The sequence below is a fragment of the Nocardia stercoris genome (assembly GCF_003696265.1).
Classification (GTDB): Bacteria; Actinomycetota; Actinomycetes; order Mycobacteriales; family Mycobacteriaceae; genus Nocardia; species Nocardia stercoris.
Map to the genome: position 1 here is coordinate 340,234 of NZ_RFFH01000006.1, position 57,671 is coordinate 397,904.

39 protein-coding genes and 1 pseudogene (2 of these 40 only partly in view) are annotated in these 57,671 nt (G+C 70.2%); 7 read left to right on the top strand and 33 right to left on the bottom strand.

Features of this window, described 5'->3' with window-relative positions; genetic code table 11:
• Window positions 1-720 carry the 5' portion of a DUF6585 family protein gene (locus EBN03_RS17145; protein ID WP_233608432.1) on the bottom strand. Its footprint begins 93 nt before the window's first position, so the window shows 720 of its 813 coding nt (coding positions 1-720); the start codon lies at window positions 718-720; the stop codon falls past the left edge of the window.
• 272 nt (window positions 721-992) lie between these two features.
• Between EBN03_RS17145 and EBN03_RS17150 the strand changes: the two genes are divergently transcribed.
• Window positions 993-1,358 carry a DUF732 domain-containing protein gene (locus EBN03_RS17150; protein WP_122189027.1) on the top strand — a complete coding sequence of 122 codons (366 nt, stop codon included), beginning with the start codon at window positions 993-995 and terminating at the stop codon, window positions 1,356-1,358.
• 126 nt (window positions 1,359-1,484) lie between these two features.
• Here the strand turns inward: EBN03_RS17150 and EBN03_RS17155 are convergent, their stop codons facing one another.
• The gene (locus EBN03_RS17155; protein ID WP_122189028.1) at window positions 1,485-1,748 is read right to left on the bottom strand and encodes a helix-turn-helix domain-containing protein; all 264 of its coding nucleotides are present in this window, start codon (window positions 1,746-1,748) and stop codon (window positions 1,485-1,487) included.
• A gap of 76 nt (window positions 1,749-1,824) precedes the next feature.
• On the opposite strand from EBN03_RS17155, the gene map reads away from it, so the two are divergent.
• Window positions 1,825-2,592 carry a type I methionyl aminopeptidase gene (map, locus tag EBN03_RS17160; RefSeq protein ID WP_122189029.1) on the top strand — a complete coding sequence of 256 codons (768 nt, stop codon included), beginning with the start codon at window positions 1,825-1,827 and terminating at the stop codon, window positions 2,590-2,592.
• An 83-nt stretch (window positions 2,593-2,675) separates the two neighbouring features.
• Here map and EBN03_RS17165 read toward each other — a convergent pair whose 3' ends face one another.
• The 21 genes from EBN03_RS17165 to EBN03_RS17265 form a co-directional block, all read right to left on the bottom strand.
• Complete coding sequence (locus EBN03_RS17165) at window positions 2,676-4,772, bottom strand: ArnT family glycosyltransferase (protein ID WP_122189030.1); 2,097 nt, start codon at window positions 4,770-4,772, stop codon at window positions 2,676-2,678.
• Between the two features lie 285 nt (window positions 4,773-5,057).
• The gene (locus EBN03_RS17170) at window positions 5,058-6,581 is read right to left on the bottom strand and encodes a sensor histidine kinase (protein ID WP_122189031.1); all 1,524 of its coding nucleotides are present in this window, start codon (window positions 6,579-6,581) and stop codon (window positions 5,058-5,060) included.
• Window positions 6,559-7,263, bottom strand: a complete 705-nt coding sequence (locus EBN03_RS17175) for a response regulator transcription factor (RefSeq protein WP_122189105.1) — start codon at window positions 7,261-7,263, stop codon at window positions 6,559-6,561. Before EBN03_RS17175 ends, EBN03_RS17170 begins: the two co-directional genes overlap by 23 nt.
• A gap of 112 nt (window positions 7,264-7,375) precedes the next feature.
• A complete protein-coding gene (locus EBN03_RS17180) occupies window positions 7,376-7,963 on the bottom strand; it encodes a hypothetical protein (protein WP_233608433.1) in 588 nt (195 codons plus the stop codon).
• A gap of 103 nt (window positions 7,964-8,066) precedes the next feature.
• Window positions 8,067-8,228: a hypothetical protein gene (locus EBN03_RS34205; RefSeq protein ID WP_158675655.1), complete on the bottom strand. Its 162-nt coding sequence runs from the start codon at window positions 8,226-8,228 to the stop codon at window positions 8,067-8,069.
• 595 nt (window positions 8,229-8,823) lie between these two features.
• Window positions 8,824-9,123 carry a 30S ribosomal protein S17 gene (gene rpsQ / locus EBN03_RS17190; protein ID WP_122189034.1) on the bottom strand — a complete coding sequence of 100 codons (300 nt, stop codon included), beginning with the start codon at window positions 9,121-9,123 and terminating at the stop codon, window positions 8,824-8,826.
• On the bottom strand, window positions 9,120-9,359 hold the full coding sequence (gene rpmC, locus EBN03_RS17195) for a 50S ribosomal protein L29 (RefSeq protein ID WP_122189035.1): 240 nt from the start codon (window positions 9,357-9,359) through the stop codon (window positions 9,120-9,122). The genes rpsQ and rpmC overlap by 4 nt, the downstream gene beginning before the upstream one ends.
• Window positions 9,359-9,775 carry a 50S ribosomal protein L16 gene (gene rplP, locus EBN03_RS17200; RefSeq protein ID WP_122189036.1) on the bottom strand — a complete coding sequence of 139 codons (417 nt, stop codon included), beginning with the start codon at window positions 9,773-9,775 and terminating at the stop codon, window positions 9,359-9,361. Before rplP ends, rpmC begins: the two co-directional genes overlap by 1 nt.
• Before the next feature lie 3 nt (window positions 9,776-9,778).
• Window positions 9,779-10,564, bottom strand: a complete 786-nt coding sequence (gene rpsC / locus EBN03_RS17205; RefSeq protein ID WP_122189037.1) for a 30S ribosomal protein S3 — start codon at window positions 10,562-10,564, stop codon at window positions 9,779-9,781.
• Window positions 10,564-10,965, bottom strand: a complete 402-nt coding sequence (gene rplV / locus EBN03_RS17210) for a 50S ribosomal protein L22 (protein ID WP_122189038.1) — start codon at window positions 10,963-10,965, stop codon at window positions 10,564-10,566. The genes rpsC and rplV overlap by 1 nt, the downstream gene beginning before the upstream one ends.
• Complete coding sequence (gene rpsS, locus EBN03_RS17215; RefSeq protein ID WP_122189039.1) at window positions 10,962-11,243, bottom strand: 30S ribosomal protein S19; 282 nt, start codon at window positions 11,241-11,243, stop codon at window positions 10,962-10,964. The genes rplV and rpsS overlap by 4 nt, the downstream gene beginning before the upstream one ends.
• 14 nt (window positions 11,244-11,257) lie before the next feature.
• Window positions 11,258-12,088, bottom strand: a complete 831-nt coding sequence (rplB, locus tag EBN03_RS17220) for a 50S ribosomal protein L2 (RefSeq protein WP_122189040.1) — start codon at window positions 12,086-12,088, stop codon at window positions 11,258-11,260.
• Window positions 12,089-12,120: 32 nt separating this feature from the next.
• Window positions 12,121-12,426, bottom strand: a complete 306-nt coding sequence (rplW, locus tag EBN03_RS17225) for a 50S ribosomal protein L23 (RefSeq protein ID WP_122189041.1) — start codon at window positions 12,424-12,426, stop codon at window positions 12,121-12,123.
• Window positions 12,423-13,094: a 50S ribosomal protein L4 gene (gene rplD / locus EBN03_RS17230; protein ID WP_122189042.1), complete on the bottom strand. Its 672-nt coding sequence runs from the start codon at window positions 13,092-13,094 to the stop codon at window positions 12,423-12,425. The genes rplW and rplD overlap by 4 nt, the downstream gene beginning before the upstream one ends.
• Window positions 13,091-13,756 carry a 50S ribosomal protein L3 gene (rplC, locus tag EBN03_RS17235; RefSeq protein ID WP_122189043.1) on the bottom strand — a complete coding sequence of 222 codons (666 nt, stop codon included), beginning with the start codon at window positions 13,754-13,756 and terminating at the stop codon, window positions 13,091-13,093. The genes rplD and rplC overlap by 4 nt, the downstream gene beginning before the upstream one ends.
• A gap of 14 nt (window positions 13,757-13,770) precedes the next feature.
• Window positions 13,771-14,076 carry a 30S ribosomal protein S10 gene (gene rpsJ / locus EBN03_RS17240; protein ID WP_003938093.1) on the bottom strand — a complete coding sequence of 102 codons (306 nt, stop codon included), beginning with the start codon at window positions 14,074-14,076 and terminating at the stop codon, window positions 13,771-13,773.
• A 414-nt stretch (window positions 14,077-14,490) separates the two neighbouring features.
• Entirely contained in the window at window positions 14,491-15,075 is a 585-nt protein-coding gene (locus EBN03_RS17245; RefSeq protein ID WP_233608434.1) for a hypothetical protein, read from the bottom strand.
• Window positions 15,072-16,430 (bottom strand): hypothetical protein, encoded by a 1,359-nt coding sequence (locus EBN03_RS17250; RefSeq protein WP_122189044.1) that lies wholly within the window; start codon window positions 16,428-16,430, stop codon window positions 15,072-15,074. The genes EBN03_RS17245 and EBN03_RS17250 overlap by 4 nt, the downstream gene beginning before the upstream one ends.
• A gap of 21 nt (window positions 16,431-16,451) precedes the next feature.
• Entirely contained in the window at window positions 16,452-16,922 is a 471-nt protein-coding gene (locus EBN03_RS17255) for a FixH family protein (RefSeq protein WP_158675656.1), read from the bottom strand.
• Window positions 16,919-18,607: a hypothetical protein gene (locus tag EBN03_RS17260; RefSeq protein WP_233608435.1), complete on the bottom strand. Its 1,689-nt coding sequence runs from the start codon at window positions 18,605-18,607 to the stop codon at window positions 16,919-16,921. Before EBN03_RS17260 ends, EBN03_RS17255 begins: the two co-directional genes overlap by 4 nt.
• Window positions 18,608-18,871: 264 nt before the next feature.
• Window positions 18,872-20,110: an MFS transporter gene (locus EBN03_RS17265; RefSeq protein ID WP_199742818.1), complete on the bottom strand. Its 1,239-nt coding sequence runs from the start codon at window positions 20,108-20,110 to the stop codon at window positions 18,872-18,874.
• Between the two features lie 291 nt (window positions 20,111-20,401).
• On the opposite strand from EBN03_RS17265, the gene EBN03_RS17270 reads away from it, so the two are divergent.
• The gene (locus EBN03_RS17270; RefSeq protein ID WP_122189046.1) at window positions 20,402-20,878 is read left to right on the top strand and encodes a hotdog fold domain-containing protein; all 477 of its coding nucleotides are present in this window, start codon (window positions 20,402-20,404) and stop codon (window positions 20,876-20,878) included.
• A gap of 99 nt (window positions 20,879-20,977) precedes the next feature.
• Here EBN03_RS17270 and EBN03_RS17275 read toward each other — a convergent pair whose 3' ends face one another.
• Window positions 20,978-21,394 (bottom strand): hypothetical protein, encoded by a 417-nt coding sequence (locus EBN03_RS17275; protein WP_122189047.1) that lies wholly within the window; start codon window positions 21,392-21,394, stop codon window positions 20,978-20,980.
• Between the two features lie 167 nt (window positions 21,395-21,561).
• Between EBN03_RS17275 and EBN03_RS17280 the strand changes: the two genes are divergently transcribed.
• A complete protein-coding gene (locus EBN03_RS17280; RefSeq protein WP_122189048.1) occupies window positions 21,562-22,737 on the top strand; it encodes a lycopene cyclase family protein in 1,176 nt (391 codons plus the stop codon).
• Here the strand turns inward: EBN03_RS17280 and EBN03_RS17285 are convergent.
• Window positions 22,713-23,750, bottom strand: coding sequence for an SDR family oxidoreductase (locus tag EBN03_RS17285; RefSeq protein ID WP_122189049.1), 1,038 nt, complete (start codon window positions 23,748-23,750; stop codon window positions 22,713-22,715). The genes EBN03_RS17280 and EBN03_RS17285 overlap by 25 nt on opposite strands.
• Before the next feature lie 279 nt (window positions 23,751-24,029).
• On the opposite strand from EBN03_RS17285, the gene EBN03_RS17290 reads away from it, so the two are divergent.
• Window positions 24,030-25,247, top strand: a complete 1,218-nt coding sequence (locus EBN03_RS17290; RefSeq protein WP_122189050.1) for a TetR/AcrR family transcriptional regulator — start codon at window positions 24,030-24,032, stop codon at window positions 25,245-25,247.
• A gap of 62 nt (window positions 25,248-25,309) precedes the next feature.
• On the opposite strand, the gene EBN03_RS17295 is transcribed toward EBN03_RS17290, so the two are convergent.
• From EBN03_RS17295 to EBN03_RS17330, 8 genes and pseudogenes are all read right to left on the bottom strand, one after another.
• Window positions 25,310-26,176 carry an ABC transporter permease gene (locus EBN03_RS17295; protein WP_122189051.1) on the bottom strand — a complete coding sequence of 289 codons (867 nt, stop codon included), beginning with the start codon at window positions 26,174-26,176 and terminating at the stop codon, window positions 25,310-25,312.
• The gene (locus EBN03_RS17300) at window positions 26,173-26,985 is read right to left on the bottom strand and encodes an ABC transporter permease (protein WP_122189052.1); all 813 of its coding nucleotides are present in this window, start codon (window positions 26,983-26,985) and stop codon (window positions 26,173-26,175) included. The genes EBN03_RS17295 and EBN03_RS17300 overlap by 4 nt, the downstream gene beginning before the upstream one ends.
• Window positions 26,982-27,992, bottom strand: coding sequence for an ATP-binding cassette domain-containing protein (locus EBN03_RS17305; RefSeq protein ID WP_122189053.1), 1,011 nt, complete (start codon window positions 27,990-27,992; stop codon window positions 26,982-26,984). Before EBN03_RS17305 ends, EBN03_RS17300 begins: the two co-directional genes overlap by 4 nt.
• A 270-nt stretch (window positions 27,993-28,262) precedes the next feature.
• The gene (locus EBN03_RS17310; RefSeq protein WP_122189109.1) at window positions 28,263-29,498 is read right to left on the bottom strand and encodes an Nramp family divalent metal transporter; all 1,236 of its coding nucleotides are present in this window, start codon (window positions 29,496-29,498) and stop codon (window positions 28,263-28,265) included.
• Between the two features lie 49 nt (window positions 29,499-29,547).
• A pseudogene (locus tag EBN03_RS17315) lies at window positions 29,548-46,473 on the bottom strand (non-ribosomal peptide synthetase); the annotation flags it as partial.
• 220 nt (window positions 46,474-46,693) lie between these two features.
• Window positions 46,694-54,034 (bottom strand): non-ribosomal peptide synthetase, encoded by a 7,341-nt coding sequence (locus tag EBN03_RS17320; RefSeq protein WP_122189055.1) that lies wholly within the window; start codon window positions 54,032-54,034, stop codon window positions 46,694-46,696.
• A gap of 228 nt (window positions 54,035-54,262) precedes the next feature.
• Window positions 54,263-55,240, bottom strand: coding sequence for a helix-turn-helix transcriptional regulator (locus EBN03_RS17325; RefSeq protein WP_122189056.1), 978 nt, complete (start codon window positions 55,238-55,240; stop codon window positions 54,263-54,265).
• A gap of 50 nt (window positions 55,241-55,290) precedes the next feature.
• Window positions 55,291-56,142, bottom strand: coding sequence for a M23 family metallopeptidase (locus tag EBN03_RS17330; RefSeq protein ID WP_233608437.1), 852 nt, complete (start codon window positions 56,140-56,142; stop codon window positions 55,291-55,293).
• Between the two features lie 255 nt (window positions 56,143-56,397).
• Between EBN03_RS17330 and EBN03_RS17335 the strand changes: the two genes are divergently transcribed.
• The gene (locus EBN03_RS17335) at window positions 56,398-57,444 is read left to right on the top strand and encodes a nitronate monooxygenase (RefSeq protein ID WP_199742830.1); all 1,047 of its coding nucleotides are present in this window, start codon (window positions 56,398-56,400) and stop codon (window positions 57,442-57,444) included.
• A gap of 57 nt (window positions 57,445-57,501) precedes the next feature.
• Window positions 57,502-57,671, top strand: the 5' end (the start) of a protein-coding gene (locus EBN03_RS17340; protein ID WP_122189058.1) for an SCO5389 family protein. It continues 223 nt past the right edge of the window; the window shows 170 of its 393 coding nt (coding positions 1-170); its start codon is at window positions 57,502-57,504; the stop codon falls past the right edge of the window.

The window sequence follows — 57,671 nt, forward strand, 5'->3', positions numbered from 1 at the left end:
ACCAGCGACCTTGATCCGGACCAGGTCGTGGCGGGCGTCGATGGTCTGGACGTCTTCCCAGCGATAGACCTGGTCGCGATGGGTGAGATCGTCCAGATGCAGGGCGAGCTCACCGAACTCGACACGTTGCTCGGCATCGATCGCGGCTACCACCTGCGGCAATTGGGTTGCGGTCACAGCGGATTGAATGATCGGCGTCCATTCCCGGGCACCTTCGAAGGTCTCGTCGATCTGTGTCGGCGCTCCGGACGGGCCGCTCAGCGTGATGGCGTAGTCGGTGCTGGCGGTGGCGGCCTGCTCGAACGGAATGGAGCGCTGATGCACCTGCACCGTGTCCCAGCGGTAGGCCACGACCTCCTCGCCGCGGTGATAGACCGTCAGCCCCGACTCGAACAGGTCGAGCCGGGCATCGCGACCGGCACCGCCACGGGCGCGCACGACGGCGACCGCCGCCGGCAACAGTGCCACCGAGCCGAGCGCGAGACCGCCACCTACCGAACCCGCGGCCAGGCAGATCGCGCCGATCAGCGTGAGCCCGCCCGCTACGATCCCGCAGCCACGAACCACGGTGTCGCGGCTGGCGGGTGCGGCCTGATAGGTGCGGCGATGAACGCCGAGTTGCTCGTGCTCGGCCATCAGGCGAATCAGCTGTGACAATGGGACCGTGCGCCGGCTCTCGGTTCCCGGGCTGTCACCCGCCAGCGTGTTCGTGCTGGTCAATCTTGCCTCCAGACAGCGGATTTCTCCGCGCAGCGTATGCGACCTGCTTCCGCTTCGCTACCGCAGGTACCGGAAAGATTCGTCGCACGCGTCAATCCCCCTCCCGCCCGGACCGTGATCTTTCGCCGCGAGCTCACCAGAGATGTTCGCGTACTTGATCTATCCTGATCGCAGGCGATCACCGCGCAGCGCAGCGTTCGTCGAAAGCGTTCGACGGCAACTACATCCGCTCCGGCGCAGTCGCGACGAGCTACGAGACCAGGAGAAATCTCATGCGCCTCAGCCGAATCACTGCCGCGATCCTCACCTTCGGCGCCGTTGCCACGCTGGCGCTGGCGCCCACCGCGCCGGCCGCCACGCTCGACAGCGGATCGGCCACCGGCACCTGCGCGGCGGCCCGTACCCCCACCGATTACCTGTTCCTGCGCGGCGCCTACCTCGATACCGCCGCGTGCGACGCCCAGGACGGCGGCATCCAGATGGCGCTCGCGGACTGCCAATGGCTGGACGACAACGGCAACACCCCTGACACCAGAGCCGAACTCGCGCACCAGAACTCGGCCACCGTGCAGTACCCGTTCACCTTCATCACGGCGGCCATCAACGCCTACTGCCCGCAGTACCGGTACGGGCTGTAGCTGCCGGCTAGCGGATCCGGTCACGTTCGCGGCGCCGAACCGCGAGCACCTGCGCGACGGCCGCCGGCCACTGGGCGAAAAGGGTTCCGGGATACAGCCCGATGCCGTGCGCCTCGAGCGAGAAAATCAGGCCGTATCGCTGAGCGTCGCGGACTCCCAGCAGGAGGCCAGGTCTTCCAGCGGAATGTCGAGCGCGCGCGCCAAGCCGACGACGGTACCGAACGCCGGAGTCGCCAGCCGGCCGGACTCGATCTTGCGCAGCGTCTCCGGCGAGATTCCCGCAGCCCGGGCGATCGCCGCCGGGTCCGCACTGCCGCGGGCAGCGCGCAGCTGGGCACCGAGGCGGCGGCCTGCCTCGAGCTGGGCCGGGGTGTGCGGAAGACGGACCATGCCCCCACTGTATCGACTGGTATTTAAATACCGCAACCGCTACGCTGCCGGTATTAAAATACCTACGGAGGTCGTAATGGTGGAACTGAAGAGCCCGGACGAGATCGAGCGAATGCGGGAGACCGGGCGCTTCGTCGCCGACGTCCTGGCCCGGCTGCGGGAACAGGCTGTGGTAGGCGTCAACCTGCTCGACCTGGAGGAATACGTCCGCGACCGCATCCGGGAGCGCGGCGCCACATCCTGCTACTGGGACTACGCACCCTCCTTCGGGCGCGGGCCGTTCCGCAACACGGTCTGCCTGTCGGTGAACGACGCTGTGCTGCACGGACTCCCGCACGACTACCGGCTACGGGACGGAGACGTGCTGAGCATGGATCTGGCCGTTTCGATCGACGGCTGGGTGGCCGACTCGGCGATCACGACGATCGTCGGCGCCGCCGATCCCGAGGACCTGCGCCTGGTCCGCACCACCGAACGCGCACTGGCCGCCGCGATCGCCGTGGCCGTGCCCGGCAATCGAATCGGGGACCTGTCCGCCGCCATCGCGGCCGTCGCCGCCGCGGCCGGCTATGGGGTGAACACCGAGTTCGGTGGCCACGGACTGGGTCGCACCATGCACGAGGATCCGCACGTCCCCAACAGCGGCCGCCCCGGGCGCGGCTACCCGCTCACACCCGGTCTGACCATCGCCGTCGAACCCTGGTTCACCCGCGGTGATTCCGGACTCGCGGTGGATCCGGACGGGTGGACCCTGCGCAGCGCCGACGGTTCGCGCACCGCCCACAGCGAGCACACGATCGCCGTCACCGAATCCGGTCCGAGCATTCTGACCGTCGCCGCCTGACAGCGTGTCGACCACATCCGGCGAAGCCCCCACCGCGCATGCCGAGGCGACGCCCGGTGGGGGCGTGAACGATACGAGTCCGCCTACTGGACCGGCCGTGTCAGGTCGTAGATAGTGTTGCCGCCCACGGTGATCGCGGTGTAGTGCGTGCGGACCCAGTCGGTGATGCTGCTCCCGTTGCCGCCGCCACCGCCGGGCCCACCCATCCCGCCGGGGATGAAGTAGTGGATCCGGCCGCCGGCGACGTACTGCTCGAACTGATCGAGGGTGGGCGAAGCGTCGCCTCCGGTGAAGCCACCGATCGCCATGATCGATGTGCCGGTAGACAATTCGAGCGGCACGGCGGCCATCGAGCCGATCGAAGCGGCGGCCCAATGGGTTCCGGCGGTCCGCAGCAGCGCCTGGAGTGCGGTGTTACCGGCCACGCCCGGTCCGCCGAAGCCGTCGTGCCCATCGCCGAGCGAATTCGGCTCGGACGGTTGGTGATCGGTGCTGCCGGGGTCCGAGCCATTCGGTGCGGGCAGTCCGTTCGGCGGGGTCATGCCGTCGGGCGGCATCATTCCCGCGCCGTTCGGCGGGATCGTAACCCCAGGCGCCCCAGGCAATCCGAATGGCCGACCGCTGCCCGGGTGGCCCGTCCAGCGCATCCCGTCTCCGTTCGGGCCGGATACCGGGATGCCGCCGGTGTGCGGGGTCGCAACCGTGGCGAGCGTGTAGGCGGTGGTGCCGAGAAGGCTGAATACTACTGCGGCAGTTGCGATCACGGCCGTGAGGCGGCCCGGGTTCGCGGCGCGCAGGAGCAGCGCGGCCGCCGCTGCGACCGCTCCGATCAGGACGATCCAGCGCAGGGCCGGGTACCAGTGCGGCGCTCGGTCCAGCAGGGCGAAACCCCACACCCCGGTGCCGGCCGACAGGACGGCCAGCGTGGCCCGGGCCGCGAGGTGCACGCGTCGAATCCACAACTCGCGCAACGAGATTCCGACCACAGCCGCGATCGCCGGCGCCAGCGCGGTGGTGTAGTACGGGTGCATCGTCCCCTGCATATAGCTGAAGACCACCGCGGCGACCAGCAACCAGCCGCCCCACAGCACCAACCCGGCCCGCGTGCGGTCGGTGCGCGGTGCCCGGCGGGTGAGCCACAGACCGGCCACCAGGCCGATCAGGGCCGCGGGCAGCAGCCAGGAGATCTCGGTGCCCATCGCGGTGCCGAACATTCGGGTGATGCCGGTCGTGCCGCCGAAGCCGGGAATACCACCGGGTCCGCCGGGACCACCCGGGCCGCCGCCGTGGTTACCGGAATTACCGAGCACCCGCCCGAGACCGTTGTATCCCAGGGCCAATTCGAGCAGCGAGTTGTCGGTCGAGCCGCCGATGTAGGGCCGGGACGCGGCGGGCCACAGCGCCACCAGCGCGACGAACCAGCCACCGGACACCACCAGTGCGGCGACGGCACCGACCGATGCGACCAGGCGAGCGCCGATTCCGATCGGCGCCGCGATCAGGAACACCAGACCCAGCGCGGGCAGCACCAGCAGGGCCTGCATCATCTTGGTCAGGAAGCCGAAGCCGAGCGCCACCCCCGCACCGGCGAGCCACCAGCCGCTGCCGATCTCGGTGGCCCGCGCCGTGCAGTACGCCGCGGCCACCAACAGCAGCACCAGCAGCGCGTCCGGATTGTCGAACCGGAACATCAGCGCCGCAACGGGTGTCACGGCGAGTACGGCGCCGGCCAGCAGTCCGGCCGCCGGACCGCTCCAGCGCCGGACCGCCGCATGCACCAGCGCCACCGACCCCACGCCCATCAGCGCCTGGGGCAGCAGCAGCGAGAACGAGCTGAAGCTCAGCAGTCGGCCGGACAGGCCCATCACCCACATGGCGGCGGGTGGCTTGTCGACGGTGATCGAATTGCCGGCGTCCAAGGAACCGAACAGCAGGGCTTTCCAGTCCTGAGTCCCCGCTTGGGCAGCGGCGGCGTAGAAGTCGTTGGCATATCCGGAGGCGGTCAGATCCCACAGGTACAGCGCGGCGGTCACGAGCAGCAGCCCGATCAGTCCGGGCCGCGCCCAGCGGGGTTCGGCGGGCGTGCCGAGGAGCAGGCGGTGCCACAGCGGACGCTGCGCCGATTCGCCGTGTTCGACGTCGCTCACGCGGTGCGGGGTCTCGACAGATGCGGTGGTCATGCTACGACCCTCGCCGCGCGCTGTGGGTTCGATATTGGTCTCCGCTGTGTGTTCCCTGTGGACGGATCGAGTGGCGTGCGCAGCCCGGCACATGCGGCACTCATCGCGCACCCAGCCGCCGGTGCCAGGCTCGGTCGTGCCGCGCCGGATTCGGGCGCGACGACACGAGAAGCTTCATGGGTTACCCGATACCGTTCCGGGCCATGGCCACCGGTGCCGTCGCCGTCGGCTTGCTCGGGCCCGATTCGCTCGAGCTACCGCCTCATCGCGGCGGCACGACGAAACTCAGGCGCCCGAACCGCTCTGCGGCAGCCGGACTGTGAATTCGGTTCGGCCGGGGACACTTTCGACCGAGATGTCACCACCGTGCGCCTTCACTACGGCGATCACGATGGACAGCCCCAGCCCGGTGCTGCCGGCCCGGCGGGAGCGGGACGAGTCACCGCGCGCGAACCGCTCGAATACTTCCGGCAGCAGATCCGCGGGAATCCCGGGGCCGTCGTCGGTGACCCGCCAGATCGCGCCACCGTGCCCGTCGGCCGCCAGCGCGGTGGTGACCGTGCAGCCCGCGGCGGTGTGGGTGCGGGCGTTGGCCAGCAGGTTCGCCAGCACCTGATGCAGCCGGGCCGCATCGCCGCGGATCACCACCGGCTCGTCGGGTAGTTCCAGCGCCCAATGATGGTCCGGGCCGGCGACGTGCGCGTCACTGACCGCGTCCACGGTCAACTGGGTCAGATCCACCGGACCGAATTCGATACCGCGGCCGGCGTCCAGCTGGGCCAACAGCAGCATGTCCTCGACCAAGGCGCTCATCCGGATCGACTCCGAGGCGACCCGGTCCATCGCGTGCGCTACCTGTTCCGGCAGTTGCGCGCGATCCCGTTGTGCCAGTTCGGCATAGCCGCGAACCGCGGTGAGCGGGGTGCGCAGTTCGTGGCTGGCGTCGGCGAGGAACTGCCGCACCCGGGATTCACTGGCGTGACGGGCGCTCAGCGCGCCGGCGATGTGATCGAGCATGCGGTTGATCGCGGCACCGAGCTTGCCGACCTCGGTCCGGGGGTCGGCGGCCGGCACCCGCATCGGCAACTCGACGTCGCCCCGGTCCAGACGCAGGTCGGCGACCCGGCCGGCGGTCGCGGCGACCCGGTCCAGCGGGGCGAGCGCGTGCCGGATCACCCAGATCCCGGCGGTGATCGCGACAACTACCACGACGGCGGTCACGACCAGCAGAATCAGCAGTACCCGCACGAGTATCGCGTCGACCCCGGTCAACGGTTGCCCGGTCACCACCAGGTCTCCCGCCCACGTCGCCGCGGCGGCGACGCGGTAACGCCCCTCACCGTCGAGGTCGAGGGTGACGGTGCGTCCCGGCGGCACTCCGGCGAGCTGCGCCGCGGCGGTCGGCGACAGCAGGTGTTGGGTGCCGTCCGCGTCGATCCGGGCTGCCGCCTCGGTCCGGCCGCCGGAGACCAGGGCGCCGATCGTATTCGGCTGCACGCCAGGGCGATCCACGAAATCCGGTCCCGGTCCGCCGCGGGGCGGGAACGGCGGCAAGCCGCGCAGGTCGGGAGGTGGCGGACCCATGCTCGGCCCCCCGCCCGCAGCCATCAGCGAATGTTGTTCGGCCTCTGCCAGTCCGGAGTCGAGTTGGCGAATCAGGAACTGCTGCAACGCGATTTCGGTGGCAGCGCCGATTCCGACGACCACGACGACCAGCAGCAGCACCTGCCCGACCAGCAGCCGAAAGCGCAACGACCACTGCCGGGGCGACCACCGGCGGCCCGGTTCAGGAGGTGGGTTTGAGGACATATCCGGCGCCCCGCAGCGTGTGGATCATCGGCTCGCGGCCGCTGTCGATCTTCTTGCGCAGGTAGGAAACGTACAGCTCGACGATATTGGACCGGCCGCCGAAGTCGTAGCTCCACACCCGGTCCAGGATCTGCGCCTTGCTGAGCACGCGTCGCGGATTACGCATGAGGAAGCGCAGCAGCTCGAATTCGGTGGCGGTCAGCTCGATCGGCTCACCCGCCCGCCACACCTCGTGACTGTCCTCGTCGAGCACCAGATCGCCGACGATCACCTGCGCGCCGGACTCGGCCTCGGCGATTCCGGTCCGGCGCAGCAGGCCGCGCAGCCGCAGCACGACCTCCTCGACACTGAACGGCTTGGTGACGTAGTCGTCGCCGCCGGCCGACAGCCCGGCGATCCGGTCCTCGACCGCGTCCTTGGCGGTGAGCAGCAGCACCGGTAGGTCCGGATACTGTCGGCGCAGTTTCGCGAGGACCTCGAGCCCGCTCATGTCGGGCAGCATCAGATCGACCACGGCGACGTCGGGACGGGTCTGCCGGGCCTGGACCACCGCGCTGAAACCGTCACCGGCGGTGGTCACCTCCCAGCCCTCGTACCGCAGCGCCACCGATATGAGTTCCGCGATGGCCGGTTCGTCGTCCACCACCAGCACGCTGATCGCCCTGCCGTCCGCATGCCGCATGATCGATCGCTCGATCGGGCTTCCGCTGGTCATCGCCACCATCCTCCCAGCCTGCGCACAGTTCCTATGTGCGAGCTGTGGAGCGTCGGTGCACGAGCTGTGGACGCCGGTGTCAGCGAGTGGGGTCGCAGAAGCCGCAGTTGCCGTTGGCGGCCAGCTCGAGGAAGCATTCCGGGCACAGCCGGGGCCGCGCGACCGGTTCCGCCACCGGCTCGGCGGTGCGCACCGTACGACCGCGGGCGGCCGCGACCTTCGGTGTGAGCGGCGGGATTCCCGCCGGAACGTCGGTGCCGTAGGTGGCGTAGCACTGCCACCGCGCGTAGGCGGCGTGCAGTTCCAGGTCCTCCGGCACCGGCAGCGCGGCCAGCTCCAGCACGTATCGATAGCTGGGGGTGACGGTGTGATTCTCCTGCACACACAGCGCGGTCAGCGGCGGGTCACCGACCGCGCGGTCGCGCCGGGCCACCTTGCGCAGCACCGCGTCCACCCAGGTCCGCACCGGAGCGTCGGTGTACACACCCGACATCTCCTGCACTCGCCCGGCCAACTCTTTGACGGTCACGAAATGCCCGTAGCCATGGGCAGTTTCGATCAGAACCTCCCGCGCGGCACCCGTCCACGCCACGATTGCTTCCTGGAACGGCACTGCCGTCCCGTCGATCCGCCGCGCACCCGGCGTCGTACTAACAGTCCCACTCATAGCCCGACGACTTTATCGAACCGGGCGGAGCCTCTACACCACACCTCCCGGTCAGCAAGCGATTTTGCCCAACTAAGACACGGAAGAACTCGGTCGCGGGTGGTCAGCCGACGGCGTCCGGGTCGATCCGGTAGCCGTCGAGAATCCGGCGGTCGATATTGCCGCCGGTGACGAGCGTGGCCACCTGCAGGCCCCGGAGGTCGTGAACGGCGCCGATCGCACCCCGCAGCACACCGTGTGACCCGAGGACGGACGATTCCCACATTGACCGCACCGGCGACCGATTCGGTGACGCAGACTACCGGTCGGCCGGCTTTGAACGATTCGTACACCGTCGGTGCGCTTTCCGGGCACGCCACGATGACCTTGTAGTTCCTTCCCCAGACCTCGCCGTAGTGGCGCACGATGCGCGCCGCGGAGGCGACAGTGCCCCCGCCGGCCGGCAATACGCTGGCATCCACGAGTGGACGCCGCTCCAGCAGGTCCATCACCGCGGTACCGAGTGCGGAGACGGAGTCGGGCGAGGACAGCTCCCAATACAGCCCACGCTTCACCACGCCCGTGTCGCACCAGACTGCCGAACCCCTCACCGAGGGCCCGGGCAGCTTCCTTACACATACCGTGCCCCTCGGTCATCGATCCACGCTCCGTGCGGGGTCCGCGACGACGAATGCCGCTCGCTCGCAGGGCATCCCGTCCGCCGACGTTTCCACCGCGTTCACCGGTCCGGCCACCAGGGATGAGAAATCGCCGAACCCGGATCTCCGGCGCCCGTTCCATCCCCACACAACGACGAAGGCCCGCCTCCCCGAAAGGGGAAGCGGGCCTTCGTAACAGGTAACCCGAAGGTCAGGAGGGGCCTACTTGGCCTTCTCCAGGACCTCCACCAGCCGCCAGCGCTTGGTGGCCGACAGCGGGCGGGTCTCCATCAGCTGAACGCGGTCGCCGACACCGGCGACACCGTTCTCGTCGTGGGCCTTGACCTTCGACGTGGTCCGGATGACCTTGCCGTACTTCGGGTGCTTCACGCGGTCCTCGAGCTCGACCACGATCGTCTTGTCCATCTTGTCCGAGACGACGTAGCCGATACGCACCTTGCGCTGACCACGGACGGTCTCCTTGGCCGGCGTCTTGGCCGGGCCCTTCGCAGCGTCACTCATGCCGCATCTCCCTTGTCCGCAGGACCAGTGGCCAGGCCGAGCTCGCGCTCACGCATGACCGTGTAGATGCGCGCGATCTCGTGACGGACCACACGCAGGCGCCGGTTGTTCTGCAACTGGCCGGTCGCCATCTGGAAGCGCAGGTTGAACAGCTCTTCCTTCGATTCACGCAGACGCGAGACGAGCTCTTCCTCGTTGAGCTCGCGCAGGTCTGCGGCCGGAGTTCCGGTAGCCATCAGAACTGCTCCTCTCGGGTCACGATCCGGCACTTCATCGGGAGCTTGTGCATCGCGCGGCGCATGGCCTCACGAGCGGTCTCCTCATTCGGGAACGACATCTCGAACATGACCCGGCCGGGCTTCACGTTCGCGACCCACCACTCCGGCGAACCCTTACCGGAACCCATTCGGGTTTCGGCCGGCTTCTTCGTGAGCGGGCGGTCCGGGTAGATGTTGATCCAGATCTTGCCACCACGCTTGATGTGGCGGGTCATCGCGATACGCGCCGACTCGATCTGCCGGTTGGTCACGTAGGCCGGCTCCAGCGCCTGGATGCCGTAGTCGCCGAACGCCACCGAGGTGCCGCCCTTCGACATACCCGAGCGGCTCGGGTGGTGCTGCTTGCGGTGCTTGACCCTACGAGGCATCAGCATGCGTCAGCCCTCCTGGTTCTCAGCCGGAGCCTCGGCCACCGCGGTGGCCGCTCCAGCGCTCTGCGCGCCGGCACCAGCGTTGCGACGCGGGCGGCTCGGCCGCTCCCGACGCTCACGACGGTCACCCGACGGGGCGGCCACAGCGCTGACTTCGCGCTTGCCACCGACGATGTCGCCCTTGTAGATCCAGACCTTCACGCCGATACGGCCGAAGGTGGTCCGGGCTTCGTACAGGCCGTAGTCGATGTCCGCACGCAGCGTGTGCAGCGGCACCCGACCCTCGCGGTAGAACTCCGACCGCGACATTTCCGCGCCACCCAGACGACCCGAGCACTGGACCCGGATGCCCTTGACGTTCGGCGAACGCATGGCCGACTGGATGGCCTTGCGCATCGCGCGACGGAACGCCACACGGTTGGACAGCTGCTCGGCCACACCCTGAGCAACCAGCTGCGCGTCCGACTCGGGGTTCTTGACCTCGAGGATGTTCAGCTGAACCTGCTTCTTGGTGAGCTTCTCCAGCTCGGCGCGGATGCGGTCCGCCTCGGCGCCGCGGCGGCCGATCACGATGCCCGGACGCGCGGTGTGGATGTCCACCCGCACGCGGTCCCGGGTGCGCTCGATCTCGACCTTGGAGATGCCGGCCCGCTCCATGCCGGTGGCGAGGAGCTTACGGATCGCGACGTCTTCGCCGACGTATTCCTTGTACTGCTTGTCGGCGTACCAACGCGACTTCCAGTCGGTGGTGATACCGAGGCGGAAGCCATGGGGGTTGATCTTCTGTCCCATTACTTAGCCCCTCCCTTCCGGCGGCTACGAGTGGCAGCGCCGGCGGTGGGCACGCTCTCGACCTCGATGGTGATGTGGCTGGTCCGCTTGCGGATCCGGAACGCACGACCCTGGGCGCGCGGCTGGAAACGCTTCAGCGTGGCGCCCTCGTCGACGTACGCGGTCGAGATGACCAGCGTGGCCGGGTTCAGGCCGAAGTTGTTCTCGGCGTTGGCCGCAGCGGAAGCCACGACCTTGTACACCGGCTCGCTCGCGGCCTGGGGCGCGAACTTCAGGATGTTCAGTGCATCCTCGACCCGCTTGCCGCGGACCAGGTTCACGACACGACGCGCCTTCATGGGCGTGACGCGGACGTGCTTGGCGGTCGCGCGGGCGGTGGTGATCTGAGTGTCTTCGCTCATCGCCGCTTGCTCTTCCGATCGTCCTTGACGTGGCTCTTGAACGTCCGAGTCGGCGCGAACTCACCGAGCTTGTGGCCGACCATGTTGTCCGACACGAACACCGGCACGTGCTTGCGACCGTCGTGGACGGCGAAGGTGTGACCGATGAAGTCGGGGATGATGGTCGAACGGCGCGACCAGGTCTTGATGACCTGCTTCGTGCCCTTTTCGTTCTGAACATCCACCTTCTTGAGGAGGTGCTCGTCGACGAACGGGCCCTTCTTCAGGCTGCGTGGCATGTCTAAACCTCCTCTTAGCGCTTCTTGCCGCGGCGGCGGACGATGAGCTTGTCGCTCGGACGGTTGGGCTTGCGGGTGCGGCCTTCCGGCTTACCCCACGGCGAGACCGGGTGGCGACCACCGGAGGTCTTACCCTCACCACCACCATGCGGGTGGTCGACCGGGTTCATGACCACACCACGCACGGTCGGGCGGATGCCCTTCCAGCGCATACGGCCGGCCTTACCCCAGTTGATGTTCGACTGCTCGGCGTTGCCCACCTCGCCGACGGTGGCGCGGCAGCGCACGTCGACGCGACGGATCTCACCGGAAGGCATACGCAGCACGGCGTACTGGCCTTCCTTACCGAGCAGCTGGATGCTCATGCCGGCGGCGCGAGCCAGCTTGGCGCCACCACCCGGACGCAGCTCCACCGCGTGCACGGTGGTACCGGTCGGGATCGAGCGCAGCGGCAGGTTGTTGCCCGGCTTGATGTCCGCACCCGGGCCCGACTCGATGCGGGTGCCCTGGGTGATGCCCTTCGGCGCGATGATGTAGCGCTTCTCGCCGTCGGCGAAGTGCAGCAGCGCGATGTTGGCGGTGCGGTTGGGGTCGTACTCGATGTGAGCGACCTTGGCCGGCACGCCGTCCTTGTCCAGGCGACGGAAGTCGATCAGACGGTACGCGCGCTTGTGCCCGCCACCACGGTGACGAGTGGTGATCCGGCCGTGCGCGTTACGACCGCCGGACTTGCTCAGCGGACGCAGCAGCGACTTCTCGGGGGTCGACCGGGTGATCTCGGCGAAGTCGGAGACCGACGAGCCACGACGACCCGGGGTTGTCGGCTTGTACTTACGAATTGCCATGAGTCTTCTCTACTTTCTGAAGGCTCCTCCGCTTACGCGGGGGATCCTCCGAAGATCTCGATGGGCTTGCTGTCGGCCGAGATGGTCACGAGCGCGCGCTTGGTGTCCTTGCGCTTGCCGTAACCGAAGCGGGTCCGCTTGCGCTTGCCCTGACGGTTGGCAGTGTTGACGCTGGTCACCTTCACGCCGAAAACCTTCTCGACGGCGATCTTGATCTGCGTCTTGTTCGAGTCCGGGTGCACCAGGAAGGTGTAGGTGCCCTCTTCGATCAGTCCGTAGGACTTCTCGGAGATGACCGGCGCGAGCAGAATGTCGCGGGGGTCGGCGATGGTGGTCACTTGCTCTCCTCCTGTGCACTTTCGGCCGGGCCGTGCACGAAGGCGTTCAGCGCCGAGACGCTGAAGACGACCTCGTCGCTGTACAGCACATCGCGGGTGTTCAGCTGATCCGGAGCGATCGGGTGCACGTTCTGCAGGTTCGCCACGCTCTTCCACGCGGCGATGTCCTCACGGCCGACGACGACCAGGAAGTTCTTCCGGTCGGACAGCTCGGCGAGGAAGCTCTTGGCGGCCTTGGTGGACGGCGTCTGACCGGCAACCAGCTCGGAGATCACGTGGATGCGCTCGTTGCGAGCACGGTCCGAGAGGGCACCGCGCAGGGCGGCGGCCTTCATCTTCTTGTTGATCCGCTGGGTGTAGTCGCGCGGCTGCGGGCCGTGCACGGTGCCACCACCGGTGAACTGCGGCGCACGGGTCGAACCCTGGCGCGCGCGGCCGGTGCCCTTCTGGCGGTACGGCTTCTTGCCACCACCGGAGACGTTGCCCCGGGTCTTGGTGGCGTGCGTACCCTGGCGAGCCGCGGCCTCCTGGGCCACAACCGCCTGGTGCATCAGGGCGATGTTCGCGGTCACGTCGAAGATCTCCGCGGGGAGCTCGACGGTGCCGTTGGTCTTACCGCCCGCTTCCTTGACCGGAAGCGTCAGATTGGTCTTGGTTTCGGTGCTCATGCGTGCGCACCACCCTTCGCGGCGCTCTTGACGATCACGAGGCCGCCGGTACGGCCGGGGATCGCACCCTTGATCAGCAGCAGGCCGTTCTCGGCGTCCACCTTGTGGACCGAGAGGTTCTGCGTGGTCACACGGTCGTTACCCATCCGGCCCGACATCCGCATGCCCTTGAACACGCGACCCGGGGTGGAGCAACCACCGATCGAACCCGGCCGGCGGTGCACGGCCTGGGCACCGTGGGACGCGCCCTGACCCTTGAAGCCGTGACGCTTCATGGTTCCGGCGAAGCCCTTGCCCTTGCTGGTGCCGGTGACGTCGACGTAGGTGCCCTCTTCGAACACGTCGGCGGACAGCTCCTGGCCGACCTCGAACTTGGCGGCGTCGGCGACGCGGATCTCGGCGATGTGCCGGCGCGGGGTGACGCCGGCCTTGGCGAACTGGCCGGAGACCGGCTTGTTCACCTTGCGCGGGTCGATCGCGCCGAAGGCGATCTGGATGGCCGAGTAGCCGTCGCGCTCGACGGTGCGGATCTGGGTGACCACGTTCGGGCCCGCCTTGACGACGGTGACCGGAACGACGCGGTTCTTCTCGTCGAAGACCTGGGTCATGCCCAGCTTGGTGCCGAGGACACCAGCCGCCGGGCGGCTCTTGTTGTCAGTCATAGTTGGTATCCCCGTCACTGAATGTTGACGTCGACGCTGGCCGGCAGGTCGATGCGCATGAGCGCGTCAACCGTCTTCGGCGTCGGGTCGAGGATGTCGATCAGCCGCTTGTGCGTGCGCATCTCGAAGTGCTCGCGCGAGTCCTTGTACTTGTGCGGCGAACGGATGACGCAGTACACGTTCTTCTCGGTCGGCAACGGCACCGGCCCGACCACGCGGGCACCGGTGCGGGTCACCGTCTCGACGATCTTGCGCGCAGACGCGTCGATCGCCTCATGGTCGTAGGCCTTGAGCCTGATGCGGATCTTCTGTCCCGCCACGCTGTGTCCTTTTCTCCGCTTGCGTTGTGCTGCAAGGGTTTGCCCTTGCAGCACCCTCATGTGCATGCCCGAACCTGGAAACAGACGCATCAGCGCTCAACTCGACCGAGACCTCGTGCCCGATCCGTCACCGCTGTTCATCTGTCATGGTTCTTCCGGTCCACGCGGTCGGGCGTGTCGGCCCGACGCTCATTCGTCGGCCCAGAGGGATTTACTCCTTGCGACCTTCGACTTACGTCCCGGACGTACCCGCGCCGGACTCGGCGGGATACACAAGTGGGTACTGCTGGTCCCACGCCAGCCGATCGATGTCCGCAGGACATGGACCACCCGGTGTAGGCAACCCGAACAGTATGCAGTAGGTCGCGGTGCGACTTCAAATCGGGGGTGCTGTGAGTCCCGTCGCGCGCGGATTCAGACCCGCAATGCCCGGTTCCCGGGCCGAACCCGGCGCCACGCCACCCCGAGAAAGACCAGCATGCCCAGCAGCGGCAGCAGCGCGATCGACCAGCTCAGGGCCAGCGGCGGGCCGGGCTGGTCGAGCACCTGCACCGCCGGCAGCGCACCCTCGCCGTGGCCCAGCGGGCCGTCGACGACGAAGTCGAACCGGTACGTGCCGGGCTTGTCGATGGCCCGCACGTCCAGCCCCCAGTCCTGCCGCAGGCGCGGGTGCCGGACCAGCTTCTGCGGGTGCCCGCTACCGCCCGGGCCGGAGACCGCGAGCGTGCCGGTCTTTCCTTCTATTCCGCCGTCGGGCGAGAAGGTGAAGTCCAGCGACCGCATCGCGCGGATCGGCCAGGTCGAGAAACCGACGGTCAGAGTGTACGGACCGGCCTGCACCTGTTCGGTGTGCACGATGTCGACCGGGGCGTACGCCTGGGCCGGGGCCGCGCCGACCAGGGCGAGGAGAGCCACCACACCGACGGCGAGCAGGGCCGCGACGGATCGGCGCAGTGCGACGCCGCCGCGGGTCGTGCGTGACGTGATCCCGCGGATCATCGGTTCTCCTCCTGGGCGGTGGATGCGGCGACCGCGGACTCCGGAGTCCGGGATTCCGGGCTGGTCAAGTCCGGCAGGATCGATTCGGAGCGATCGTCGGCCGATTCATCGGGTCCGAGAGCGCGCAACAGCACCGCGATCGGTCGGGCCAGGTAGCCGGCGAGCAGGCCGAGCGGCAGCCCGAGGACAACCAGCTGCACGAACAGCGACGCGCCCACGTGGACCTGCGAATCGGTGAGCATCCGCTGCAGTGGCAGGCCGATCGCCACCACGACCCCGACCAGCGGGCCCACGATCAGGCGGATCCGGCGGATGTCGCCGGTGCCGCGCCGCGCCCAGCCGTAGCCGAGTTCGACCACGACGGCACCGACGGTAAGGAACATCGGCAGCAGGTTGGGGAACGCCGGCGGCCGGGCCACCAAACCGTCGCGTAGCGGCAGGCCGATCGCGTGGGCATAGGTCTCGGCGGCCCACGGTGAGAACCACCAGAGCACGCCCTGCATGACCAGCAACGCTCCCGCGACGATGAGCGCGGCGCCGGACCGTCCCAGCACCGCCGCCCCGGTCATCAGCAGCAGCGGGGAGAAGAAGACCGAACCGAGCATGATCGGGTTCACCGGGATCGCCAGATTGCCGAGCCCGTCGACCGCGATCGGCGCGAACGCGATCATCGCCGCCAGGGCGATCACGAAACCCCAACGACCCCAAGCCTGGTCGCGCTGCGCGGCGAAGATCATCAGCGAACCGGTCATGGTGATCGAGATCGACAGGAACAACGCCACATGCGACGGCGAATCCAGCACGGCGTCGAACCCGTAGATCGAATGCCATTCCAGATCGAACAGTCCGTAGAGCAGGAACAGGGCGGCACCCGCGCCGGACACCATCGCACCGACCGGGGCGGTCAGCGAACCGAGCCGACCCGGCCGCGGGGACGCCGGGTCGCCCGGCGGCCTCGACCGGCCCAGCACCCGGATCGGCGTACCGCCCGCACGAGGCAACGGCCGGCCCGCGCGCAGCGCCGCGGTGGTGAGCAGTACCAGGGCCAGGCTCGCGAAGCCGGAGACCGCGCTGCCCGAGTACAGCAGCAGGTGCGGGAGGGTGAAGAAGGTGTCGGGGCCGACATCGTCGTGCCACTGGATGTCCCAGCTGGTGCCGACGATGGTGATCAGGATGCCGAGCAGAACGGTCCACATGGCGACTCGGGCGGATCCCGGGGTGCCCGCGTCAGCGGTGGTCGCAACGCCCGGGCCCGCGGTGGCACGTGCGCCCGACTGCGCACTCTGGTCGGCGGCCGATGGCGCGTCGGAGCCGGCGGTGGCCGTCGGGCCGGGGTCGATCGGTACAGCCGTCATTCGAGCATCCTCCTGAAGCTGTCAGCCACTGATCCACAGCGGCACGGTGATCCGGTCGGTGCCGTCGGGCCCGTCCAGGGTGAACGTGAGATTCCATTGCCCCGTTGCCATGAACTGGACCGCTGCGGCGTGATAGCGCCCGGGACCGCTGTCGACGGCCGGTACCGGTGCGTCCGCGTACCCCATTCGAGGGTCGCTGGCGTCGAGCCGAATCGTCAACCCTTGCACGGGATGTCCCGCCCGATCGTCGACTCGCAGGTCGATGTCGGAGGCGCCCTGTCGAGCGTCGGCGACCGTCACGGTCAGCACGAATCGCGCGGTGCCGCCGTGTAGTTCGACGGACCGGCCCGAGTCCGGCCACAGCAGCCACCCGGCGAGCGCCGACAGGGCGGCGACGGCCGCGACGACCGCCGTGACCCGCCCGGCCGGCGGGCGTGATCGCCGCTGAGCCGGTGCGGAATCCACCGGCGATACCGTCGTCTCCGCACTCACGAGGCACCTACCGCGGCGACGTCGACCTCGACCGGCACGGTGAGGATCGTGTAGTGGCGTTCGGCCTGGATCCACAACCGGTAGTGGCCGGGGACCGGAAAGGTGAAGGTGAACGGGACATCCGGACCGTAGGCAGCCACGGTCTCGTCCGGCATGCTGTCGCCGTTGGTCGGCTGCATCAGCATGCGGCCGGATTCGCCTGGCGCCTCTCCCATCCCGGGCATGTCGGGCATGGCGCCGGAGCCCATCGAATGCGCGTGTCCCCAGACCGGGGCGCTCTGCGCGGCCGCCGCGATATCGCTGTCCGGGCCGAGCGGGCCGACGACGATCATGTGTCCCAGCATGCCGAGCCAGGGCTGCAGGTCGGGTGTGTCACCGAAATGTGCTGTGACAGTGGCCGGTACACCGGCAACCGGATTCGTGGCCCGCACTTGGACGGAGGTCCCGGCAACCTCGGTGGTCGCCGTCCCACCGGATCCGAGCCGCAGTAAGGGCGCAATGTCCGGGACTTCGTTGCCACCGCCCGACGCCGCACCCGACACTCCGGCAACGGCTCCCGGGGCCGCTGTGCCCGCGGGCGCTCCCGGCGCCACCGTGCCCGGCGCGGGTATGCCCGGCGGCCGGGGAAACCGGCCCGCCGACGGTGCGACGCCCGAAAGCGCAGGGATGCTGCCCGGCCCCGCCGTGAATCCTGTTGTCACACGCACCGATTGCACGCCGCCACCGCGCCGGGCGAGTTCGACTCCCAGCGCGTAGTGGCCGGGTTCCGTTGGGGTGAAGTCGATCTCGTACCGGGCGGACGCGGTGCGGATCGGATGCAGATGCCACAGTTCGCCGCCGGGGCCGACGATCAGCAGGTGCACGAGCGCGTCGTCGTGCACCACCAGATCGTCGACGGGAGCCCCGGTCGCACTGTCGGACAGGTCGATTCGCAGTGTGCCGGATCTTCCCGCGACCGGGGTGCCCGCGGCGAGGCCCAATAGCACCGGTGGCCGCGAAAAGTCAGCGGACAGTGGGTGTCCCAGCGCATACGGATCGGAGACGTCGTCGACACCGGGGTCCAACTGCACGCCGGGCTGAGGGGGCAGCGGCAGCGATGCCGACAGCACCGCGGCGGTCACCGCGACCGCGACCCCGGCGATCATGCCGCCGACCGGCAACAGCGCCCATACCGGCCGCGCCCGTACCGCCACCACCAGCGCCACCGGCAACAGCAGCCCGGCTACGACGAATCCGCCGTACACCAGTCGTTCCGGCGGCGACACCGTCTGCGCGGGCACCAGGAACGGAATCCGTGCAGTCCGGGTCCCGTCGGAAACGGTCAACTCCCACGGGCCCGGCCGATCGACCCGCAACGCGGCCGCGTTGTCGCCCGGCACATTCCGCAACTCGAGGTCCGCCTGCGACACCACTGCCCCCGGCGCGGGCGTCCGTGCCACCCGCGAGACCCCGACCGGTATCGCCGCCACGGTGAGCTTCCCGGCGGCGGTGCCGGCATGCGTCACCACCTCCACCTGCAGCGGCCCCGGCACCGAGACCACGCGCCGCAGGATCACGGTCAACTCCCGCTCCCCCAAGGTCTGCGCCACCGAGACATCGCCTCCGACGGCCGGCGCGTCAGCGGAAACCGTTGGCGCGCAGAGAAAGAGCAGCAGACCGACCATCAGCACGACCACGGCCGACACCGACCGTCGACCACCTCGACCCGACATCGCCTCGTCCACCCTCACAACCGCACCCCTACCGGAGATCGCGACAACCGCGCCCAGCCGCGCGCGCTCGGGTGTACGGAATCTGCCGCGAAAACGTGTACCACTGCGCGCTCGGCGACGCGGGTCCGGTGGCTCACGGGCGCATCCTAGGAAGCGTTCGGGGCGGGCGGCTTAAGGGCCGCTGTGAATCTCGGCTGGAGGACACCGTGAATATTGCTGCGGCCGGGGGCGACGGAATTACACGAGTGGCCCGCCTCGGTCCTCACCGTGCGCCTCGCCGACCGAAACCGATGCCGCTGTGCCGGATCGGCGGGAGTCCGGCGAATCGGCTTGCGTGTGCGGCCGAGTCACGAGGTAGAGCACCGACCCGACCACGAGTCCGGCCGTCGCCGCGACCGCGAATGCGCCGTGCACGCCGACGGTGTCGATGGCGATGCCGGCGAACGCGGCGCCGAGGGAGGTGCCGGCGGTCATGGCGCCCCCCTGCCAGCCGAGGGCTTCGCCGCGGCCGCCTTCGGGGACTACCCGGCTGAGTTCGTCGACGCCGGCGGTGAGGGTCGGGGCGCAGAAGAATCCGGAGACGAAGGCCAGGGCGGTCAGGGTCACGGGGCCGGTGGCGAAGATCAGGGGGTAGGTCACCAGGCCGAGGCCGGCCAGGAGCAGGTAGGTGGAGACCGGGCGGTGGATCGCGCCGTAGGTGAGGCCGCCGAGCAGGGAGCCGAGGCCCCAGATCGCCATGGTGAGGCCGAGCCAGCGCTGGTCGCCGAATCCGCGCATGGCGGCGACGACGGTCAGTTCGGTGCCGGCCAGGAGCACGGTGCTCACGGCGGCGCCGACGCAGAGGGCCAGGAACGGGCCGCGCAGCCATTCGCGGCGCGGGACGGGCGGGGTGGTCTCGTCGTCCGAGCGCAGGGGCAGGTCGACCAGCCACAGCAGGACCCCGCCGAGCACGTGCAGCGATTGCACCCCGAGCAGCACCCAGGAGGTGGGGAAGATTCCGATGGCGGCGACACCGAGGATCGGGCCGACCATGTAGGACATCTCGACGGTGACCGAGTCGAGGGCGAGGGCCGAGCGCCGCTCGTCCTCGGTGGCACCGGCCAGGACGGCTTGGCGCACGATGCCGAAGATCGGGATCTCCATGGCTCCGGCGGCGCCGGCCAGCAGGACCAGGCCCGGGTAGCCGGTGAAGGGCGCGATGGCCCAGCAGGTGCCGACGATCAGCAGCGAGGGCAGGATGGCTCGCCGCAGCCCGAGCCGGTCGACGAGGCGGCCGCGCCAGGGGCCGCTGAGCGCGGTGCAGACGGTGACGACGCCGACGAGCAGCCCGGCCTGGGCGTAGCTGCGGCCGAGGGTCTGCACGACGTGCACGGTGAGGACGACGCCGAGCGCGAAGAACGGGGTACGGACCAGCATTCCCAGCACCAGCGCTGTGCGCACCGCGGGATTGGCCAGTACGCGCCGATACGACCTCACTGTCGCGAGGGTGCCACAGAGCGTGGGGGTGTGGCCAGCGAATTTCCGGCCGGAAGGAGAGTCCCGAATCCACACCCAGGACGACGCTGGCCGGGGTGCGGGCTTCGAACACCCGGCTTGCAGGGGGTAGGCCGGGCTATCTGCGCGCCGACGGTGAGCGGTAGAGCCAGGGCCGCTCTGTGACGCGCACGACAACCATAGAGGAACGGTCGGTTTTCAAGGTTGTTTTCGGCGCATCCGATGGACCACTGGCGAGAGGCAGCCGAACTTACTCTGCAGTAAGATAGTGTCATGAGCAACGAGACCGCCACCTTCCGCGGCTGGAAGAAGCTGCCCGACAACCGAATCGGGCACACCCTGTTCTCCCTCGGGATGATCGCGCGAGTGCCGTACTTCGGCACCGTGGTGCCCAACGTGGTCCGGCTGGAGCCCGGCCTGTGCGAGGTGACCGCCCCCAAGTGGTTCGGCATCCACAACCACCTCGGCACCTTCCACGCCATCGCGGCATGCAACCTGGCCGAGATCGCGATGGGCATGCTGGCCGAGGCCACCGTGCCCACCACGCACCGCTGGATTCCGAAGGCCATGAACGTGCAGTACCTGGCCAAGGCCGAAACCGGCCTGCACGCGGTGGCGAAACTGCCGGAGATCCCCGACTTCGCCACGATCACCGAAGGCGTGGAACTTCCCGTCCCGGTGTCGATCTTCGACAAGCAGGGCTTGGAGGTCGTCCACGCGGACATCACCATCTGGGTGACACCCAAGTAACCGGGCCGGCGGTTCCGCACGGAAGACAGCGGCGCGCCTCCCGGATCGCGGGTCGACACCGGGACAGGAGCGCCGGCATCGACCCGGACAGAGCAGTTCCTACATCGGGCAGACGGTCCCGGGCGCGGCCGACGCCGAGGGACAGGGCAGCACACTGCCGAACGGCAGCTCCGCGCTCAGCGGCGGGATCCCGAAGCTCTCCAGCAGCTGGACCACCTGCAATGCCGCGGCGCCGGACTGGGTGATCATCATCGTGTTCACCCCACCCGCCGGTGCGGCAGCCGGGGTCGCCAGCGGGCAGACGATCAGCGGCGTGGCGACCGCGCCGGAGATGGGCGTGGGCAGCGGCGGGCAGGCGGGCTGCACCGACAGGGCACTCGAGCCGGCGGGGATGTACGCCGGGGAGGTGGCGATGTCGGCGGGAGCCGCGACGGCGGTGGCGGTGCCGGCCAGCAGCCCGAAACCGACGACGGCGAGGGCAACGGACAGACGACCTGTGTTCTGGAGCTTTGTCATGCCCGAAAAGGGTAATTAAACACGTTGGTCCGCATCGGTTTTCGACGCGGCGGACTGCGCCCGGTTCTCGAGTGGGCCAATCCTGGTGGCGCAATCGGCACAATGCGCCGCGAGCGGTTGCGAATGCCCTGCGCGACACCGTCACCCCGGCTGATTCAATGAGAGATATGAGTGCGCATCGTCTCCCGGACCCGGATGTCTGTGTCGTCGGACTCGGACCCACCGGACAGGCGCTCGCACACCGGGCCGTTCGCGCCGGGCTGACGGTCGTGGCGGTGGACCCGCGCCCGGATCGGCTGTGGCCGCCGACTTTCTCCTGCTGGATCGACGAACTGCCCGACTGGCTGCCGCCCAGTGTGATCGCCCAGCGCATCGAGGCGCCGACGGTGTGGACGAAGACCGCGCACCGGATCGACCGGCCCTACTGCGTGCTGTCCAAGCCCGGACTGCGCGCCGCGCTGCCGCTCGACGACGCCACCGTGCTCGCGACGCGCGCCACGACCGTCGACGCCCACCGGGTGACCCTGGCCGACGGCACCGAGATCCGGGCCGGCGCGGTCTTCGACACCCGTGGCCTGCCGAGCCCGGGGCCGCGCCGGACCGCCAGCGCGCACGGCATCTTCGTCGACGCCGAACTCGCCGCGCCCATGGTCGGCGACGGCGAGGGTCTGCTGCTGGACTGGCGGCCGGAGAACGGCGCCGGCCCCGGCGAGCCGCCGTCCTTCCTGTACGCGGTGCCGCTCGGTGACGGCCGGGTGATCTTCGAGGAGACCAGCCTTGGACTGCGCGGCGGGATGCCGCAGCGTGAGTTGCGCCGCCGCACCCTGAACCGGCTTGCCGCCCACGGCATCCGGCTGCGCGGCGACGAACCGAGCGAGGCCGCGCACTACCCGCTCGATCAGCCGCCGCCCCGGTCCGGCGGCGGTGCGGTGCCCTTCGGTTCTCGCGGCGGGATGATGCATCCGTGCACCGGCTACAGCGTCGCCGATTCGTTCGCGTTGGCGGACACCGCGATCGAGGCGGTCCGGGCCGGAACCGATCCGGTGCGGGCACTGTGGTCACCGCAGGCGCGCCTGGTCTATTGGATGCGAATGCGCGGACTGTACGGACTGGGCCGGCTCACCACCGAGCAGTCGATCTCCATGTTCGAGGCCTTCTTCACCGCGACACCGCGTCAGCAGCGCGCCCTGCTGTCCGCGCACGACGACTACCGGGCGCTGGCCACCGTACTGTTCCTCACCGTGGCCCGCACCTGGCCGTTCCGCTGGCGCTACGACCTGGTCGGCTGGACGAACCGGAACCGCTGGGTGGACTTCGACTACAGCCAGTTCTCCAGCCAGTAGTTCCAGATCCGCGGCGCGTACGCGGCCAGCGGCGGCACCTTGATATCGGTGCCGGCCAGCGCGTCGGTGGTGTTGGTGCAGCCGAACCGGCAACCGAACTCGCTGTGCTGCAGGATGTCCCGGGGCACGCCCAGCCAGCGCAGCAGTTGCCCGGCACCGGGCAGGCCCACCGACAGGTCGAGGGCGCGTTTGGGCAGCACCTCGAGCAGGTGCGGTGCGCCGGCCTGGTCGGCGAACACGTTCAGCGCGTCGACGGCGCTCTGCCGACGGGGATCCACCAGGTGGTAGGTGTCGGCACCGGGAACCGGGTGGTGCGCAATGTGATCCAGGGCCCGCACCACGAAGTCGACCGGCACCATGTTGGTTTCGCCGAGCCGAGGCACCAGGACCGGCAGCAGCCGCGGCAGCTGCGCCGCCACCCGCAGCGAGCGGAAGAAGTAGTAGGGACCGGTGATCCGGTCGAATTCGCCGGTGCGGGAGTTCCCGATCACGATGGAGGGCCGGTAGATCCGCCACGGCACCCGGGTCTGCTCGCGCACGACCCGCTCCCCTTCGAACGCCGCGCGCTGCACCGGGGTCAGCAGCACCTGACCGATGTCGAACATGTCCTCGGTGAACAGTCCGGTCGTGCCGCCCGCCACCTCGACCGTCGAGACGTGGTGGAGCACACCGGCACTCAGCTGTTCGGTGACCGCGACCGCGGCAGCCGACCCGGCCGCGCCCGCGGCCCGGCCGGCGGCGAGGTGGAACACGTGCTCGATCGAACCACGATGCGCGGCAAGCCATTTCGGGTCCAGGCCGAGGTCGGGTGCGGTGAGGTCGCCGGGCACGGCGCGCAGCCGGTCGAGCACCGGCACCCCGCCGTTGCCCCAGGCCCGCACGTTGCGTTCGAAGCGGTAGGCCGCGTCCGCGCCGGGCTGCACCAGCACATGGATCGGGCCGCTACGTCGCAGCAATTCGGAGACCAGGGCCCGGCCGATGCCACCGCTCGCCCCGGTAACCAGGTAACCCATGCGGGTCAGGGTAGGCGGTAGGCGCAGGGGCCCGACCACCAGGGTTGCGAGCTATTCGCCGAACGCCCGATGTCGGACGCCAACCTGCGTTCACCGGCGCCGATCGCACGTTCCGGCCACGATCGACGATCCGCGCCCGTTTCGGCAGTCGCGATCAACAACCGGCCCCTGTCGCCACCGTCGGGAGCACCGGACCGCGACCGCCGGTCCGCGAATTGTGGTTAACTTATCGGATCGGTAGGGGCTGCCGAGGGCAGCGGAGCCACAGAGGAGAGGTGCATGAGCGCGGGGCGCACACGAGGAGCACCTGCGGTCGCACCACCCGACAGCACCGTGCGCCGACGCCCCAAGGACCGCAAGGCCCAGATCGTCCGCGTCGCCGCCCGCGCCTTCAGCGACCGCGGCTATCACCAGGTCGGCGTCGACGAGATCGCCGCCGAGATCGGCATCTCCGGCCCCGCGCTCTACCGGCACTTCGCCAACAAGTACGCACTGCTGGTCGCCGCCACCGAAGGCACCGCCACCGCACTGCTACAGGCCGCCCGGGCCGCCGACGACCCCGGCGCCACCCCCGAGAACCGGCTCACCGCACTGATCCGCGCCCTCACCGAGACCATGATCGAGCTGCGCCGCGAAGCCGGGCTCTACCGCTGGGAACGGCGCTACCTCGCCCCCGAAGACCGTCTGCGCATCCGCGGCATCTACGTCGAGCTGCGCGAACTGCTGGCCGCACCGATCACCCTGCTGCGCCCGAACGACCCGCCCGAGGACATCGAACTGATCGTCATCTCGGTCTCGGCCGCCATCGGCAGCATCAACGCCCACCGCACCCAGCTGCCCAACGCCCGGCTGATCGATCTCATGCAGGAGATCTGCTGGTCGCTGCTGCGCACCGAACTCCCGCCCGCACCCGGCGCACCCGACCCGCAGGAACCGGTACGCGGCCTGCCGCTGAGCTCCAAACGCGAGCAACTGCTGGCCGAGGCGATCCGCATCTTCGGCCGCAAGGGGTATCACGAGGCGGCGATCGAGGAGATCGGCGCGGCGGTCGGCATCAACGCCTCCAGCGTCTACCGCTACTTCAGCAGCAAATCCGACCTGCTCATCGCCGCGTTCCACCGCAGCGGGGAGCGGCTCGCCATCGCCAACGCCGAAGCGCTCTCCGAAGCGGTCAGCCGGCCCGACGCGGCGGTCCGGATCGCGGCCCGCTTCGCCCGCCTGACCTTCACCGTGCCCGAGATCCTGGCCGTGTACTTCAGCGAGTTCGCGCAGCTGCCGGCCGCCGATCAGCACCGGCTCCGCGCGCTGCAACGGCAGAACGTCCTGGAGTGGGCGCATCTGCTCGACGGCGATCCGGCCGAGGCCCGCTTCCGGGTGAACGCCGCCATCGGCCAGGTCCTCGACGTCGGCCGCCACACCCGCTTCGACACCCGGCCGGAGAACCTGGCCCGGGTCACTGCCTTGATGAGCGCGGCGCTGCTCGGAAACGCATCCTGATCCGACGCGTCAGGGCCGCCTGGATCGGATCCGGGCGGCCCTGACGCGTCGTCGTGCGGCTGCTAGATGCTGGTGCGGGCGGCTCGCTCGTAACCCCGGATGGCGGGGTAGGCGAAGATCACGACCATGCCGACCATCCAGGCGCAGGTCTCCAGCAGCGGGCGCTGGATCGGACCGTCCCAGGACAGCCCCTTCATGGTGTTGATGGTGGTACTCATCGGCTGGTGTTCCACCACGCCCTGCAGCCACTTCGGGTAGGCCGCGGCCGGTACGAAACCGGTATTGAAGAACATCGCCAAGGTGTTGAACACGAAGATGAGGTTCACCAGCGCCAGCCCGTCGGTCACCGTGGCCATCGCCGTGACCAGGGTGCCGAAGCCGAGCGCGAACAGCACCGGGACCAGGATCATGCCCAGTGCCGCCCACGGCCCGTTCCAGAACCGGAAGCCCAGGATCAGGCCGACCGCGAGCATCAGCATGGTGGTCAGCAGGACGCGGACCACCTCGGCCAGCAGCCGTGAGGTCAGGCCGGCCCAGCGGTTGATCGGCATGGTGTGGAACCGGCCCAGCAGCCCGGTCTCCTTCTCCTGCCGCAGGGTGAGCGCGCCGACCATCGAGCCGTTCATGGCCGCGATCACCGCGGACATGGGCATCTGGCCGTAGATGGCCGGAACGCCGGTGGCCAGTTTCACCGAGTCGCCCAGCACCGTGTTGAACATGATCAGCGCCAGGGTCGGGAAGACCAGCATGTAGACGGAGATGGTGAAGTCGGTGACCCAGACGCTCATCAAGCGTTTGCACTGGATCAGGCTCTGGCTGAACCAGGCGCGCACCGAATTCTCGGGGTACCCGGAGACCTCGGGTAGTAGCAGGGCCTCACGGTCGAGCTGTGCCACCGCCGATCCGGTGGCGGGTTCGATAACTGTCATGATCGCCTCGTACTCGCCCAGATCGCCAGCGGAATGAAGACGATGCCCATGCCGCCCAGCCACACCAGCGGCACCCACAACACGTGCCAGGTGACGCCGGTGCCGGCCATGTCCCGCAGCGCGAACGAGAACTGCGACACCGGCTGGTTGCGGACGAACGGCCGAATCCAGTGCGGGAACCCCTTTTCGGGGACGAAGCCGCACGACAGCATGCCGAAGATCAGGGTCGGCAGGCTCAGTGCCTGGCTGAGCGCCTCGGGGCTCTTGCTCAGGCTGCCGAGGGCGTCCGCGCCGATCGCCAGCACGAAGCCCACCGCGAAGGCGAACAGCACGAAGCCCACGGCCTGCGCCGGGCCCGCGATGAACCGGAAGCCGATCCAGTAACCGAAGGCGATCGAGGAGATCATCGCCACGATCGCGCGCACGAAGCCGCCGCTCATCCGCGCGGCCAGCGGCACGAACCCGCCGACCGGCATCGATTGCATGCGCAGGTTCAGTCCGGTCATCGCTTCGGTGGCCGCGATCTGCGCATTCGACATCATCGTGAACGACATGGTCTGCAGCACGATGATCGGCATGACGAACTGCGCGAAGTTGATTCCTTGGAAGCTCATCACGAAGCGCAGCGGCAGCCAGTAGCCGATGGTGAAGATGAAGGTCGCGCCCACCACGATCAGCAGGTCACCGCTGCTTGCCGCGGTGCGGACGAGGCGGCCGGTCAGCGCCCACCACTGGGCGATCTTGTTCGGGCGCGCGACCGGCATGTTCTCGAACAGCTGCTGGGCCGTGGGCGCGGCGGTAACCGTCATCCCTTGTCACCCGTGTGCCCGGTCAGCGACAGGAACACGTCGTCGAGCGACGGGCGCCGCAGCGCGATGTCGGCGAGTTCGATTCCGGCGGTGTCGAGGCGGCGCAGCGCCTCGGCGAGGGTGCTCGGACCGCCTAGGGCCGGGATGGAGATGCGGTCGGCGCCGTCCAGCCCGGCCGCGACGACGGGCGGGACCAGGTCGCCGAGTGCCTCGGCCGCGGCCTTCACGTGGGACGATTCCAGCGGCACGATCTCGCAGAAGCTGCCGCCGGTCTTCTCCTTGAGCTCGTCGGCGGTTCCCTCCGCGATGACGGTGCCCTTGTCGATGACGATGATGTTGTCCGACAGGATGTCGGCTTCTTCGAGGTACTGCGTGGTCAGCAGGACCGTGATGCCCTGTTCCTTGAGCGCGGTGACCAGGTCCCACACGCCCTGACGGCTGCGGGGGTCGAGGCCGGTGGTGGGCTCGTCGAGGAATACGACCTCGGGGCGCACGACCAGGCCGCAGGCGATGTCGACGCGGCGGCGCATACCGCCGGAGTAGTTCTTGACCGCGCGCGAGCCGGCGTTGACCAGGTCGAACTGCTCGAGCAGGTCGGTGGCGCGCTTCTTGGCGGCGGAGCGGCTCAGGCCCATCAGGCGGCCGAACAGCTCGAGGTTGGCCTTGCCGGACAGGTTCTCGTCCAGCGCCGCGTACTGCCCGGTCATCATGATCGAGCGGCGCACGCCCGAGGCGTCGGAGACCACGTCGTGCCCGGCGACCTTCGCGCTGCCCGAGTCGGGCCGCAGCAGGGTGGCCAGGACCTTGACGGTCGTGGTCTTGCCGGCGCCGTTGGGTCCGAGGATTCCCAGGACCGAACCGCGCTCCGCGGTGAAGCTGACGCCTTGGAGAGCGTGCACGTCGCCGAAGGACTTGCGGATATCACGCACCTCCACAGCGAGTTCGGCGGACCGACTCGCCGGGGCACAGCAGCTGCAGCCACAACTGCACTTGTTCAAGCTCGGCATCAACTCTCCACTATCGGCCGTGGGTGGCGACCGTCGTCCGGCTGGAGCCCCACGACGACCTGAATGGTCATCGCGTTCCACCAGCCGCAATGTTACTGGGACAAGTCGTCCCTGCCATGATCCCATCCGATCCGCTCAGATGTGGAACATGGCCAAGTCATTTTTCTGCCCCAGCGTCCGGCCCGGAACAGACCGGGTGGAACTGTGGTGTTACTCACACTTTCACGAACCGTTCGCATTGTCTGCGGAATCAACGGTTCCTGGCGGACGTCACAGCACCTGGTAGATCAGGAACAAATTCAGCACCGAGATCACACCCGCGACAAGGGCGGCCAGCACCGTGGTGAGCCGGCTGTTGACCGCCGATCCCATCAGCGCGCGGTCGGCGGTGAACCGAACCAGCGGCACCACCGCGAACGGGATCCCGAACGACAGCACCACCTGCGACAGCAACAGCACCCGCGTCGGGTCGACGCCCACCGTCAACAAGACCAGCGCCGGCAACAGGGTGACCACGCGCCGCAGCGGCAGCGGCACCCGCCGGTTCAGCAGACCCTCCATGATCATCGCGCCCGCGTAGGCCCCGACCGACGTGGACGCCAGGCCCGAGGCCAGCAACCCGACCGCCAGCAGCAACGCCGCCCGCGGGCCGAGCGCATCACTGACCGCGCCGTGCGCGTCGGTGATGGTGTCGATACCGCGCCCGCTCAGCGTGCGAGCGGCCAGCAACAGCATGGACAGGTTGACCACGCCGGCGATCACCATGGCCAGGGCCACGTCGATCCGGTTCGCGCGCAACAGCCGGGTGCGGCGCGGCCCGGGCTCGGTGTAGCCGTGCCGGTCACGCACCAGCCCGGAATGCAGGTAGACCACGTGCGGCATCACCGTCGCGCCGATGATGGCCGCGGTCAGCAGCACGCTGCCGGTGCCGTCGAAGCGCGGGACGAGCCCGCCCGCGGCCCCCGACAGCGACGGCGGCGCCAGCACCACCTCGGCGACGAATCCGACCGAGATGATCGCCAGCAGGCCGATGATCACACGCTCGAACGCCCGTTGGCCGCCGTGGTTCTGCACCGTCAGCAGGGCCATCGACACGGCACCGGTGATCAGGCCGCCGACCGGCGGCGGCAGCCGGAACAGCAACTGCAGCGCGATCGCGCCGCCCACCACCTCGGCCAGGTCGGTCGCGGTGGCCACGAGTTCGGCTTGCGCCCAGTAGGCGAGCCGCCCGACGCGGCCGGTGCGCGCGGCCACCAGTTCCGGCAGCGACCGGCCGGTGGCCAGGCCCAGCTTCGACGACAGCAACTGCACCAGCGCCGCCATCACGTTGGCCAGCACGATCACCCACACCAGCAGGTAACCGTGCGCGGCACCGGCACTGATGTTGGCCGCCACGTTGCCGGGGTCGACGTAGGCGATGGCGGCGACGAAGGCCGGGCCGAGCAACGCCAGGGTGGCACGGGCGCGCCCGGCAACGGATGGCTGGACGTCGGCCGGGCTACTCACCACCCCAGTTTACGGGTAGCCGAACTTTTATTTCGGACAACCCTGTCTGCTACAGCGGCGGCAGGTCGACGACCTTCGGGAGCTCGACGGTGACCATGGACAGATCGGCCACCTCCGGGATCTCCGTCTCCGGCCGTTCGGCCGGCTCCGCCAGCAACCTTCCCAGCACCGGACCGATCTCGGCCAGCGCGATCGCCGTCGTCATCTGCGCGTGCGGCACCGACACCGGATGGTTCACGACCGACCCGTCGACGTGGAACCGCCAGGACCGCACCGCCTGCTCGCTGCCCAGGGCGCTGAAGTAGTCCAGCCGGCCCCGGAACACCTGCGGGCGGTGCGTGGCGATCAGCTCGGCCGAGCGCACCGCGCTGCGATAGATCCGGCGCACCCGATCCGGGGTCAGCACAGCGAGATCCGCCGGCAGCTGCGCGTGCACGACCGCCAGCGCCTCCTCCGACAGCTCGTGCACGTCACCGTCGCCGACCAGCGACTCGGCGCCGATCCCCAACTCCGCCAAGGCCTCCCGGATCGCGGCCCGGAAGTCGGTGACGTCGATGTCGGGGTGCGAGTCCAGCAGTGCCAGCAGCGCGACCGATTCCCCGGCCTCCTGCAACCGGACCGCCACCGCGTGGGCGAGCACCCCGCCCAGCGACCAGCCCACCAGGTGGTACGGACCGCTCGGCTGCACCGCCCGGATCTCGTCCGCATAGCGCACCGCCATGTCCTGCAACGAGTTCGGCAGGAACCCGTCCTCGGTCAGCGCGGGCGACTGCACGCCCAGCAGCGGGCGATCCGGCAGATACTGCGCCAAACCGGCGTAGCCCCAAGCCAATCCGTACATCGGGTGCAGGCAGAACAGCGGCGCGCCCTCGCCCTCACTGCGGATCCGCAGCACCACGTCGAGCGCCGACTCGGAATCGGCGTCGTAGTCCTGGCTGTCGCCGAGACTGTCGTGCAGCTTCGCGGACAGGGCCGCGACCGTCGAACCGGTGAAGAACCACTGCACCCGGACCGCGGCGCCGGTGAGCCGGCGCAATCGCCCGGCGACCCGGGTCGCGATCAGCGAATCGCCACCCAGATCGAAGAAGTCGTCGTCCAGCCCGACCCGCGCCACACCCAGGCCCTCGGCGAACACATCCGCGACGGTCCGTTCCAGATCGGTCGACGGCGCCCGGAACGGGCGGGTGTCCAGGCTCGGCACCGGCAGCGCCCGCCGGTCCAGTTTGCCGCTGGCCGTGAGCGGCAGCTCGTCGAGCACCACCACCAGGGCCGGAACCATATAGGCCGGCAACGATTCCCGGGTGCGAGCCCGCAAGGCCACCGGGTCGGCGACGGCACCGGCGGCGGGCACCACATAGCCCACCAGCCGGTCACCGGCCGGGCCGGAGACCAGGGCCACCGCCGCGTGCCGGACCGCGGGATCCTCGGTCAGCGCCGCCTCGATCTCACCCAACTCGACCCGCTGGCCACGCAACTTCACCTGGCAGTCGGTGCGGCCCAGGTATTCCAGGACACCGTCGCGCAGCCGCACCACGTCACCGGTCCGGTAGCGGCGGCTGCCGCCCGGTCCGGCCACGAACCGCTCGGCGGTCAGCGCAGGCTGTCCCAGGTAGCCGCGCGCCAGTTGCACCCCGGACAGGTACAGCTCGCCCGGGGCGCCCGGCGGCACCTCCCGCAGGTGACGGTCCACGATCGAGACCCGGGTATTGGCCACCGGAACGCCGATCGGCACACTCGCGCTCTGCAATCCGTGCACCGGCTGCGCGGTCACGACCGTCGCCTCCGCCGGGCCGTACCAGTTCACCAGCGCCACGTTCGGCAGCGCCAGCGCGAAGGCGCCCGCGGCGTCACCGGAGAGTGCCTCACCGGCGGCGAACACCCGGCGCAGTGACGGATAGCCCTGGGCCAGTGCCGGATTCGCCTCCGCGTCGAGGAAGACATCCAGCATCGACGGCACGAAGTGCACCGTGGTCACCGACCGGCGTTCGATCAGCTCGGACAGATAGCCGGGATCCCGGTGCCCGTCCGGCCCCGCGATCGCGATCGCGGCACCGGTCTGCAACGGCCACAACAACTCCCACAGCGAGATGTCGAACGTGACCGGTGTCTTGTGCAGCACCACGTCGCCGTTGTCGTGCGGGTAGTTGCGCTGCGCCCAGCGGAACTGGGCCACCAGCTGCCGGTTGGTCAGCACGACCCCCTTGGGCGCGCCGGTCGACCCCGAGGTGTACAGCACGCAGGCCGGCGAATCCGGTTGTGCGGCCGGGAATTCCCGAGGCACCGCGGCCACGGTCGGCTCCAGGTCGTCGAGCACCACCACCGGCGCGGCGGTCGTACCGAAACCGTCGGCCCGGGTGGTCAGCACGCATACCGGGCGCACCGAATCCAGCACGGCGCGAATGCGTTCGGCCGGATGGTCCGGGTCCACCGGCACGTACACCCCGCCCGAGCGCAGCACCGCGTGCAACGCCACCACCAGCTCGATCGAGCGGCGCATCGCCACCACGACCGGAACCTCCGGGCGCACACCGCGCGCCTGCAGTTCGCGCGCGAGTTCCCGTGCGCGCACGTCGAGTTCGACGTACTCCAGCCGGGTGTCACCGAAGAACACCGCGGGCGCGTGCGGGGTCCGGGCCACCTGCCGGTCGAACACGGTCAGCAGCGTCTCAGAACTCAGCAGCTCCGGCGCGTCGGTGGCGTTGAGCACGGTGAGCTCGGCCCGGTCGGCGGGCAGCAGCGCGTCGACCTCGGCCACTCGCGTCTGCGGGTCGGTGACGAACCGGCCGATCAGCAGGCGCAGCCGGTGCGCGAGCGCGGTGGCGGCGGCCTCGTCGAACACATCGGTCAGGTACTTCAGCGAGACCCGCAGGCAGGTGTCGAGCACCACCACCACGGTGACCGGATAGTGCGTACCGGTGACCGCGGCACTGCCGACGACCGGCAGCTGGGCGCCGGTTTCGGCCCGCCCCAACGATTCCCGGTCGACGGGGAAGGATTCGAACACCACCAGGGTGTCGAACAGACCGGGCATCCCGGTGGCCCGCTGGATCTCGCTCAACCCCAGGAAGTGGTGCTCGAGCAGGGCGGCCTGCTCGGCCTGCAACCGACGCAGCAATCCGGCCAGGGTGTCGTCCACGCCGAGCCGGACCCGAACCGGAACCGCGTTGAGGAACAACCCGACCATGGCCTCTACGCCGGGCAGCGCCGGCGGCCGGCCCGACACCGTGGCACCGAACACGACGTCGTCACGGTCGACGCTGCGACCGATGAGCAGACCCCAGGCCGCCTGGACGACGGTGTTGACCGTGACGCCCAGGCGCGCGGCCAGTTTGGTCAGCTCGGTGGTGTCTGCGGGCGAGAGTTCGAATCCGGTGGTCCCGTTGGCGCCGGTGAGCTCGCGCGCGGGGTCGACCGGCGCGAGCGGTGTGGGCTCGTCGAGGCCGGCGAGGGCGGCCCGCCACGCGGCGCGTGCGGCGTCCGCGTCCTGGGCCACCAGCCAGGCCAGGTAGTCACCGTAGGACGGCACCCGGGGCAGCCGCCGTGAGCGCGGTCCGAGGGTGTAGACGGTGAACAGGTCCTGCAACAGCAGCGGCACGGACCAGCCGTCGACCAGGATGTGATGGGTGGTCACCAGCAGGCGGTACGCGTCGGGCGTGAGCCGGATCAGGGTGAAGCGCAGCAGCGGCGGGGTCCGCATGTCGAAGCGTTCGGCGTAGTCGGCCGCCGCGATCGCGTCCAGCTCGGCGGCGCGCCGCTCCTCCGGAACGTCGGTGAGATCTACTGTGCGCCAAGGAATTTCGACCCCGTCGACGATCACCTGCAGCGGGTTACCGGCCTCGTCGTCGGCGAACGCGGCCCGCAGGTTGTCGTGCCGGTCCAGCACCGCCTGCGCGGCCTCGCGCAACCGGCGCTCGTCCACGGCCGCACCCAGATCCAGCCCGAACTGGGTCAGGTAGACGTCCACCGAGGCATCGGCCAGCGCGGCGTGGAACAGCATGCCCGCCTGCAGCGGGGTCACCGGCCACACCGCGGCCAGCCGCGGGAATTCCCGCTGCAGCCGGTCGATATCGGCCTGCGCGGGCCGCACCAGCGGGAAGTCGGACGGGGTGAACCCGCCGCTGTCGAGCCGGTTGCCGTGCTCGGCCAGCCCGCCCAGCGCGCGCACCCAGGCACCGGCCAGTTCCTTGACCGGCTCGGCACCGAGAATGCCTGCCGCGTAGTCGAATCGGGCTACCAGGCCGGATTCGGTGGCGTCCACGGTCAGGTCGACCAGCAGGTCCGACGCGGCGAGTTCGGGCAACGAGCGGGCCGGGCGCAGGTCGCGGTACCGCAGGCCGATCCGGCCCTGTGGCAATTGCGCCAGCTCGGCACCGGTGGCGGGGTTCAGGTACCGCAGCAGGCCGTATCCGATTCCGCCGGAGGGTACTTCGCGTCGGGCTTCCTTCACCTGGGCGATCGCGCGCCCGGCGGCGGGGCCGCCGTGCATGGCGTCGTCCACGTCGATGCCGGTGAGCAGCGGCACCACCGGATATCCGGCGGTGAACCCGCCGACCGCGTCGGCGGCGTCGGGTCCGGCCGCCGAACGGCCGTCGGCGAGCAGCCGCACAACCGGGCCCAGCAGGCGCGCGGTGGCCGCGACACCGGAGTCCACGGTACCGGACACACCCGGGTCCAGGGCCAGCACCAGCGCGGTGAGCAGCACGTCTTCCAGTGCGGTGTGGTACATCTCGGCCACGGCCGCCACGGCGGCCGCACCCTCGGAGGTCAGCACGAGGCCGACTCGGCCGCGCCGAGCCGGATCCACCGGCGGCACCGCCGGTTCGGCGGGAACAGCACCCAGAGCCTGCCGCCACCAACTCATTTCGCCGACGACGACCGGGTCGGTGGCCAGGTCGGCCAGGGCGCGCGCCGCCCGCCCGGGGGCGGCGTCCGCCGCGGCCGGCACCGCGTGCCCGCCGGACCACGCGGCCGACAGCTCGTCGACCAGGATCCGCCAGGCGGCGTCGTCCACCACCAGCCCGTTCGCCACCACCACCAGCACCGCGGCGGCGTCGTCGGCCCGCTGCGCGGGCTCCTCGGCCGCGGGCGCCACCAGCGCGAAGCCGATATTGCGGCCCGCGGCCGGATCGAGGTCGGCACCCAGGCCGCGCACGGCCATCTCGACCGCCTCGTCCGAGGCGACCAGGTGCCGAACCGCCGTGGTGGGCAGAGTCAGTGGAATGAACAGCCGGGGCGTCGCGTCCACCTCCGCGTCGGCGGCGGTGGTGTCCCCCACGACGGGCAGCCCGGCCCCCGGCAGCACCGGCACCGCGGTCCCGGGCACCACCGGAACGGCGGACCCGGTCGCGTCCAGGTGCGCGGCGAGCAGCGGATGCCGTTCACAGACCGACCGCACGGCCACGTCGACCTGCTCCAGCGGATAGCCGACCGGGATGTCCAGGGCGATCGCACGGACCTCCCGGGCCTGCGGGTCCTGCCGCAGCAGCCGCACCGCGTCCGGCAGCAACGGCACCGGACCACTGTGCGGTACCACCGAATCGGCGGTCTCGACCTGCGCGGCCGCCGCCAGCGCCGCCACCGTCCGGTGTTCGAAAACGTCCCGCGCGGTGAAGGTCACGCCCTTCGCCCGGGCCCGCGACACCACCTGGACGGACATGATGCTGTCGCCGCCGAGGGCGAAGAAGTCGTCGTCCAGGCCGACCCGGTCGACGCCCAGCACCTCGGCCACGACCGCCGCGACGGCCTGTTCCGCCTCGGTCTGCGGCGCCCGGTAGCGCACCGGCTCGAGCACCGGTCCCGGTAGGGCGGCGCGGTCCAGCTTCCCGGACGGGGTCAGCGGAATCTCGTCCAGCACCACGATCGCGGCCGGCACCAGGTATTCCGGCAGCGTAGCGGCGAGGGCGGTGGTGAGTTCGGCGGTGTCGAGCGGGTTTTCGTCCGCCGGGCGCACGTACGAGACGAGAACTGTTGCGCCCGTATCGATCCGCTGACCCACGGTGACCGCGAAGCCGACCTCGGGACGCGCGGCCAGCGCGGCGTCGATCTCACCGAGCTCGATCCGCAGCCCCCGCACCTGCACCTGGAAGTCGTTGCGGCCCAGGAATTCCAGTACACCGGTGCCGCGCTGCCAGCGCACCAGGTCACCGGTCCGGTACAGCCGCGCGCCGGCGGTCCCATACGGGTCGGCGACGAATCGGGCGGCGGTCAGGTCGGGCCGGGCGTGATAGCCGCGCGCCAGCCCGATGCCACCGAGGTACAGCTCACCGCACACCCCCTCCGGGACCGGGTGCAGCCGCGAATCCAACACCAGCGCACGCACACCGCGCATCGGGCCACCGATGGTGACCGGGCCGTCCGGGGTCAGCGGGTCGCTGATCGTGCCCATGATCGTGGCCTCGGTCGGCCCGTATCCGTTGTGCAGCACCAGCGTCGAGCCTTCGGCCCGCACCGCCCAGCGGGCGGCCAGTTCGGCCGGGAGCTCCTCGCCGCCGGCCACGATGACCTGCATCGAGTCGCCGATGCCGGCCGGATCCAGCGTCGCCAGCACCGACGGGGTCAGGAAGGCATGGGTGGCGCCGGTGGCACGGATCAGCTCGGCGAGCTCGTCACCGCCGAACACCGTGGGCGGCACCATGATCAGCGCACCCCCGGACCCGAGGGCGAGCAGTACTTCGAGAATCGACGCGTCGAACGACGGCGACGCGAAGGCCAGCGCGCGGAACTCGTAGCCCGTGCGATAGCGCGCCACCTGTTCGGCCGAGAAGTTCGCCAGCCCCGCGTGGGTGACCACGACACCCTTGGGCACCCCGGTGGATCCCGAGGTGTAGATCAGGTAGGCGGCGTCGGCGTGCCGCAGCGGCCGCAGCCGGTCGGCGTCGGTCAACCCGGTCCCCGGCAGTGTCTCGACCTGGGCCGCGAATTCCGGCGAGTCCAGGATCAGCCAGTCACCGGCGCCGGCGACGGCAGGCAGCCCCGCGGCCACCGAGCGCACCGTAACCGCCAGCGCGGCACCGGAATCGGCCACCAGATGCGCGATCCGGGCGACCGGATACGTCGGGTCGACCGGTACGAACGCCGCACCGGTCTTGGCGACCGACCAGAGCGCGACGATGCCCTCGATCGACCGCGGAATCGCCACCGCCACTCGCACATCCGGGCCCGCGCCCAGCGTGATCAGGCGGCGGGCCAGCTTGGAGGACGCGATATCGAGGTCGGCGTAGGTGAATTGGCGGGCACCGACGACGATCGCGATGCCGCGCGGATTCGCCGCGACCGCCGCGGCCATCAGGTCCGGCAGGGTACGGGCCGGTTCCGCCGGGCCGCCCGTCCGGCTCAGCAGGTCGGTCGCCTCGGCGGCGGCGAGCAGCGGCAGGTCGCCGACCGCGGTCTCCGGGTCCGCGGCGATCCCCGCCAGCAGGCCCAGGTAGCGACGAGCGAACCCGGCGACCGTCTCCTCGTCGAAAAGGTCCTCGGCGTAGGTGAATTCGATCGCGAGACCGCCCGCACCGCCGTCGGCGGCGCGCTGCTCCCGCACGGTGAGCTGCAGGTCGAACTTCGCGGTGCCGACCGCCGGGTCCAGAGCGGTGACCCCGAGGCCCGGGAGTTCGAAGCCGGTCTCGGTCAGGTTCTCGAACGACAGCGCCACCTGGAACAGCGGGTGCCGTGCCGTAGACCGCTCGGGCGCCAAGATGTCCACCAGCCGCTCGAACGGCAGGTCGGCGTGGGCGAATGCCCGCAGATCGGTCTCGCGGGTGGCCGCGAGCAGGCCGGTGAACGGCAGCGCCGGTTCCACCCGGGTGCGCAACACCAGGGTGTTGACGAACATGCCGATCAGCTGGTCGAGGTCGCGGTCGCCGCGACCGGCGACCGGGGTCCCGACGGCCACGTCCGCGGTGCCCGACAGCCGGGCCAGCAGGACCGCCAGCGCGGCGTGCACGACCATGAACAGGGTGGCGTTGCGGCTGCGGGCCAGCTCGTTCAGGGCGGCGTGCACGCCGGGGTCGACGCTCAGCGCGACGGTGCCGCCGGTGTAGGACAGCGCGGCCGGTCGTGGCCGGTCCGCGGGCAGGTTCAGTTCCGGTGGGAGACCTGCCAATTCGGCGGCCCAGTACGCGATCTGATGGCTCGCCAGCGAATCCGGGTCGGATTCCTCGCCCAGCACCGTGCGCTGCCACAGCGCGTAGTCGGCGTACTGCACCGGCAACGGCGACCAGCCCGGCGCGACACCGCCGGACCGGGACACGTACGCCGACATCAGGTCCCGGGCCAGCGGGCCCATCGACCAGCCGTCGGCGGCGATGTGGTGGGCGACGAACACCAGGACGTATTCGGTCGGGGTCAGCTGCAGCAGCCGGGTCCGGAACGGCACCTCGGTGGTGACGTCGAATCCGGTGCCCGCCAGCGCGCGCACCTCGTGGGCGACCCGTTCCTCACCGACCTGCTCTCCCGCCAGGTCGACGGTGACCTCGGCCGGGGACAGCACCCGCTGCTCGGGTCCGGCGGGGGTCTGTGGGTAGACGGTGCGCAGGATCTCGTGCCGGGCAACCAGATCCGCGACCGCCGCGCGTAGCGCGTCCACGTCGAGGGCGCCGGAGAGCCGGATGGCGACCGGAATGTTGTAGACCGCGGACGTGCCGTCGAACTGGTTGAGGAACCACATGCGCTGCTGCGCGGGCGACAGCAGGATCCGTTCCGGCCGGCGCTGCGGCACCAGCGGCACGTGCGGCCGACCGGTCCCGCCGGCGGCGGTGAGTGCCACGGCCAGCGCCGCGACCGTGGGCGCCTCGAACAGCACGCGGATCGGGATCCGGGTGCCCAGCGCGGCAGCGAGCCGCGCGACGACCCGGGTCGCGAGCAGCGAGGTACCGCCGAGCGCGAAGAAGTCGTCGTCGGCCCCGACCCGGTCGCTACCGAGCACGGCGGCGAAGGTCTCGGCCACCAGCTCTTCGACCGGGTTGGTGGCCGCGCGGTACCCCGCGGACCCGAATCCGGGCTCGGGCAACGCCTTACGATCCAGCTTGCCGTTGACGGTGAACGGCAGCGCGTCGAGCACCACGAACGCCGACGGCACCAGGTACGACGGCAGTACCGTGCCGAGGGCCGACTTCACCCGCGCCACATCCACATCCGGGCCGACCAGGTAGGCCACCAGGTGGTCACCGGTTCGCGCGCCGGAAGCGGCCCGCACCGCGGCCTGCGTGATCCCGGGCAGCGCCAGCAGCGCCGCCTCGACCTCGCCCGGTTCGATCCGGAAGCCGCGGATCTTCAGCTGCGCGTCGGTGCGTCCGCGATACTCCAGCTCGCCGAACGCATTCCACGTCGCGAGGTCGCCGGTGCGGTACATGCGCCGACCGTCGCCGAACGGGTTCGCGACGAATCGCTCCGCCGTCAGATCGGGCCGGCCGGCATAGCCGCGCGCCAGCTGGGCGCCGGCCAGATAGAGCTCACCGACCACCCCGTCGGGTACCGGCTGCAGGCGGCCGTCCAGGACGAACACCTGAGAGTTCCACTCCGGCCTGCCGATCGGCACCGACAGCTGGTCCGCCTCGGTCACCGCGTGCGCCGTGATCGACACCGCGGCCTCGGTCGGCCCGTACAGGTTGAACAGGCCCGCGCCGTTGCCGCGGCGGAACCGCTGCGCCACCGCCGGCGGCAGCGGCTCCCCGATCGCCAGCACCCGGCGCAGCGAACCGCTGAGTGTCCCTTCGGATTCGGTGAGCAGCGCATCGAGCGCGGACGGAACCACGTGCAGCGTGGTCACTCGTTCCCGGGCGATCAGCTGGTTGAGGTAGCCGGGGTCGAGGTGACTGTCGGCCGCCGCGATCACCAGGCGGCCGCCGCACACCACGGCGGTCCACAACTCCCACACCGACAGGTCGAAGGTCGCCGCGGTCTTCAGCAGCACCGCCTCGTCGGCGCCGAGCTCGAATTCCGTTACCTTCCAAACCAATTGGTTGACCACTGCGGAATGCGGCACAGCCACACCCTTCGGGGTGCCGGTCGAGCCCGAGGTGAAGACGACGTAGGCGGTGTTCGACACGCGCAGCGGTTCCCGGCGTTCCGCGTCCGACACCAGCCCGGCCGGATAGCCGGACAGGTCCAGCTGATCGAGCAGCACCGGCGTGACGCCGGCCACCGCCACATCGGACGTGCTCAGTACGCACACCGGATTCGCCACGGCCAGAATGCGATTCACGCGTTCGGCCGGCTGGTCCGGATCCACCGGCACGTAGGCGCCGCCGGCGACGGCGACCGCGTACACGGCCACCACCAGATCCACCGACCGGCGCATCGCCAGCGCCACCCGCGACTCCGGGCCCACGCCGAGTGCGATCAGGTGCCGCGCGAGCCGATTCACCCGCTCCGCCAGCTCCCGGTAACTCACGACGGTGCCGTCGGCCCCGACCAGCGCCACCCCCGGATCGGTAGCCAGCCGCGACCCGAGAATCGAAGCCAGGGTCACGCCCGGCGTGATGCCGCACGCGGTCGCGTTGCGGGCCACGAGCACGGCCGCCCGCTCGGCGTCGTCGAGCAGCGGCAGATCGCCGACCGGAGTGCGTGGCGCGGCGACGATCTCGGCGAGCAACCGCTGGAACCGGCCGGCGATCCCGGCCGCGGTCGCGGCGTCGAACAGGTCCGACGCATAGGTGAGCACCCCGGTCAGACCGGCCGGCGCACCCGTCTCGTCGTAGTGGTCGGACACGATCAGGTGCAGGTCGTACTGCGAGACCCCGGCCTCGAAGTCCAGGGTCGCCACCGACAGCCCGGGCAGTTCGAACGCGGCGCGGGCCACGTTCTGGAACGACAACCCGACCTGGAACAGCGGGTGCCGCGCCGCGGACCGCACCGGGTCGAGTACCTCGACCAGGCGCTCGAACGGCACGTCGGCGTGCGCGTACGCCTCGATGTCGATCTCGCGCTGCCGCATCAGCAGTTCACTGAACCCGAGATCGGTGTCGACCCGAGTACGGAAGACGACCGTATTGGCGAACATGCCGACCAGATCGTCGAGCGCGGCCTCGCCGCGCCCCGCGACCGGCGTACCGATCGCTATGTCGCCGGTACCGCTGAGCCGGGCCAGCAGCGTCGCGAACGCGGTGTGCACCACCATGAACAGCGTGGCGTCGTGTGCCCGGCCCAGCGCCTGCAGTGCGGCGTGCAGTTCCGCGCCGAATCGAATGTCGATCCGGCCGCCGGCGAACGACTGCGCCGGGGGACGCGGGCGGTCGGCGGGCAGCGCCAGCTGCTCGGGCAGGCCGGCGAGTTCGCGCCGCCAGTAACCGATCTGGGTGGCGGCGGTCGATTCCGGATCGTCCTCGCTGCCGAGCATCGCCCGCTGCCACACGCTGTAGTCGGAGTACTGCACCGGCAGCGGCGCCCAGCCGGGCGCGACCCCCGCGGCCCGGGAAACATAGGCGGACATGACATCCCGCACCAGTGGCGCGGCCGAGGAGCCGTCGGCGGCGATATGGTGCACGACCGCGGCCAGCACGTATTCCGGTGCGGCGCCGGGCGCGCCGTCGGCGACCTCCAGCAGCCGCACCCGGATCGGCACCTCGGTGGTGACATCGAAAGCGGTGCGGGCGAGTTCGCGGACCGCGGCCTCGATCTCGCTGCCCGGCAACCGTTCCGGTTCGACCCCGAGCCCGGTACCGGCCGGCAGCACGACCTGGACCGGGCCGTCGGCGGTCAGTGGGTAGACGGTGCGCAGCACCTCGTGCCGGGCCACCACGTCGTCGAGCGCGGCGGCGAGGGCGGCGGTGTCCAGCGTGCCGGTGAGCCGCACCGCGATCGGCAGATTGTATGCGGCGCTCGCGGTTCCGCCGTCGCTGTAGTCGTAGCGGTTGAGGAACCACATCCGCTGCTGGGCGGGCGACAGCGGAATCTGTTCGGGCCGAGTCAGACTGCCGAGCACTGCCGTCGGGCTGAGCTGGGCGTGCGATTCCAGCCCGGCCGCGAGGCCGGACACCGACGGTGATTCGAACAGCGCGCGCACCGGGACCCGGGCGCCCAGTGCGGCACCCAGCCGGGCCGCCGCCTGGCTGGCGTTCAGCGAATTACCGCCGAGCCCGAAGAAGTCGTCGTCGGCGCCGACCCGGTCGGCGCCGAGCACCTCGGCGAATACCCGCGCGACGACCTGTTCGACCGGGGTAGCGGGCGCCCGGAACGTGCGGGCCTGGAACGCGGGAGCGGGCAGCGCCGCCCGGTCCAGTTTGCCGCTGGAGTTGAGCGGCAGCGCGTCGAGCACCGTCAGCGCGGCCGGAACCATGTAGGGCGGCAACACATCCACGAGCGCGGCCCGGATCCGGTCCACGTCCAGCGCGACGCCGGGCGCCGCAACCAGGTAGCCGGCCAGCTGGTCGCCCAGCGGCGACGGGGTGACGACGGCCACCGCCTGCGAGACGCCGGGCCGGGCGAGCAGCGCGGTCTCGATCTCACCGAGCTCGATCCGCTGCCCGCGGAACTTCACCTGGAAGTCGGTGCGGCCCAGGAACATCAGCCGCGGCGGCAGCCCGTCCTCGGCGCCACGCCACTGGACCAGGTCACCGGTGCGGTACATCCGGGCACCGGGTGTGAAGGGGCTGGCGACGAACCGTTCCGAGGTCAGGTCCGGCCGGCGCACGTAGCCTCGGGCCAGCTGTTCGCCGGCCAGGTACAGCTCACCGGGCACACCGGCCGGCACCGGACGCAGCCGGCCGTCCAGCACGTAGACGCGATTGTTCCACTGCGGCAAGCCGATCGGCACCAATGGCCGGTCCTCGGTGCTCGCCGGCCAGTAGGTGACCGAGACGGCGGCCTCGGTCGGCCCGTACAGGTTGTGCACCCGGGCGTCGGAGATCTCCGCCAGCGCCGACACCGTCTCCGGCGTCAGCTCCTCGCCGATCACGAACACGTCGGCGAGGCTGGCCAGCGCGGGCGCGGGGGTGTGGGCGGCGAAGACCGTCAGCATCGAGGGCACGAAGTCGGTGGTGGTCACCTGCTCGGCGGCGATGACGTCGGCGACGTAGCCGGGGTCGCGGTGTCCGGCCGGGTCGGCGATCACCAGCTTCGCGCCGGTGCGCAACGGCATGAAATAGCCCCACAGTGACACGTCGAACGTGGTCGCCGTCTTCTGCAGGTAGACGTCACCGGGCCCGAGCGGGTAGGCGGCCAACATCCAGGTGATCTGGTTGTGGATCGCGGCGTGCGATACCGCGACCCCCTTGGGCTGCCCGGTGGAACCGGAGGTGAAGACCACGTAGGCGGGGTTCTGCGGGCGCAACGGGCGCAGCAGTTCCGGGAACCGCAGCGGCCGGTGATCGAATCCGTCGAGGATCAGCGAATCGACCAGCATGGTCGGCAGACGCTCGGGTACGGCCAATGCGTCTGCGCGCGTGGTCAATACGCATACCGGACGGGCGGTCTCGATGATGTGGGCGATGCGCTCGGCCGGATGCTCGGGGTCCACCGGCACGTAGGCGCCGCCGGCGGTGACGATCGCGTACATGGACACGACCAGGTCCAGGGACCGGCGCATGACCAGACCCACCATCGATTCCGCGCCGACCCCGCGCGAGATGAGCAGGCGCGCCAGGCGGTTCACCTGGGCGTCGAACTCGGCGTAGGTCAGCTCTTCACCCGCACAGGAGACCGCGACCCGGTGCGGGTGCTGGGTGACCGCGGACCGGAAGCCGTCGAGCAGCAGTTCGGGTGCCAGCGGTGCGTGAGTGTCGTTCCACTCGTGCAGGATCCGGGTAAGTTCGGCCGGGTCGAGCAGTTCGATGTCGCCGACCGGCTGGAACGGGTCGACGGCGATCGCGGCGAGCAGCCGCTGCAGTCGCCCGGCGAACCCGACGATCGTTTCGTGTTCGAAAAGATCTGTGGCGTAGAGTAATTCGGCGTCACAGCCCAGGGCCTGCGACCCCTCGGTGTGCGGGGTGACGGTCAGCTGCAGATCGAATCGGGCGATGGCACCGTCGAATTCGACGATCTCGGTCTGCAGGCCGGGCAACTGCACCCGGGGCGCCGCCATGTTCTGGAAGAACAGCGCGACCTGGAACAGCGGGTGGTGGGCGCGCGTGCGGACCGGATCCAGCAGTTCCACCAGCCGCTCGAACGGCAGCTCGGCGTGCGCGAACGCGGCCAGGTCGCCGTCACGCACCGCGGCCAGCAGGGCGGTGAACGGCTGCTGCGGGGTCACCCGGGTCCGCAACACCAGGGTGTTGACGAACATGCCGATCAGGGCGTCCAGCTCCCGTTCGCCGCGCCCGGCCACCGGCGTGCCGACCGCGATGTCCGAGCTCGCCGACAACCGCGACAGCAGCACCGCGTACGCGGCGTGCACCACCATGAACAGGGTCGCGCCCGAGTCCTTGGCCAAGGCCTCCAGCCGGGTGTGCAGGGCCGGGTCGATCCGGAACCGGTGTGCCGCACCGAGACCCGACGCCTCCACCGGCCGCGGCCGGTCGGTGGGCAGGTCCAGCCGGTCGGGCAGACCCGCGAGCGTGTCCCGCCAGAAGGCGGTTTCGCGGGCCGCCACCGATTCCGGGTTGGTCTCGTCGCCGAGCACGGCCCGCTGCCACACCGTGTAGTCGGCGTACTGCACCGGCAGCGGCGTCCACGCCGGGACGGCCCGGTTGCGGCGGGCCAGGAACGCCACCATCAGGTCACGCACGAACGGCCCGACGGAGGTGCCGTCGAAGGCGATGTGGTGCGCCACCACGGCGACCACGTGCTGGTCGGGCGCGAGCCGGGCCAGCGCCACCCGCAGCGGCACCTCGGTGGCGACGTCGAAGCCGGTGAAGGCGAACGCGGCCAGCCAGTCCTGGATCTCGTCCTCGTCGATCCGGTAGGGCGTCAGGTCGAGCGGCACCTGGTCGGCCTGAAGCACCAACTGGTGCCCGATGCCGTCCACCGCCGGGTACACCGTGCGCAGTGCCTCGTGCCGTTCGAGCACATCGACGATGGCGGCGCGCAACGCATTCGAGTTCAGCTGGCCGGTGAGCCGCAGGGCCAGCGGGATGTTGTCCGCGGCGGACGTCGGGTCGAACTGGTTGAGGAACCACACCCGCTGCTGCGCCGGCGACAGCGGCATCGGGTCGGGCCGGGTCATCGGCGCCAGCTGCAACCGGCCGCCCGCGCCCTCCAGCAGCGCCACCCGCGCGGCCAAGGCGGCGGGGGTCGGGGCGTCGAACAGCAGCCGGGCGGGCACGCGGGCCGCGATCAGCGCGCCCAGCCGCGCGGCGACCCGGGTCGCGATGAGCGAGTTGCCGCCGAGTGCGAAGAAGTCGTCGTCGGCACCGACCGGGTTCGCCGGGGCGAGCAGTTCGGCGAAGACCGCGGCGACCAGCTCCTCCAACCGCCCTTCCGGAGAACGGTATTCGCAGGTCTGCACCTGCGGCGCCGGCAGCGCCGCGCGGTCCAGTTTGCCGCTGGGCGTGAGCGGGATGTGGTCGAGCACGGTGACCGTCGAGGGCACCATGTGCGCGGGCAGGCTGCGTTCGGCGGCCGCGATCAAGGCCTCGGTGTCGACGGCCGCACCGGGCGCCGCGTGCACGTAGGCGGCGAGGATGGTGTTGCCCGATTCCAGCCGGTAGCCGGTGGTGGCCGCGAAGTCGACGCTCGGGTGCGCGGCGAGCACCGCGTCGATCTCACCGAGTTCGATCCGGAAACCACGGATCTTGACCTGGAAGTCGTTGCGGCCCACGTATTCCAGTTCGCCGCTGACGGCGCGGCGGACGATGTCGCCGGTGCGGTAGAGCCGGTCGCCCGAGACCGGTTCACCCGCGTCGTCACCGGAATCCGCTGCGCCGAACGGGCTCGCGACGAACCGGGACGCGGTCAGCCCGGCGCGGGCGTGGTACCCGCGCGCCAATTGCGGTCCGGCGATGTACAACTCGCCGATCGCCCCGGTCGGAACCGGGTACAGCCGCTCGTCCAGCACGTATTCGGTGACACCACGGATCGGGGCACCGATCGTGACCGGCACGCCCGGAACCATCGGGGCGGTGATGTTGGTCATGATCGTGGTCTCGGTCGGCCCGTAGCCGTTGAAGAACTCCCGGCTGCCGCCCGCGACCGGAACCACCCAGCGCCGCACCAGATCCGGCGGGCAGGCCTCGCCGCCCACCACCACGACGCGCAGCGCCGCCAGACCGGCCGGATCGACCGAGGCCAGCGCCGCCGGGGTCACGAAGGCGTGCGTGACCGCCTCCCGTTCCAGCACCGCGGCGAATTCCGCGCCGCCGAACACGTCCGGCGACACCACCACCATGGTGGCCGGGCCGCCGACGGCCAGCAGCAGTTCCAGGATCGAGGCGTCGAACGACGGAGACGCGAAATGTAGGGTGCGCGAGCCCGGTCCGATCCGGTATCGGTCACGCTGCTCGTCGCAGAAGCTCGACAGACCGGCGTGAGTGACCACCACACCCTTCGGGGTGCCGGTGGATCCCGAGGTGTAGATCAGGTAGGCGGGATGCTCGGGCCGCAGCGGACGCACCCGGTCGGCGTAGGTGACCGCGTCGGCGGAGAATTCGTCCGCCTCGGCCAGCACCTCGGCGGAGTCCAGGCACAGCCACCGGGTACTGCTGGCGGGCAGATAGTCCTGGACCGCGGTGACGGTGAGACCGACCGCGGTTCCGGAGTCGCCGAGCATGTGCGCGATCCGCTCGCGCGGATATCCGGGGTCGACGGGGACGAACGCGGCACCGGACTTGGCCACCGCCCACACCGCCACGACCGATTCGAGCGAGCGCGGCACGGCGACGGCCACCACATCCTCGGGCCCGAGGCCGCGGCTGATCAGCAGCCGAGCCAGCCGGGTGGACCGCTCGTCGAGTTCGGCGTAGCTGAGGGTGGCGCGGGTGGCGACGGCGTCGGCGAAGACGACCGCGGTCCCGGTGGGGTCGGCCTCGACCGCGGTGGCGAGCAGTTGGGGCAGGGTGGCGACCCGGGGTTTCCGGGCTCGCGTGGGGCGAGGGCGGCTTGTGCGGGTCATTCCGTCACCGAACTATTCACGGAGTGCCACGCAACAACCACAGCTTTTCCTCGCCTGTCTATCGCTCGTGCCGGCGCCGACAAGGCACCGCCCTACATCATCGACCCAGGTATTCAACCGCCGAAACAGGAATACCGGACCCCATTCTGCGATACCGGAGCGTGATCGGCACAACATGGGGGCGGTGCGTGTGGCCGCCCTCGTGCCCGCCGAATCTGGGTCAGTTCGCGCCCGGCAACAGATCCTCGAGCAATTCCACCACAGCGGAACCGAATTCGGCTCGAGCACCTGATTCGGCGACGACCGCCTGCAGATCCGCCATCGGTTCGGGGTCCCAGCGGTCCAGTGCGGCCTCGTCCGCGAACAGGTGGGTGATCCACTCCGCGCCGAGTCCGGTGGCGCTGTTGTCGACCGGCAGGACCAGGGCGGCGCCGGTGGTGCCGGCGGCCACGATCTCCAGCAGCGCGGCCGGTGAGTCGTCCGGGCCCTCGCGGTAGCAGCGGGATTCGAAGGTGAGTTCGGTACCGCGCCGCAGCCGGTCGACGGCGGCGGCCAGCTTGTCGTAGGTGAGCGTGGATCCGGCCACGAACGCCGGGTCGGCGCCGCGCAGCGCCCGGGTGCGATTGGCGTAGGTGACCGGGCGGGCCGATTCGCGGGCCACTTCGGCCTGGACCGCGGGTTCGTCGAGGACCAGCCAGTCGACGCTCGGCACCTGGCCGGCGGTGCTCGCCGACAGGGTGAGCCCGACTTTGACCTCCAGTCCGGCCGGCAACCGCCCGCCCTCGGCCAGCGGCACCACGGCCGCACCGGATTTCAGCACCGCCCACACCGCGACCGCGGCGTCCAGCCCGCGCGGCGCGCGGACCGCGACACCGACGCCGGGGCCGCACCCGCGCCCGATCAGCACCCGGGCCAGCCGGGACGATCGCGCGTCCAGTTCCTGATAGTCGGCGAGCACGGATTCGCCGACCACCAGGGCCGGACCCTCCGGGTCGTCCTCCACGGCCGCGGCGAGCGCCTGGGCCAGCGCGGTGCCGATGGTGGTGGTCGTGGCCTCGACCGGCGCCATCGGCTCGGCCTCGAGCCGGGCCCGTTCGGATTCGTCGAGCAGGTCGATGGCGCCGATCAGGATCTGCGGGTCCGCGGACACCGCGGCCAGGACCCGCTCGAACCGGCTGCCGACGGCCCGCACGGTGGCCTCGTCGAAGACGTCGGTCGCGTACGCCAGGACCATCGCGAGTTCACCGGGGGTGCCGTCGGCGGCGTGCCGCGGTTCCACACCGATCTGCAGATCGAATTTGGCGGCCACGAAATCGGTCTCGACCGCCTCGACCCGCAGGCCGGGCAGTTCCAGGGTGGGTCGTTCGTTGTTCTGGAAGGTCAACATCACTTGAAACAGCGAATTCCGGTCGCCGGACCGGCCTGGTGCGACGACCTCGGCGACCCGTTCGAACGGCAGGTCGGCGTGCGCGAACGCGGCCAGGTCGGCGTCGCGGGCGGTTTCCACCAGGGTGTCGAAGGTGTCGGCCGCCGAGACCGCGGTACGCAACGCGAGGGTGTTGACGAACATGCCGACCATCGGATCCAGCGCGCGCTCACCACGACCGGCGATCGGGGTGCCGATCACCACGTCGGCGCTGCCGGACTGGCGGGCCAGCAGAGCCGCCAGCGCCGCGTGCACCACCATGAACAGCGACGAATTGTGTTCGCGGGCAATGCGGATCATGCCCTCGTGCACGGCTGCCGGGGCGGTGAAGGTGAGAGCTGCGCCCTGCATCGACGGCACAGCCGGCAAGATCCGGTCCGGCAGCACCAGCCCGGTGCCCGACAGGCCTCGTAGCTTGCCGCGCCAGAAGTTCAGTTGCTGTGCGGCGACGGAGGTTTCGTCGGCGTCGCTGCCGATCGTGGCGCGCTGCCAGACGGCGTAGTCGACGTACTGGACTTCCAATGGCGCCCAACCGGGTTCACCACCGGCGGCGCGAGCGGCATAGGCGGTCATCAGATCCCGGGCCAACGGCACCAACGACGCGCCGTCTCCGGCGATATGGTGCAGCACCAGCGCGAACACGTGTTCGCCGCCACCGGGCGCGGCCAGCAGTACGGCTCGCACCGGCACCTCGCGGGTCACGTCGAAGCCGGCACCGGCCAGCCCGGTGATCTGCGCGACCGGATCGGTGGCCGCCACGACCGGAACACCTTCCGGCAGCACCTCGCTGACCGGCAGGATCTCCTGGTACGGCAGGCCGCCGGCCACCACCACCGGATAGCGGGTGCGCAGCGTCTCGTGCCGTTCCAGCACGTCGGCCACGGCCTGCTGCAGCGCGGGCACGTCGAGTGTGCCGATCAGCCGGATCGCGAGCGGAATGTTGTAGGCCGGCGACTCGGGTTCGAGCTGGTTGAGCACCCACATCCGCTGCTGCGCCAGCGACAGCGGGAACCCGGGCTGCCCCGGCGTGCCGGTGTGCGGGCGGGGAATCCGGGTCAGCTGCGGCCGCGCGGCGGGCGTGGCACCGGGGACGATCCGGGCGGCCAGCGCGGCCACGGTCGAGGCACCGAACAGTTCGCGGACCGTGAGAGCCGCGTCGAGCGCCTCGTTGATTCGCGCGACGGCTCGGGTAGCCGACAGCGAATTGCCGCCCAGGGCGAAGAAGTCGTCGTCCAGGCCGACCTCGGCGACCCCGAGCAGCCCGCCGAACACCGTCGCCACCGCCTGCTCGATCGGGGTGCCGGGCGCCCGATGGGTCACCACCGAACCGAATTCCGGTGCGGGCAGCGCCTTTCGGTCCAGTTTCCCGTTGGGTGTCAACGGCAGCGCGTCGAGTACTACCACGATGTCCGGGACCATGTAGCCGGTGAGGAATTCCCCCGCGGCGGTGCGTATCCCGACCGGATCGAGCGGGTCGGCGCCGGATTCCGGTACTACGTAACCGATCAGCCGGTCGCCGGCGAGCGTGTCGGGCCGGACCAGTGCCACGGCCTGGCTGACGCCCGGCAGGCGCAGCAGGGCGGCCTCGACCTCGCCGAGTTCGATTCGGAATCCACGCAATTGGACCTGATGGTCGGTGCGCCCGGCGTATTCGAGGACCGGTTCACCGCCGTGCCCGGCCCACCGGCCGATGTCGCCGGAGCGGTACATCCGCGAGCCGGGCGCGCCGAAGGGGTTGGCCACGAAGCGCGTTGCGGTCAGGCCCGGCCGGCCCAGGTAGCCGCGGGTCAGCTGGGCGCCGGAGATGTAGAGTTCGCCGCCCACCCCGACCGGCGCCGGCCGCAGCCGTTCGTCGAGGACGTAGGTGCCCAGCCCCGGCAGGGCCCGGCCGATCACGCTGGCGGAGGTCTGCGCCAGCTCCTCGCTCAGGCCCAGGAACGACACGTGCACCGTGGTCTCGGTGATGCCGTACATGTTCACCAGCTGCGGCGCCCGCTCCGGGTGCCGTTCGTACCAGGGCCGCAGCCGGCGCAGATCCAGCGCCTCACCGCCGAAGATCACGTAGCGCAGCGCCAGCCCGGTGGTGCCGGCGGTCCGGTCGGCCTCGGCCAGCTGGTAGAACGCCGACGGGGTCTGGTTGAGCACCGTCACCTGTTCCTGCACCAGCAGCTCCCGGAACTGTTCCGGTGCACGGGAAGTCAGGTGGTCGACGACCACGACCGCGCCGCCGGTGGCCAGCGCGCACCACAGTTCCCAGACCGAGAAGTCGAAGGCGAAGGAGTGGAACACGGTCCACACGTCGGTCTCGTCGAACTCGAACAGCAACTGGGTGTTGGCGAACAGTTCCAGCACGTTCGCGTGGGTGACACCGACGCCCTTGGGCACCCCGGTCGAACCAGAGGTGTAGATGACATAGGCCGGGTGATCGGGTCGCAGGGGGGCGAGCCGGTCGGCGTCGGTGACCGGCCGGTCACCGAAGTTGCCGGTCTCCTCGAGCAGGACCAGCGGAATGTCGGTGGCGGGCAACGCGGTCAGCAGTTCGGTGCCGGTCAGGATGCAGGCCGGTGCCGCGTCACCGAGCATGAACTCGAGCCGCTGAGCCGGGTAGGTGACGTCGATCGGCAGGTAGGCGGCGCCGGCCACCAGCACGCCGAGCAGCGCCACCGGCAGCTCCGCTGACCGCGTAATCGCCACGGCCACCCGCGATTCCGGCCCGACGCCCTGCGCGATCAGGGCGCGGGCGACCTGGTTGGCGCCCTGCTGCAACCGGGCATAGTTCAGGGTGGTGTCCCCGCAGCGGACGGCGACCGACCCGGGATTCCGGGCCGCTTGCGCCGCAACGAGATCCACCAGGGTGACCGGCGGCACCGGCACACCCTCGGCGTGCCAGGCACTGAGCAGCAGGTCCCGCTCCCCCGGCGCGAGCACGTCGATATCGCCGACGATCACCCCGGAGTCGATTGCGACCGCGCGCAGCACACGGCGCAACCGGTCGGCGAAGTCCTGCACGGTGGCCGCGTCGAAAAGCTCTGTGGCGTAACTGAACGAGGCGGCCATACCGGCCGCCGCACCGTCGGCCGCGGTCTGCTCCACCACCGACAACTGCAGGTCGAACTTGGCCATCGGCACGCCCGTGTCCAGGGACCGGACTTCCAGCCCGGGCAGTTCCAGCGCGGCGGGCGCCAGGTTCTGGAAGGTCAGCGCCACCTGGAACAACGGCGACCGGGCCGCCGACCGCGCGGGCTCGAGCAGGTCGACCAGCCGCTCGAACGGCAGGTCGGCGTGCCCGAACGCGGCGATGGCGGTGGCCCGGACCGCGCGCAGCAACTCGTCGAACGGGGTCTGCGGGGCCACCTCGCTGCGCAGCACCACGGTATTGACGAACATGCCGACGAGGTCGTCGAGGGCGGCGTCACCGCGGCCGGCGATCGGGGTGCCGACGGCGATGTCGCGGGTGCCGGACAGGCGGGCCAGCAGCACCGCCAGCGCGGCGTGCACCACCATGAACAGGGTGGCGCCGTGCTCGTGCGCCAGCCGGGTGAGCCGGGCGTGCACCTCGGCGTCGATCTCGAACTCCAGCAGCCCGCCGGCGTGCGACGCCACGACGGGGCGGGGACGATCGGCGGGCAGATCCAATTGTTCGGGCATCCCGGCGAGTTGGTCACGCCAGAACGAGATCTGTTGGCTGAGTATCGATTCTGGTTCGTCCGCGGAACCGAGCACCTCGCGCTGCCACAGCGTGTAGTCGGCGTACTGGACCGGCAGCGGGGATCGTTGCGGCTCGCCGCCGCGCAGGCGTTCCAGGTAGGAGGTCATCACGTCGCGGGTCAGCGGCGCCATGGAGAAGCCGTCGCCGGCGATGTGGTGCACCACGCAGACCAGTACGTGTTCGCGCGGGCCGATCCGGATCACCCGCACCCGCAGCGGCGGGCCGGCGGTGACGTCGAACGGGGCGCCGACGGTCTCGGCGACCAGGTCCGCGAGCCGCTCGCGGCTACCGTCGATCACCGGAACCTGCTGTACCACACAGTAATCGGTGATCGGCAGCACCAGTTGGTAGCCTTCGCCGTCGAGTTCGGGGTACACGGTGCGCAGTACCTCGTGCCGCTCCACCACATCACGAATCGCGGCACGCAGGACGTCGATGTCGAGTTCGCCGCGCAACTGGAGGGCGACCGGGATGTGGTCGACGGCGCTGCCCGGGTCGAACCGGTTGAGGAACCACATGCGCTGCTGGGCGTAGGACAGCGGGATGCGGTCCGGGCGCGCCATCGGGCGCGGGCCGCCGCTGCTGCCGGCGCCGGCGTGCGATTCGAGCCGCTCGGCCAACGCGGCCACCGTGGTCGCCTCGAACAACAGCTGCACCGGGACGCGCGCGTCGAGCGCGGCGCCGAGCCGGGCGGCGGCCTGGGCGGCCAGCAGCGAGTTGCCGCCGAGTTCGAAGAAGTCGTCGTCGGCGCCCACCCGGTCGGCACCGGACAGCAGCAGTGCCGCGAACACGTCGGCGACGATCTCCTCGACCGGGGTAGCCGGGGCGCGGAATTCCCGTGCGGCGAAAGAAGGTTCGGGCAGCCGCGCCCGGTCCAGCTTGCCGACCGGGGTCAGCGGGATCTCGTCCAGCACGATGATCGACTGCGGAATCATGTACGCGGGCAACGATTGTCCGAGATAGGTTGCCAGCGTGGCCGGTTCGGCCATCGCGCCGGGTCGGGGCAGCACATAGGACACCAGTGCGGTTACGCCCGAAGGCAATTCGCGGCCCAGCGTGACGGCGTAGTCCAGGTCGGGGTGGGCGGTCAGGGCATTGTCGATCTCGCCCAGTTCGATCCGGAAGCCGCGGATCTTCACCTGGAAGTCGGTGCGGCCGATGACCTCCAGATTGCCGTCGGATGCGTTGCGCCGCACCAGGTCACCGGTGCGATACAGCCGGGTGCCCGGTGCGGCGGTGTCGGCGCCGAACGGGTTGGCCACGAACCGTTCCGCGGTCAGTGCCTGCCGGCCGAGATACCCCTGGGCCAGTGCCGCGCCCGAGAGATAGAGTTCGCCGACCACACCGGCCGGCACCGGCCGCAGCCGCCCGTCGAGGACGAAGGCGCCGTAACCCGGTATCGCCGTGCCGATATGGATCGGCCCGCCCGGGAGCAGCGGGTCGCCGCAGGTGGCGGCGATGGTGGCCTCGGTGGGGCCGTAACTGTTGTAGAAGCGGGTGGTGCCGCGGGCCCAGCGGGCGACCAGTTCCGGGCCGAACCGGTCACCGATGACCATGACGACCTCGAGCGCGTCGAGTCCGGCCGAGTCGACGGATTCCAGTGCGGCCGGGGTGATCAGCATGTGCGTGACCGCCTCGCGGGCCAGCAGATCCGCCAATTCGAAGCCGCCGAAGATCTTCGGCGGACACACCACCAGGGTGGCGCCGGTGGTGAAGGTCAGCAGCAGTTCCAGCACCGACACGTCGAAGTTGGGCGAGCAGACGTGCGCCACCCGTTTCCCGCGGGCGACTCCGAACCGTTCCCGCTCCGACGCCACCAGGCCCGCCAGCCCGGCATGGGTCACCACGACACCCTTCGGGCGGCCGGTGGAACCGGACGTGTAGATCACGTAGGCGGGGTGCAGGTCGCTGATCGCGCGGATGCCGTCGGTGTAGGAGACGGGATGCGCGGGCATCGCCGCGATCAGGGCCGCGGTCTGCGGGTCGTCGAGCACCACCCAGGGCAGATCGGTGCCGTAGGCCGCCCGGTGGGCCGACATCGACACACCGAGCAAGGCGCGGGAGTCCGAGAGCATGTAGCGGATGCGCTCGGGCGGATAGCTCGGGTCGACCGGCACGTACGCGGCGCCGGTCTTGGCTACCGCCCAGACGGCCAGGACCGATTCGATGGAACGGGCGATTCCGACGGCGACCACGTCACCGGCCCCGACCCCGTGCTGCAGCAGGCGGCGGGCCAGGCGGGAGGATGCTTCGTCGAGTTCCCGGTAGGTGAGGGTCCGGGCGAGGGTGGGGTCGGCGGAACCGAACCGGATGGCCTCCGCGTCGGCGGCGGATTCGACTGCGGCGGTGAGCAATTGCCCGAACAACGGGCTTCCGGCGCGACGGCGGCGACTGGTACTTCGGGCGGAGCGGCGGACACTTTCCATTCGCGTACATTCACCTCTCGTCCAAGCGGATCCGCGCGGCCCCGCGCCCCCCGGCGGCTCCGGCGATGCGCTCCTCGGCACCCCTGGCGCACGCCGAGTAATCATATTAGGGGCCCGTAGGCGCACCTGTTCATCGACCGAAAAGGCTGTTCCGCTACGCCCGAGCGACAATGCGGACAAAGAAGTGGGCCGGTTCACAAGGAACCGGCCCACTTCGGGTATTTCGGATCAGAGCCAGCCGCGCCGCATGGCCTGCACGCCCGCCTGGAAGCGGGTGCTGGCACCCAGCCGCTCCAGCAGGCTCGCCGTACGGCGGACCACGGTGCGCCGCGACATGCCCAGCCGCCGGGCGATGGTGTCGTCGGTGGCGCCCAGACCCATCAGGGTGAGGATGGCGCGGTCGCGCTCGTCGAGCGGTTCGGCCGGGTTCACCGAGATCGGCGCGGACAGCGCCCACAGCACGTCGAAGGTCCGCGTGAGGGTGTCCAGCAGCGGCGAAGGGCCGATCCGCAGCCCCATCGGGTCGCCGCGGCGCTCGTCGTTGTGCAGCATCAGGCTGGCGCGCTCGCCGTCGCTGACGATGACCTTCAGCGGCGGGTCGGGCAGCGTGCGGGCCTGCGCGCCGGCGGCGTTGGTCGCCAGCGCGAAGCGCAGCCGGTCCGGGTCCTGGTAGACGGTGTCCTGGTAGAGCGTCTGGTAGCGCACACCGGACGCGATCCGAGCCGCCTTCAGCTCGAACAGCCGCTCGGCGGCCGCGCCCTCGGTGACGTAGGGTCCGCGCTCGATCACCCGCACGCTGGTGCGGGCCGACCGCTGCATCTCCTCGTAGACCGCGACGAGCTCACGCGTCTCGTAGATCGGTTCGACGGTGCCGTCGCCGCGCTCGGAGCGCCGCACCGAACGGAACACCTCGCCGAGTTGGGCGGCGGCCGCGTGCATGCGGGCCGTCTCCTGCTGCCGGCGACGAGACTCCGCCTCCGACAACGCTTCCGGCGCGAACGCCTCCCACACGACGGTCGAGCCGGCGTCGATGCGCACCGCGGCCTGCAGCTCGCACAGCCGCTCGAGGGCGGCCTCCACGGTCTCGGCCGAGCTGCCCAGCATGGCCGCCAGTTCGGCCGCGCCGGAGCGCGGATGTTGGACGAGAGCGGCATACGCCCTGCCGTGCAGCGACCCCGAATCGAATAGTTCGTACAATCCCGTCACGTTAACTCCACGGAGACCGAGTTCGCCCCCGACCACCGGTCCTGCCACGATCACTGTGCCGGCCCCCATTGCTGTGTGAGGACGACTCCCTTGCTGGCCAAGTAAGGCTCCGGATCTATCTTGTTGTCGTTCGCATCCCAGATTTCCAGGTGCAGATGTGGTCCGGTCGAGTTGCCGCGGTTGCCGACGGTGGCGATTTCGTCACCTACGTTCACCCGCTGCCCGACCTGAGTGAGAATGTCGTTGACGTGGCCGTACACCGCTGTCGTGCCGTCGTCCTGTTTGACCCGGACCCAGAGGCCGAAGCCCGAGGCCGGGCCGGCGTCGATCACCGTGCCACTCGCGACGGAGTGGATCGGCTCACCGATGGGATCGGCGAAGTCGATGCCGGAATGGAAAGCGCCCCAACGGGATCCGAACGGGGAACTCTCCTGCCCGGAGACCGGCCGGACCGCCAGTGGCGGGCGTTGCAGATTTTTTATCGCCGCCTCGGCCTGCGCGAGTGGACCGGCCACCTCGGGCGGCAGGTTCTGCAGGCCGAACGGCGCGGGGACCGGCATCGGCGCCGGAACCGGTGCCGACTCGACCAGGGGTGCGGCCGGGGCCGGAGCGGCCAGCGGCAACAGCAGCTGATCGAAACCCTTCGCGGTGGTGGTCGACGACTTCTCCTGCGCCGCAGCACCGTCGTGACCGCCGCCGACCAGAATCGGTGCGGCGTGGGCGATTTGGGTGGCGGTACCGACCAGCGCGCCGGTGGCGACGGCACCGCTGGCGGCGAGCTTGAGCCGGTCGGCCGTGCGCGGCCGGGCGCGATGGCTGGTCCGCTTCGGGGCGTCGGCGGCGCCCGCGCGGAGTAGGTCCGCGACGGCTACGGAACTCGAGGTTTCTCGGTGCTGCGGCAAGATGCTGTCCTCGCGTCGATCAACGGGCTCCGGATATGGCGGCTGCCGAATCTTCATCGAGGTGGTGGCTGCGGTACAGATAACGATTCGGCATCTACCGTGACGCAAACTGTACTCCATCGTGATCATTCCGCAACCTTCAACTCGAAAAAGCTGGTCATCCGCGCCGAACCCCGATCTGATCGGCCACATTCGTGAGCATCGTTCTGCGATCCCCGATAAACCTCCGTCCGTACTTCGTGCTAGAGAATCGACGTGATCCTCGACGACCTGCAGGCCCCGATCGTGCTGGCCCCCATGGCCGGCGGCCCGTCCACACCCGCACTCGCTACGGCCGTGTCCGCGGCAGGCGGGCTCGGATTCCTCGCCGCCGGATATCTCCCGGCGGCGACGGTGGCAGAGCAGATCGCCGCCGTACGCGGGAGTACCGCCGCGCCGTTCGGGGTAAACCTGTTCGTTCCGGGCATTTCCACGCCGCCGGACCGATTCGCCGGGTATCTGACCGAACTCGGGCGCGAATTCCCTTTGGGTGAGCCACGATTCGACGACGACGACTGGGACGCCAAGCTGGAACTCCTGGTCGCGGAGCCGGTGGCCGTGGTCTCGTTCACGTTCGGCTGCCCCGATCCGGCCGCGGTGGCGCGCTTGCGCGCGGCCGGCACGGAGTGCTGGGTGACCGTGACCGGCGCGGCGGAGGCCCGCCAGGCCCGGGAAGCGGGCGCCGACGTGCTGATCGCCCAGGGCGCCGAGGCGGGCGGGCACCGCGCGACATTTGCCGACCGGCCCGCCGACGACGTGTGCGACCCGCTGTCGACGCTGGCGTTGGTCCAGTTGCTGACCGCGGCGGTGCCGGGCACGCCGATCGTCGCGGCGGGCGGCCTGGGGACCGGGGCGGCCGTGGCGGGCGTGCTGGTCGCGGGCGCGCACGGCGCCCAGCTGGGCACCGCCTTTCTGCGCTGCCCGGAGGCGGGCACCTCCCCCATGCACCGCGCGGCGCTGACCACGCCGACGCCGACCGCACTCACCAGGGCGTTCTCCGGCCGCCGGGCGCGCGGGCTGCTGAACCGGTTCGTCGCCGAGCATCCGGACGCGCCCGCGGCCTACCCCGAAATCCATTACGCCACCGGGCCGTTGCGGCAGCGGGCTCGAGCCGAGGGCGATCCCGACGCGGTCAATCTCTGGGCGGGCCAAGTGCACGAGCTGACGGCGGCGGAGCCGGCCGGGGAACTGGTTCGCCGGCTGACTGCCGAGGCGGATGATGCTCTGCGGCTTGCCATTTCACGACGGATTCAGGGTTATTGACAAGCGTTTCCGATTAGAATTCAGTGACACTGTCCGCCGTCCCGCGAGGAGCGCGCTATGTCACTGGATGTCCCCACCGCCCTACTCGAACGCGCCGAGGCCGGCGAGGTAAGCGACGCCGAATTCATCGACTGCGTCCGCACCTCGCTGCCCTACGCGTACGAGGTGGTGAGCCGGGTCGCCGAGGAACTGCGTTCGGGCACTGCCGAATTCGCCGACAACGAGAT

Bases quoted from the DNA above. Each gene is read 5' to 3' on its own strand.
- EBN03_RS17275 (WP_122189047.1), bottom strand. From the start codon at position 21,394: ATGACAAAGCTCCAGAACACAGGTCGTCTGTCCGTTGCCCTCGCCGTC.
- rpsQ (WP_122189034.1), bottom strand. From the start codon at position 9,123: ATGAGTGACGCTGCGAAGGGCCCGGCCAAGACGCCGGCCAAGGAGACC.
- EBN03_RS17320 (WP_122189055.1), bottom strand. From the start codon at position 54,034: ATGGAAAGTGTCCGCCGCTCCGCCCGAAGTACCAGTCGCCGCCGTCGC.
- EBN03_RS17155 (WP_122189028.1), bottom strand. From the start codon at position 1,748: ATGGTCCGTCTTCCGCACACCCCGGCCCAGCTCGAGGCAGGCCGCCGC.
- rpmC (WP_122189035.1), bottom strand. From the start codon at position 9,359: ATGGCTACCGGAACTCCGGCCGCAGACCTGCGCGAGCTCAACGAGGAA.
- EBN03_RS17300 (WP_122189052.1), bottom strand. From the start codon at position 26,985: ATGACGGTTACCGCCGCGCCCACGGCCCAGCAGCTGTTCGAGAACATG.
- EBN03_RS17175 (WP_122189105.1), bottom strand. From the start codon at position 7,263: ATGCGGCATGCGGACGGCAGGGCGATCAGCGTGCTGGTGGTGGACGAC.
- EBN03_RS17280 (WP_122189048.1), top strand. From the start codon at position 21,562: ATGAGTGCGCATCGTCTCCCGGACCCGGATGTCTGTGTCGTCGGACTC.
- rplC (WP_122189043.1), bottom strand. From the start codon at position 13,756: ATGACTGACAACAAGAGCCGCCCGGCGGCTGGTGTCCTCGGCACCAAG.
- EBN03_RS17270 (WP_122189046.1), top strand. From the start codon at position 20,402: ATGAGCAACGAGACCGCCACCTTCCGCGGCTGGAAGAAGCTGCCCGAC.
- EBN03_RS17170 (WP_122189031.1), bottom strand. From the start codon at position 6,581: ATGTCCTCAAACCCACCTCCTGAACCGGGCCGCCGGTGGTCGCCCCGG.
- rplV (WP_122189038.1), bottom strand. From the start codon at position 10,965: ATGAGCGAAGACACTCAGATCACCACCGCCCGCGCGACCGCCAAGCAC.
- rplD (WP_122189042.1), bottom strand. From the start codon at position 13,094: ATGAGCACCGAAACCAAGACCAATCTGACGCTTCCGGTCAAGGAAGCG.
- EBN03_RS17165 (WP_122189030.1), bottom strand. From the start codon at position 4,772: ATGACCACCGCATCTGTCGAGACCCCGCACCGCGTGAGCGACGTCGAA.
- EBN03_RS17150 (WP_122189027.1), top strand. From the start codon at position 993: ATGCGCCTCAGCCGAATCACTGCCGCGATCCTCACCTTCGGCGCCGTT.
- EBN03_RS17295 (WP_122189051.1), bottom strand. From the start codon at position 26,176: ATGACAGTTATCGAACCCGCCACCGGATCGGCGGTGGCACAGCTCGAC.
- EBN03_RS17305 (WP_122189053.1), bottom strand. From the start codon at position 27,992: ATGCCGAGCTTGAACAAGTGCAGTTGTGGCTGCAGCTGCTGTGCCCCG.
- map (WP_122189029.1), top strand. From the start codon at position 1,825: ATGGTGGAACTGAAGAGCCCGGACGAGATCGAGCGAATGCGGGAGACC.
- EBN03_RS17285 (WP_122189049.1), bottom strand. From the start codon at position 23,750: ATGGGTTACCTGGTTACCGGGGCGAGCGGTGGCATCGGCCGGGCCCTG.
- EBN03_RS17290 (WP_122189050.1), top strand. From the start codon at position 24,030: ATGAGCGCGGGGCGCACACGAGGAGCACCTGCGGTCGCACCACCCGAC.
- EBN03_RS17180 (WP_233608433.1), bottom strand. From the start codon at position 7,963: ATGAGTGGGACTGTTAGTACGACGCCGGGTGCGCGGCGGATCGACGGG.
- rpsC (WP_122189037.1), bottom strand. From the start codon at position 10,564: ATGGGACAGAAGATCAACCCCCATGGCTTCCGCCTCGGTATCACCACC.
- EBN03_RS17245 (WP_233608434.1), bottom strand. From the start codon at position 15,075: ATGATCCGCGGGATCACGTCACGCACGACCCGCGGCGGCGTCGCACTG.
- rplP (WP_122189036.1), bottom strand. From the start codon at position 9,775: ATGCTGATGCCTCGTAGGGTCAAGCACCGCAAGCAGCACCACCCGAGC.
- rplB (WP_122189040.1), bottom strand. From the start codon at position 12,088: ATGGCAATTCGTAAGTACAAGCCGACAACCCCGGGTCGTCGTGGCTCG.
- rpsS (WP_122189039.1), bottom strand. From the start codon at position 11,243: ATGCCACGCAGCCTGAAGAAGGGCCCGTTCGTCGACGAGCACCTCCTC.
- EBN03_RS34205 (WP_158675655.1), bottom strand. From the start codon at position 8,228: ATGTGGGAATCGTCCGTCCTCGGGTCACACGGTGTGCTGCGGGGTGCG.
- EBN03_RS17250 (WP_122189044.1), bottom strand. From the start codon at position 16,430: ATGACGGCTGTACCGATCGACCCCGGCCCGACGGCCACCGCCGGCTCC.